Source organism: Herpetosiphonaceae bacterium (assembly GCA_036374795.1).
Lineage (GTDB): Bacteria > Chloroflexota > Chloroflexia > Chloroflexales > Kallotenuaceae > LB3-1.
In genome coordinates, this window is sequence record DASUTC010000197.1 from 1 (window position 1) to 46,632 (window position 46,632).

General features: G+C 63.8%; 43 protein-coding genes and 2 tRNA genes. 27 read left to right on the forward strand and 18 right to left on the reverse strand.

Features of this window, described 5'->3' with window-relative positions; genetic code table 11:
- The 12 genes from VFZ66_14535 to VFZ66_14590 all read left to right on the forward strand — a co-directional run.
- Positions 1-635: class I SAM-dependent methyltransferase (locus VFZ66_14535; GenBank protein ID HEX6290404.1), on the forward strand; the 635-nt coding region annotated here is incomplete at its 5' end.
- Between the two features lie 141 nt (positions 636-776).
- A complete protein-coding gene (locus VFZ66_14540; protein ID HEX6290405.1) occupies positions 777-1,037 on the forward strand; it encodes a hypothetical protein in 261 nt (86 codons plus the stop codon).
- 65 nt (positions 1,038-1,102) lie between these two features.
- Positions 1,103-2,878, forward strand: a complete 1,776-nt coding sequence (gene accC, locus VFZ66_14545) for an acetyl-CoA carboxylase biotin carboxylase subunit (GenBank protein HEX6290406.1) — start codon at positions 1,103-1,105, stop codon at positions 2,876-2,878.
- Between the two features lie 195 nt (positions 2,879-3,073).
- Complete coding sequence (locus tag VFZ66_14550) at positions 3,074-3,670, forward strand: Yip1 family protein (GenBank protein ID HEX6290407.1); 597 nt, start codon at positions 3,074-3,076, stop codon at positions 3,668-3,670.
- 184 nt (positions 3,671-3,854) lie between these two features.
- Positions 3,855-4,445, forward strand: coding sequence for a hypothetical protein (locus tag VFZ66_14555; protein HEX6290408.1), 591 nt, complete (start codon positions 3,855-3,857; stop codon positions 4,443-4,445).
- 296 nt (positions 4,446-4,741) lie between these two features.
- Positions 4,742-5,125, forward strand: a complete 384-nt coding sequence (gene sdhC / locus VFZ66_14560) for a succinate dehydrogenase, cytochrome b556 subunit (GenBank protein ID HEX6290409.1) — start codon at positions 4,742-4,744, stop codon at positions 5,123-5,125.
- Between the two features lie 9 nt (positions 5,126-5,134).
- Positions 5,135-5,563, forward strand: coding sequence for a hypothetical protein (locus tag VFZ66_14565; GenBank protein HEX6290410.1), 429 nt, complete (start codon positions 5,135-5,137; stop codon positions 5,561-5,563).
- Positions 5,564-5,637: 74 nt separating this feature from the next.
- Positions 5,638-7,431, forward strand: coding sequence for a succinate dehydrogenase flavoprotein subunit (sdhA, locus tag VFZ66_14570; protein HEX6290411.1), 1,794 nt, complete (start codon positions 5,638-5,640; stop codon positions 7,429-7,431).
- Positions 7,432-7,500: 69 nt separating this feature from the next.
- Positions 7,501-8,313, forward strand: coding sequence for a succinate dehydrogenase iron-sulfur subunit (locus tag VFZ66_14575; protein ID HEX6290412.1), 813 nt, complete (start codon positions 7,501-7,503; stop codon positions 8,311-8,313).
- A 216-nt stretch (positions 8,314-8,529) separates the two neighbouring features.
- A tRNA-Thr gene (locus VFZ66_14580) sits at positions 8,530-8,605 on the forward strand.
- Between the two features lie 125 nt (positions 8,606-8,730).
- Positions 8,731-9,990, forward strand: coding sequence for an extracellular solute-binding protein (locus VFZ66_14585; GenBank protein ID HEX6290413.1), 1,260 nt, complete (start codon positions 8,731-8,733; stop codon positions 9,988-9,990).
- Positions 9,991-10,356: 366 nt separating this feature from the next.
- The gene (locus VFZ66_14590) at positions 10,357-10,725 is read left to right on the forward strand and encodes a roadblock/LC7 domain-containing protein (GenBank protein ID HEX6290414.1); all 369 of its coding nucleotides are present in this window, start codon (positions 10,357-10,359) and stop codon (positions 10,723-10,725) included.
- A gap of 183 nt (positions 10,726-10,908) precedes the next feature.
- On the opposite strand, the gene VFZ66_14595 is transcribed toward VFZ66_14590, so the two are convergent.
- On the reverse strand, positions 10,909-11,652 hold the full coding sequence (locus tag VFZ66_14595) for an SIMPL domain-containing protein (GenBank protein ID HEX6290415.1): 744 nt from the start codon (positions 11,650-11,652) through the stop codon (positions 10,909-10,911).
- A 172-nt stretch (positions 11,653-11,824) separates the two neighbouring features.
- On the opposite strand from VFZ66_14595, the gene VFZ66_14600 reads away from it, so the two are divergent.
- The 8 genes from VFZ66_14600 to VFZ66_14635 all read left to right on the forward strand — a co-directional run bounded on the left by VFZ66_14600 (position 11,825) and on the right by VFZ66_14635 (position 19,978).
- The gene (locus tag VFZ66_14600; GenBank protein ID HEX6290416.1) at positions 11,825-12,124 is read left to right on the forward strand and encodes a hypothetical protein; all 300 of its coding nucleotides are present in this window, start codon (positions 11,825-11,827) and stop codon (positions 12,122-12,124) included.
- A 338-nt stretch (positions 12,125-12,462) separates the two neighbouring features.
- Entirely contained in the window at positions 12,463-12,615 is a 153-nt protein-coding gene (locus tag VFZ66_14605; GenBank protein ID HEX6290417.1) for a hypothetical protein, read from the forward strand.
- Positions 12,615-14,447: a hypothetical protein gene (locus VFZ66_14610; protein HEX6290418.1), complete on the forward strand. Its 1,833-nt coding sequence runs from the start codon at positions 12,615-12,617 to the stop codon at positions 14,445-14,447. The genes VFZ66_14605 and VFZ66_14610 overlap by 1 nt, the downstream gene beginning before the upstream one ends.
- A 68-nt stretch (positions 14,448-14,515) precedes the next feature.
- Complete coding sequence (locus VFZ66_14615; protein HEX6290419.1) at positions 14,516-15,439, forward strand: HEAT repeat domain-containing protein; 924 nt, start codon at positions 14,516-14,518, stop codon at positions 15,437-15,439.
- Between the two features lie 105 nt (positions 15,440-15,544).
- Positions 15,545-16,342, forward strand: coding sequence for a PIG-L family deacetylase (locus tag VFZ66_14620; protein HEX6290420.1), 798 nt, complete (start codon positions 15,545-15,547; stop codon positions 16,340-16,342).
- Between the two features lie 73 nt (positions 16,343-16,415).
- A complete protein-coding gene (locus VFZ66_14625) occupies positions 16,416-17,516 on the forward strand; it encodes a peptidoglycan bridge formation glycyltransferase FemA/FemB family protein (GenBank protein HEX6290421.1) in 1,101 nt (366 codons plus the stop codon).
- Positions 17,516-18,343, forward strand: coding sequence for a hypothetical protein (locus tag VFZ66_14630; protein HEX6290422.1), 828 nt, complete (start codon positions 17,516-17,518; stop codon positions 18,341-18,343). The genes VFZ66_14625 and VFZ66_14630 overlap by 1 nt, the downstream gene beginning before the upstream one ends.
- A 102-nt stretch (positions 18,344-18,445) precedes the next feature.
- On the forward strand, positions 18,446-19,978 hold the full coding sequence (locus tag VFZ66_14635; protein HEX6290423.1) for a UDP-N-acetylmuramoyl-L-alanyl-D-glutamate--2,6-diaminopimelate ligase: 1,533 nt from the start codon (positions 18,446-18,448) through the stop codon (positions 19,976-19,978).
- Positions 19,979-20,052: 74 nt separating this feature from the next.
- Here the strand turns inward: VFZ66_14635 and VFZ66_14640 are convergent, their stop codons facing one another.
- The 3 genes from VFZ66_14640 to VFZ66_14650 form a co-directional block, all read right to left on the reverse strand.
- Positions 20,053-21,060 carry a GHMP kinase gene (locus tag VFZ66_14640; GenBank protein HEX6290424.1) on the reverse strand — a complete coding sequence of 336 codons (1,008 nt, stop codon included), beginning with the start codon at positions 21,058-21,060 and terminating at the stop codon, positions 20,053-20,055.
- Positions 21,061-21,092: 32 nt separating this feature from the next.
- Positions 21,093-21,728 carry a haloacid dehalogenase gene (locus VFZ66_14645; protein ID HEX6290425.1) on the reverse strand — a complete coding sequence of 212 codons (636 nt, stop codon included), beginning with the start codon at positions 21,726-21,728 and terminating at the stop codon, positions 21,093-21,095.
- A 63-nt stretch (positions 21,729-21,791) separates the two neighbouring features.
- The gene (locus tag VFZ66_14650; GenBank protein ID HEX6290426.1) at positions 21,792-22,346 is read right to left on the reverse strand and encodes an ElyC/SanA/YdcF family protein; all 555 of its coding nucleotides are present in this window, start codon (positions 22,344-22,346) and stop codon (positions 21,792-21,794) included.
- 107 nt (positions 22,347-22,453) lie between these two features.
- Here VFZ66_14650 and VFZ66_14655 point away from each other — a divergent pair, with 107 nt between their 5' ends.
- The gene (locus VFZ66_14655; protein HEX6290427.1) at positions 22,454-22,909 is read left to right on the forward strand and encodes a DUF4395 domain-containing protein; all 456 of its coding nucleotides are present in this window, start codon (positions 22,454-22,456) and stop codon (positions 22,907-22,909) included.
- A gap of 81 nt (positions 22,910-22,990) precedes the next feature.
- Here the strand turns inward: VFZ66_14655 and VFZ66_14660 are convergent, their stop codons facing one another.
- The gene (locus VFZ66_14660) at positions 22,991-24,583 is read right to left on the reverse strand and encodes an alpha-amylase family glycosyl hydrolase (GenBank protein ID HEX6290428.1); all 1,593 of its coding nucleotides are present in this window, start codon (positions 24,581-24,583) and stop codon (positions 22,991-22,993) included.
- 290 nt (positions 24,584-24,873) lie between these two features.
- Between VFZ66_14660 and VFZ66_14665 the strand changes: the two genes are divergently transcribed.
- Positions 24,874-25,197, forward strand: a complete 324-nt coding sequence (locus VFZ66_14665) for a hypothetical protein (protein ID HEX6290429.1) — start codon at positions 24,874-24,876, stop codon at positions 25,195-25,197.
- Positions 25,198-25,206: 9 nt separating this feature from the next.
- Here the strand turns inward: VFZ66_14665 and VFZ66_14670 are convergent, their stop codons facing one another.
- From VFZ66_14670 to VFZ66_14685, 4 genes are all read right to left on the reverse strand, one after another.
- Positions 25,207-26,346, reverse strand: a complete 1,140-nt coding sequence (locus VFZ66_14670; GenBank protein ID HEX6290430.1) for a hypothetical protein — start codon at positions 26,344-26,346, stop codon at positions 25,207-25,209.
- 1 nt (position 26,347) lies between these two features.
- Positions 26,348-28,969: a cache domain-containing protein gene (locus tag VFZ66_14675; GenBank protein ID HEX6290431.1), complete on the reverse strand. Its 2,622-nt coding sequence runs from the start codon at positions 28,967-28,969 to the stop codon at positions 26,348-26,350.
- Positions 28,970-29,376: 407 nt separating this feature from the next.
- Positions 29,377-29,568: a hypothetical protein gene (locus VFZ66_14680; protein HEX6290432.1), complete on the reverse strand. Its 192-nt coding sequence runs from the start codon at positions 29,566-29,568 to the stop codon at positions 29,377-29,379.
- A 74-nt stretch (positions 29,569-29,642) separates the two neighbouring features.
- Complete coding sequence (locus VFZ66_14685; protein HEX6290433.1) at positions 29,643-31,865, reverse strand: hypothetical protein; 2,223 nt, start codon at positions 31,863-31,865, stop codon at positions 29,643-29,645.
- Positions 31,866-32,062: 197 nt separating this feature from the next.
- Here VFZ66_14685 and VFZ66_14690 point away from each other — a divergent pair, with 197 nt between their 5' ends.
- Positions 32,063-32,836, forward strand: coding sequence for a methyltransferase domain-containing protein (locus tag VFZ66_14690; protein ID HEX6290434.1), 774 nt, complete (start codon positions 32,063-32,065; stop codon positions 32,834-32,836).
- A 100-nt stretch (positions 32,837-32,936) separates the two neighbouring features.
- Here the strand turns inward: VFZ66_14690 and gyrB are convergent, their stop codons facing one another.
- Together gyrB and VFZ66_14700 are read right to left on the reverse strand one after the other, a co-directional pair.
- The gene (gyrB, locus tag VFZ66_14695; protein ID HEX6290435.1) at positions 32,937-34,859 is read right to left on the reverse strand and encodes a DNA topoisomerase (ATP-hydrolyzing) subunit B; all 1,923 of its coding nucleotides are present in this window, start codon (positions 34,857-34,859) and stop codon (positions 32,937-32,939) included.
- 36 nt (positions 34,860-34,895) lie between these two features.
- The gene (locus tag VFZ66_14700) at positions 34,896-35,843 is read right to left on the reverse strand and encodes a hypothetical protein (GenBank protein HEX6290436.1); all 948 of its coding nucleotides are present in this window, start codon (positions 35,841-35,843) and stop codon (positions 34,896-34,898) included.
- A gap of 148 nt (positions 35,844-35,991) precedes the next feature.
- Here VFZ66_14700 and lexA point away from each other — a divergent pair, with 148 nt between their 5' ends.
- Positions 35,992-36,636: a transcriptional repressor LexA gene (gene lexA, locus VFZ66_14705; protein HEX6290437.1), complete on the forward strand. Its 645-nt coding sequence runs from the start codon at positions 35,992-35,994 to the stop codon at positions 36,634-36,636.
- A 112-nt stretch (positions 36,637-36,748) separates the two neighbouring features.
- Here the strand turns inward: lexA and VFZ66_14710 are convergent, their stop codons facing one another.
- Genes VFZ66_14710 through VFZ66_14725 form a run of 4 tightly spaced genes read right to left on the reverse strand, consistent with a single transcriptional unit; the run spans position 36,749 to position 40,549 of the window.
- Positions 36,749-37,753 carry a dipeptide epimerase gene (locus tag VFZ66_14710; protein ID HEX6290438.1) on the reverse strand — a complete coding sequence of 335 codons (1,005 nt, stop codon included), beginning with the start codon at positions 37,751-37,753 and terminating at the stop codon, positions 36,749-36,751.
- The gene (locus tag VFZ66_14715) at positions 37,753-38,847 is read right to left on the reverse strand and encodes a C40 family peptidase (protein HEX6290439.1); all 1,095 of its coding nucleotides are present in this window, start codon (positions 38,845-38,847) and stop codon (positions 37,753-37,755) included. Before VFZ66_14715 ends, VFZ66_14710 begins: the two co-directional genes overlap by 1 nt.
- Positions 38,819-40,189 carry an imidazolonepropionase gene (gene hutI, locus VFZ66_14720; GenBank protein HEX6290440.1) on the reverse strand — a complete coding sequence of 457 codons (1,371 nt, stop codon included), beginning with the start codon at positions 40,187-40,189 and terminating at the stop codon, positions 38,819-38,821. The genes VFZ66_14715 and hutI overlap by 29 nt, the downstream gene beginning before the upstream one ends.
- A 21-nt stretch (positions 40,190-40,210) precedes the next feature.
- The gene (locus VFZ66_14725; protein HEX6290441.1) at positions 40,211-40,549 is read right to left on the reverse strand and encodes a hypothetical protein; all 339 of its coding nucleotides are present in this window, start codon (positions 40,547-40,549) and stop codon (positions 40,211-40,213) included.
- An 87-nt stretch (positions 40,550-40,636) separates the two neighbouring features.
- Between VFZ66_14725 and VFZ66_14730 the strand changes: the two genes are divergently transcribed.
- The gene (locus VFZ66_14730; GenBank protein ID HEX6290442.1) at positions 40,637-41,749 is read left to right on the forward strand and encodes a M20 family metallopeptidase; all 1,113 of its coding nucleotides are present in this window, start codon (positions 40,637-40,639) and stop codon (positions 41,747-41,749) included.
- Between the two features lie 40 nt (positions 41,750-41,789).
- A complete protein-coding gene (locus tag VFZ66_14735; protein HEX6290443.1) occupies positions 41,790-42,575 on the forward strand; it encodes a carotenoid biosynthesis protein in 786 nt (261 codons plus the stop codon).
- On the opposite strand, the gene VFZ66_14740 is transcribed toward VFZ66_14735, so the two are convergent.
- The 3 genes from VFZ66_14740 to VFZ66_14750 form a co-directional block, all read right to left on the reverse strand.
- On the reverse strand, positions 42,572-43,369 hold the full coding sequence (locus VFZ66_14740) for a lysophospholipid acyltransferase family protein (protein HEX6290444.1): 798 nt from the start codon (positions 43,367-43,369) through the stop codon (positions 42,572-42,574). The two genes, VFZ66_14735 and VFZ66_14740, sit on opposite strands and share 4 nt — an antisense overlap.
- A gap of 153 nt (positions 43,370-43,522) precedes the next feature.
- A complete protein-coding gene (locus VFZ66_14745; protein ID HEX6290445.1) occupies positions 43,523-44,290 on the reverse strand; it encodes an NAD-dependent deacylase in 768 nt (255 codons plus the stop codon).
- A gap of 39 nt (positions 44,291-44,329) precedes the next feature.
- Entirely contained in the window at positions 44,330-45,835 is a 1,506-nt protein-coding gene (locus VFZ66_14750) for a serine/threonine-protein kinase (protein ID HEX6290446.1), read from the reverse strand.
- 189 nt (positions 45,836-46,024) lie between these two features.
- Here VFZ66_14750 and VFZ66_14755 point away from each other — a divergent pair.
- Positions 46,025-46,101: transfer RNA gene (locus VFZ66_14755), tRNA-Arg, on the forward strand.
- Positions 46,102-46,632: the final 531 nt, after the last annotated feature.

Consider the following 46,632-nt stretch of genomic DNA (forward strand, 5'->3'; position numbering starts at 1 on the left):
TCTCGCTGAGCCTGCTCTCCGGTCGGGCTTTTCCGCTGCGGGAAGAGCTGACGCTCTTGCGCGGCCTGGTGCAGCCACGCGACGGCCAGATGTACATGGACGTGGCTTGCTCGGCGGGGCTGTACGCGCGTGCCCTGGCCGTGCCGGGCGCGATCGTTGTGGGCGTCGATCATGCGTGGCCGATGCTGCACCAGGCGCGCAGCCTGTCGCGACAGCGCGGGCAGCGGATCTCGTATATTCGCGCATCCGCGCAATCGCTGCCGATTGGCGATGGCGTTGCGGCGGGCGTGGGCATGGGCGGCTCGCTCAACGAGATCGGCGATCAGCAGGCGGCGCTGCGCGAGATTCAGCGGGTGCTCCAGCCCGGAGGCCGTTTCTTCTGCATGAATCTGGTGGAGGCGCAGAGCCGCTGGGGGCGGATCGTGCAGCGCGTCTTAGTCCCTGGCGGTGTTGCGTTTCCACCGCTGCCAGCGCTGGACACATGGTTCGAGCGGGCAGGCCTGGGGCGGCTGGCACAGTGGCGCTGGCGTGTCGTGGCGATCACGCTGCTGGCAAGTCATGGAAACAAAGGAACAAACGAACAAGGGAACAAGGGGAAGAAGCGAGAACAAGCCACAGGGGAGCAAGCCGTTTAAGCCTTTGTTCATTCATCCTCCGGCCTGAGGGCGCGTAGTTGCGCTGATTTCGCTTACTCGCATATAATAGCCGCATCCAACCGCTTTGCTTCGTCCGATGCTCGCGATCAGACCCGGTATCGGTGATGGAGATAGCCAGCCGTGAAGACTCAGCCACTCGCCAGCGCCGACCGTCAATCACCCGACGAGATCGTTGCGGCGATTATTGCGGTACAATCCTACCTTAGCGCAGAAGGGCAGGCAGCGCCCGCCGATCAGGCGGCTGAGAGCGGCTGGCAGGCTGCCGCGAAGCTGTCGGTGCAGAGCTTGCAGCCCACGAAGCTAACCACGCCGCCGCGCTGGAACACGATCGAGCGACTACGCCGGGGCACGAGCGGCCTTTATGGGATCGTGGGCCTGTAGGCCGCTAGACGGCTCAGGTTCTCAATCCGTCCGTTGTTTCTTCTTGCATTGGTTGGGAGTCCAGCTTGTTTTCAACTGTCCTTATCGCCAATCGCGGTGAGATTGCATTACGGGTGATGCGCGCGTGTAAGGAGCTTGGCCTGCGGACCGTCGCGGTCTACTCCGAGGCCGACCGGGACGCGCTCCATGTGCGCTACGCCGACGATGCGTATCTGATCGGGCCGCCCCCGGCCACCGAGAGCTACCTCCAGATCGAGACGATCATCAGCGTCGCCAGGCGCGCGGGCGCAGGCGCGATTCATCCGGGCTACGGCTTTCTGGCCGAAAATGCCCACTTCGCGCGCGCCTGCCGCGAGGCCGGGCTGGTCTTTATCGGGCCGACGCCGGAGGCAATGGATCGCATGGGCGGCAAAGTGCCCGCGCGCAACGAGGCGATCGCGGCAGATGTGCCGATCGTGCCCGGCACGACGGAGCCGGTCGAAACGGCGCACGAGGTGCAGCGGCTCGGCGAGTCGTTTGGCTACCCGATCGCGATCAAAGCCAGCGCCGGAGGCGGAGGTCGTGGCCTCAAAGTGGTGACGCAGCCCGGCGAGGTGCAGGCGGCGTTCGAGAGCGCCAGGCGCGAGGCGGCGGCGTACTTCAAAAACGACGAGGTCTATGTCGAGAAATACATCACCGATCCGCGTCACATCGAGATCCAGATTCTCGGCGACACGCACGGCAACGTGCTCTATCTGGGCGAGCGCGATTGCTCGATCCAGCGACGGCACCAGAAGCTCGTCGAGGAAAGCCCGTCGCCCGCGATCACGCCCGACATTCGCGCCGCGATGGGCGCGGCAGCGGTGCGGCTGGCGCAGCGCGTGGGCTATACCGGCGCGGGCACGCTAGAGTTTCTCTTCGAGGATGGGCAGTTCTACTTTCTGGAGATGAACACGCGCATCCAGGTCGAGCATACCGTCACCGAGCAGGTGACGGGGATCGATCTGGTGAAGTGGCAGATCGCGGTGGCGCAGGGCGCGCGCCTGCCGTGGACCCAGGACGAGATCGAGCTGCGCGGCCATGCGATCGAGTGCCGGATCAACGCCGAAGATCCCGCCGATGGCTTCCGTCCATCGCTGGGGCTGATCAGCGAGTACCGCGAGCCGCACGGCTTCGGTGTGCGCGTGGATAGCGGCTACACCGAAGGTGTGGCGATCCCGCAGTTCTATGACTCGCTGGTTGCAAAGCTGGTGACGTGGGGCCAGGATCGCGCCGAGGCGATTGCCCGCATGCGCCGCGCGCTGGACGATTTCACGATCGGCGGCGTGCGCACGACGATCCCCTTCCACCGGCAGGTAATGCAGCACCCGGCCTTCGAGCGCGGCGCGGCGACGGTTCGCTTCATCGGGCAGCATATCGCCGAGGCCGATCTCAAGGCGCTGGCGCAGCCGCAAGGGCCGGTCATGGCCGACGATGGAGCGGCGACGGCCAGCAGCACGCGGACATTCGACGTGGAGGTCAACGGACGCCGCTTCCAGGTGCGCGTGGCGCAGCCCGATCTTCCAGCCGGAGCCTCCGGCAACGGCGCGTCCGCTGCGGCGCGTCCCCGCCGTGGAGCGCCAGCCAAGAAGCAAGCTCACGCCGCCGATCCGAACGCCGTGCTCAGCCCGATTCAAGGGACGGTCGTGGCCGTTCGCGCGCAGCCGGGCATGCAGGTCGAGGCTGGGCATGTTCTCTTTGTCGTCGAGGCGATGAAGATGGAAAACGAGATCACCGCGCCGCGCGCCGGGACGATCAAAGAGGTGCGCGTAGCGGAGCGCGCGGCGGTACAGGCCGGTGAGACGCTGGCGACGCTCGAATAACGGCGCGCGGCTGTGTACGTCCAGCCGTGCGCAGCACCCGCTGAGCGGCGATCGGACGGATCGCTGGTGCTCATCTTCGCGCTGGTCCCAGCCGCCGATACCCAACCAACCCAGGCACCCACACATGACGTACGACCGCAACCCACCACTGCGGAAGACGTATATTCACCACGTAGTGTTCACCAGGAGGCCACCATGAACACGTCCACGAGTTCGTTGTCGGAGATGATCAACAGCAGCATCGTCGTTCTCACCCGGCCCAGCGTTTCGACATTCGAGCAGTACGAACGGCGTGGCGGAATGCGCGACGCGCTGATCTATGTCGGCGTTGCCGCCGCGCTGGCCGGTATCGTCGGCTTCATCTTCAACCTCATTTTCACCGGCGTTGCGGCTGCTATCGGGGGGTTGATTGCAGGTCTGCTCACCACGCTCCTCGGATTTACCGTTTTTGCCTTCGTGCTGTACTTCGTCGGCAAGCAGCAGGGCGGCACCGGCTCGCAGGACGAGGTCTTCTACACCTGCGCGCTCTATACCGCGCCGCTGCTGGCAATCACCGGGATTGTATCGGCGATTCCCGGCCTCAACTGTCTGCTTCTGCCAGTGACCCTGGCGGCGTATGTGTACCAGCTTTACCTGGGCTATCTCGCGTCACGCTCCAGCATGAACCTCGGTCAAACCCCTGCGATCATCGCGGTTGTCGCCGCAATCTTGGCGCAGTGGGTCGTCGGCTTAATTATTGCTGCAATTGTGATCACGCCGTTCGTCATAAATGCTGCCACGAGCGGTGGTTAATCGGATGCTGATGGCAGGGAGATCGCAGATCTCCCCCTATCTTTAAGCACGAGGAGTTACGCGGTCGTCTGAGCGGCCCTGCGGTGGAGCGGTCCTGGATTGGTCAGGATATCTTCGCTGCTGCCGCAGGCCCAAAGCTCTGCAAGAACAGATGGCTGCATAGCTCATACAAGGAGGAGTAAAGATGTCGGGAACTGTGCGCGCTGGATTAGTGTTTGGTCTTGCCGCGGTCTTGGCGTTTCTTGGCGGTTTCCTGATTCCGATCCCATGTGTCAATATGATCCTCGGCTTCGGCTCCGTGATCGCGCTCGGCTGGGGTGCGGGCTACACCGGGGCCAAGACCACAGGCGCGGGACCGGGCCAGGGCACCGGGCGCGGGCTCACGGCAGGTGCAATTGCCGGAACTGTTGTGCTGATCGGGAGCGTCCTCGTATTCCTGCTGGTGCAATATATTCCTGGTTTTCAGGATGCGATCAGTCAGGGTTTGCAGCAGGCGGCCCAACAGAATCCTGAGGTCGGCGATGTTGACGTAGGCAGCTTTCTGGGCCTCGGCCTCGGCATCGCGGGGTTCATGTGCGGCATCATCAACTTTATCTTGATGCTGATCGGCGGCGCGATCGGCGGCATGATGTGGAAGGGCACCCCCACCACGGCGGACTATGTTCCCGCTGGCAGCTACCAGCCGAACCAGCCCTTCGGCAATCCGCCCAGCACGTCAGGCGATGAGGGCGGCGCGCGAATCTACGATTCGAACGATCCGAACCGCCAGCAGTAGCGGTGGTGGCCTTCGGGCGGCGGCGCAGGCGTAACGCCTACAGTGATCTGCGCTATAATGGAAGCGGCAATTGCGAACGAATCTCGCAAGCCGCTTCTTTTTTGCGCTTGCGGAAGAGAGCGCTCGTGCGCCGAGAGGCCGGGGACGAAAGCTCAACGTTCGATGAACTCGGAACTCGAAGCTTGAAACTCGGAACCGGAGGTAGCATCTTTCGGCGCTGTTCGCTGTGGATCTTGCCGTGGGGGAACGCGCTTAGAATCGCTCGTTGCAGATGCTGGGTTGAAAGGAGTTTCGTCGTGAATCGAACCTTTGCGGATCGCTACCGGGGCGGCGTGGGCATGCTGGCCTGGCTGCTGCATCGTTTGTCGGGGCTGGCGCTCAGTGCGTACCTGCTCCTGCACATTTACGATCTGCGGGCTGCCCAACGCAGCGCGCAAGCCTTCGACGAAGCGCTCGCTGTCTTCCAGACGCCCTTCTGGAAAGTGATGGATCTGCTGCTGGTAGCAGCGGTGCTCTTCCATGCGCTCAACGGTATCCGGCTGCTGGCCTTCGATGCGGGCTGGGGCCTGCGCAATCAGCGGCAGCTCTTCTGGATCGCGCTTGCCGTCACCCTTGGCGTGCTCTTCTTCTCGGCGGTCATGACGTTTTCTCACCTGCCCGCGACGGCAGCGGCTAGATAGGAAGCAGCTATGGCAATGCAAGATCGAGTCATCGGCAATGTAACTGCCCAGCCGCAGCGGGTGCGCCACGCGCCGCAGCGCGGCACGCTTCCGTGGGTGCTGCAACGGGTGACGGCGTACGGCCTGGTGCTGTTCCTGGCCGTGCATATGTGGTTCAACCACTTCGCCGACGTGACGACCGGTAATCGTCTGACGTTCGAGCTGGTCAATCGGCGCTTCGAGCTGTATCCCGTGCTGTACGCGATCAACGATATTGGTCTGCTGACCTTTACGATCTTTCATGGTCTGAACGGCGTGCGCAACGTGGTCTACGACTGGTCGACCAGCCCCGCGATTCGGCGGATGGCGACGATCCTGCTGCTGATCGTCGGCCTGGTGGCGCTCTTCGACGGCTCGCTGACGCTGCTGGCGATCATGGATCTGCCGATGACCCGTTAAAGATTGCGCGTGGCGCAGCATCGCTGCTATGCTGCCGCGTGCCACATCGCAGACTAGAAATCAGGTGAAACGCTGTGATTACCCATGATGTGATTATCGTCGGCAGCGGGCTGGCCGGGATGCGCTGTGCGGTTGAGATTCGGCGCAAGGCTCCCCAGGCCGACATCGCGATCGTCTCCAAGATCTACCCCACGCGCTCGCACTCCGGCGCGGCGCAGGGCGGCATCGCCGCGCCGCTCGGCAATGTGCGCTACGATGAAAACCAGATGCCCGTGCCGGACTCGGAGGAGAATCCGCAGGATAACTGGCAGATCCATATGTACGATACCGTCAAGGGCGCTGACTTTATCGGCGACCAGGACGCGATCGAGATTTTGTGCCGCGAGGCCGCGCCGACGATCTATGAGCTTGAGCATATGGGCGTGCCGTTCTCGCGCCTGCCGGATGGCCGGATCGCACAGCGGCCCTTCGGCGGTCACGCCAATCCCCGCGCCTGCTACGCCGCCGACCGCACGGGCCACGCGCTGCTGCACACGCTCTACGGCGAGCTGGTGCGCTACGACATCAAGGTCTATCCCGAATCGTATATGCTGGGGCTGGTCGTCGAGGATAACATCTGCCGTGGCATCACGGTGATGGATATTCGCACCGGGCAGATCGAGACGATCCAGGCCAAGGCGACGATGTTCGGCACCGGCGGCTACGGTCGCGCCTTCAAGATCACGTCGAACGCTTTTTCCTCCACGGGCGACGGCATTACCGCAGCCTACCGCGTCGGGCTGCCGCTCGAAGACATGGAGTTTGTGCAGTTCCACCCGACTGGCCTCTTTTCCCACGGCATCCTGCTGTCGGAGGGCGCGCGCGGCGAGGGCGGCTACCTGCTGAATGGCCTCGGCGAGCGCTTTATGACGCGCTACGCGCCCGGACGGATGGAGCTTGCGCCCCGCGATGTTGTCTCGCGCGCGATCTACGCTGAGATCGAGGCGGGTCGCGGCGCAGGGCCGAACGCCGACTATGTGCTGCTCGATCTGCGTCACCTGGGCAAGAAGAAGCTGGACGAGCGGCTGCCGCAGATCACCGAGCTGGCGCGCGATTACCTGGGTATCGATCCGGTGACGGAGCCGGTGCCGATCCAGCCGACCGCGCACTACTCGATGGGCGGCATTCCCACCGACGCCGATGGTCGCGTGGTGACGACGATCGACGGCCAGGATACGGTGATCGTGGGCTTCTTTGCGGCAGGCGAGTGCGCCTGCGCGTCGGTCCACGGCGCGAACCGGCTGGGCACTAACTCGCTGCTTGAGGCGACGGTCTTTGGTCGGCGCACGGGGCAGACGATCGCCAACTTCTTGCTCGGCGAGGCCAGGGACGGCAGGGGCCTCGCGCCGATGCCCGCGTATGCCTTGAAGCAGGCCGAGGATGAGGTCGCCGAGCTGCTGAGCCGTCGCGGCAGTGAGAACCACGCCGATATTCGCAAAGAGCTACAGGCGACGATGTTCGGCAACGCGGGTGTGTTCCGCCAGCCCGACAAGCTGACGCAGCAGCTTGGGATCATCAACGATCTGCGCGAGCGCTTCCAGCGCATCTCGCTCGACGACAGGGGCCGCAAGTACAACACCGAGCTGGTCGATGTGCTTGAGCTGTCGCATCTGCTTGAGTTTTCGGAGTGCATCGTCGCGGGAGCGCTGGCCCGTGAGGAGTCGCGGGGCGCTCATGCCCGCCGCGATTTCCCGAAGCGCGACGACGCCAAATGGATGAAGCATACGCTTGCGTTCCGTGGCGCGGATGGCCGCCCGCAGTTGACCTATAAGCCGGTGCGGTATGGCCCCGAAGGCCCGCGCTTCCAGCCGGAAGAACGGAAGTATTAGAACAAAGAGCAGAGCACAAAGCACACCAGGAAATGCACCGGTTCTCTGTTCTCGCTCAAGGAGCACTAGATGGAAGTTCGATTTCGCGTGCATCGCTTCGATCCTGAGGTGGACGTGACGCCGCGCTATCAGGTATACACGGTCGATGTCGAGGGCGACATGACGGTCCTCGATGCGCTGCATCAGATCAAGTGGTACCAGGATGGCACAGTCACGTTTCGGCGCTCGTGCCGCTCCGCGATCTGCGGCTCGTGCGGCATGCTGATCAACGGGCGCAATCGTCTGGCCTGCAATACTCGTGTCGGCGATCTGAACTCGCCCGAAGTCTCGGTTAGCCCGCTGCCGGGCTTTCCGGTGCTGCGCGATCTGGTAGTAGACTGGGACCCGTTCTTTGCCAAGGACGCGGCGATGATGCCGTATCTGATCAACGACACGCCAGCGCCACAGAAGGAGCGCCGCCAGTCGCCGGAGGAGTACGAGCAGATCGACAATGCGACGCTGTGTATCATGTGCGGCTGCTGCTCGTCGGCCTGTCCGATCGTCTGGAGCAACGGCGAGTACTACGGCCCGGCGGCGCTGACGCGGCTCTACCGCTTCGTCTTTGATACGCGCGATACCGCAACCCAGGAGCGGCTGGCGCTGGCAGGCTCCGAGGAAGGTGCCTGGCGCTGCCATACGATCTTCAACTGCACCACAGACTGTCCCAAGGGGGTGCTCAATACCCAGAATATCCAGGCGCTCAAGCGCAAAGTGATGCTCAAGAACCTGGGCTTTGGCGGCACGCGGATCGCGTTCGAGCTACCGCCGCCCAAGCCGAAGCCGCTGTCCGACGCGACCGCCGCCGCGCACGGCGATTATGGAGCCGGGCATCACCGGCACTAGTGCCGCTAGGCCGGGGACGATAGAACAAAGGAACAAGGGGGCAGGGGAACCAACAAAGATCAAAGGGAACTTGAAACTTTGAACGTTGAACTTGAAACTTCCTGACCCCCGACTCCTGATCCCTGGATTGAACTTGGAACACCGCAGCGAGGCGGTGAATGTTCGGGCACAATTGGTTTGACGAACCGACTCGCTTGTGTTATCATATGCGCCGTCGCCAACATAGCTCAGCTGGTAGAGCAGCTGTTTCGTAAACAGCAGGTCGTGGGTTCGAGTCCCACTGTTGGCTCCAGTAACCTCTCGGTTCACTTCTGAATCGAGAGGTTTTTGTTTTGGATGCCGCGCCATGACAACCTGTATCCGAATCATGCTATGCAGCTAAGCCTTCAATCCGAGAAGCTGGGGTATAATGCCGCTATGAGACGCCTCACCCTGCTCCTGCGCTGCGTGTTTCTGGCGGCTCTTTGCCTGCTTCCGGCCTGTGCAGCTACAACCGCGCAGCGGCAGCCGGTGGCTTCGCCGGACCCTGCGGTGCAGCAGCCGACGTCTGTTGTCCGCCTGACGCTCTGGCATAGCTGGTCGGGGGCAAAGCTCGACGCGCTCAACAATCTTGCCCGCAGCTACGAGCAGGCCCATCCCGATGTGCGCATCAGCCTCCAAGCGCAGCCCGCCACAGATATTATCCGCGCCTACAGCCTGAGCGTCGCCGATGGATCAGCGCCGCAGATCGTGCTGCTCATGGGGCGGTATGTGGGCGAGCTGGCGGAGCGCCAGTATATCGCGCCGCTCGACGATGCGCTGAGCGCCGACGCGCTGGGCGACCTCCTGCCCCAGGCGCTCGACGGCACGCGCTTCGACGACCAACTGTATGGCCTGCCGATCAGCTTTGATACGCTGGCGCTGTTCTACGATCGGCGTCAGACCGACGCGCCGCCCACGACGTTCGAGCAGGTGCTTGATCTCAATGCGTCGCGGCGCGACCAACCGGCGGAGCAGCGACCGCTGAGCCTGGGCTACTACCTCTCACTGGAAACAACCTTGCCGTATCTCAATGTGTTCGGCGGCGCGCTGCTCGACGATCAGCGCCAGCCGGCCTTTGCCTCGCAGAGCAGGGAGGCCACGCTGCGCTGGCTGGAGTGGCTGAAGAGCTTGCAGGCGAACGAGCAGGTGATCGCGTCGCCGGACTTCAGCGCCGTCGATGCGGTGATGCAGCAGGGCCGTGTCCTGAGCGCGATCGACTGGCTGCGCCGCCGCTCGAACTACGCGCAGGTCTGGGGCGCGGACAGTGTGGGGATCGCGCCGCTGCCGGGCCTTACGCCTGAGGCGGCTCCCAAAGCGCTGGTGCTGTCGGAGGCGCTGTGCATCAACACGGTGATCTCGGCGGAGCAGCGGGCAGCCGCACAAGATTTTCTACGCTACATGGTCGAGCGCTCATCGCAGGAGATCCTCTGGAGCCGTGGTCAGGTCTTGCCGGTTCATCGGCAGGTGGCCGTCGATGATGCGATGCAGCCAGTCATGGCTGCCGCTGGCGAGGCCCAGCCCTTGATGAGCGACATAACCGCCGCGAACCTCTGGCGACCGCTTAACGATATGCTGCGGAGCGTGATGTCAAACGCGGCGACGCCCGGCGAAGCGATCGCTACGGCGGGCGCGGCGCTCCAAAAACCAACCCCCTAGTTCGGACTTCGAGCGTCCTATGCCCCGCGTGGCAGGTGGGGATCATACGACAGGACCGCAGACGCCTGTAGGATAGTTGTTGGCCCCCAAGGGCTTATAGTACAATCCTGTTCAGCAAGAACCGCTGCAATTGCCTGGTTCCTTCAGTAACAGGATGTACGTGGTCGGGCTGCCACATGCTAGATGCAGGAGTCTGTGGCAGCAAGGATTCAGAAGTGTGTCGGTCTGTGCGTTCAGCGTGGACCGACACACAAAAAATCTGCGCTACCGCTCTGCCGAAGGCCCGGTAAAGCCACCGCGTAACTGCTGTCAATCTGCCTTTCCCCAATGCGAGTACACCGGCCAGGAGCCGATACGGAGGAGTACATGGCTACACGAACCGATGAGATGGTCCGGCATCTCAAAGCGCTACAGATGAATACACCTGATATTGAAGCCTCGGCGGTCGTGAGCGTCGACGGTCTGATTATGGCATCGGCCTTGCCGGCGGATGTGGAGGAAGATCGCGTATCGGCGATGAGCGCGGCGATGCTATCGCTGGGCGAGCGAATCTCAGGCGAGTTGGGTCGCGGTACACTCGATCAGGTCTTCGTGCGTGGTGAAGAAGGCTATGTGATCTTGATGGCGATCGGGCAGGATGCCGTGTTGACGGCGCTGGCGCATAGCCGCGCGAAGCTGGGCATGGTCTTTCTGGATATGAAGCGTACGGCGCAGGAGCTCTCGCGCTTCGTCTGAGATACCAGCGCGCCGTCGGGCCGGGGGTGTAGGGTGTTTCCCACATATTCCCCTGTCTTTCCCGACATGGTTCGTCGATCGTGCGCGAGCAAGAGCAAACGCTAACAGATAGGGCACCCCAGCTTGGGGTGCCCTATGGTCGTTTCCTTGCCGTCAGCCTGGACGGTGTGGAGGATGGGAGGATTACCTCAGCTCATAGGTGATCTGGACCTGCGCGTTGATCGTCTGCTCGCCAGACTGGATCGGGACCGCTGCGGCATCGGCAGCCATCGCGGAGCGCTCCGCCATTGGGTAGACCGGCGGCGGTGTCGCGCCGATGTTCTCGGTGATGCTAAGCACCTGTCCAAGGTTGGCGCTGGTCGCCTGCGCCATCGCCTCGGCCCGCGCCCGCGCATCTTTGATCGCGGCGTCGCGCGCCTGCTGCTCGACGGCGCTCGGCTGATCGATGGTGAACGCGATGCCCATCACGCTATTCGCCCCGGCATCTACAACCTTGTCGAGCAGCTCGCCGGTCTGGCTGATGTTGCGAATGGTGACGGTGACGGTGTTGCTGACCTGATAGCCCAGCACATCGCGGCCTTTGTCGTCGTAGCGGGGATAGATGCTGATGTTGCTGGTCTGGATGTCTTTTTCGGCGACGCCCAGCTCTTTGAGCTTGTCGATCAGCGCCTGCATTTTGCCGTTATTGTCGGTGAGTGCCTGGCGGGCGGTTTCGGCCTCGGTTTGAACGCCAAGCTGGACGCTGGCTTTGTCGGGAGTGGCCTTGGCCTCGCCCTTGCCAACGACGGTGATCTGCCGTACCGGGGAAGTGCTGGTAGCCGCCACGATCGATTGGGGGCGGCTCCACACCGCGACGAGTGCGCCAATCACAACGGCGAGCATCGCAAGCGCAAACGCGGCGACAAGTGTCGATAAGCGCATATTCATGATTCCTCCATTAATCTGTTCGTGTGGGTGTTATTCCTTAGACGTCACGATCTGACAGAAAGTTCCTGCTGGTCTTCATCTTGCTACCCCGCGCGATAGCTCTATAGCTGGAGTCCAATCCTGTCGGCTGCGGTTGTGCGAGGAGCGAGCGGTGTTTTGAATGGAGGCTGGTATGTGCTTAACTCGCGGTGGCTGCGAGAATGTATTTGATAATCATGGCGATCCGCGCAATATCACCATGGAGGCGCTCCAGAATGCGGCCAATTCCGCCAGCATCACGGTGCCCGAAGCGCTGGCGAATATCCAGAGAAGCGTCAGCCAGGCGCTGCGCGGGATGACCGATTGGACAGGTGATCAGCAGGCAGGCGCGTCGCTTGTCCTCGATAATTATGCCGAAAAATACGCGGAAGGGCCGCAGCTTAGCTCGGCACCGCCGCCACCCTCGCCGAATGAAAAAAGTCCGGGCAGCTAAACAGGCAGATGCTCGCCGCTCGCGCGCCACGGGCCAGGAGCATGGCGACTCGCCTGGTGAATCCCTACTCATGCAGGAGCTTACAGGCTGCGCTGAGCGGCAATCGAGCGGTGCCGCGAACCGACGATCGCGCCTCGTTTGCCTTTCCGTTCACCATAACCTATAATTATGTCGTAGCAGAGCGCAAAGAAGAGCAGCACGCTGGTGCGCGCTGTTGTCCTTTGCGCTTTGCAGCGTTAGAAATAGACGTCTTGTGATAGTGGCGTGATGGTGTGGAGACACATTCCATCAGCGTCAGGTATCATCTTGATAATTGGGCAGAGGAGCGAAAGTGCGTTATGGATGCTCGTAATGTTCGCGTCGGCGAAACGGGACTTGAACAGTTGATCCAATGGCTGCGGCAGACGGGGAAGCCCCAAAGCCTGGAGGCGCTGACAGAGCGCTATGTCGCAATTCTAAAAGAGCTCGTCCTTCCTGAGGAGGTGGCTTAATGGCCTTGGCGACGCAGCTTCAATTTGCTGGAAGCGCTGAGGAGCAGGCGCTTGCTCGCCGGATTTTTGAGATTATGGCCGGCCAGGGATCATTGAATTCGCGCGATGCGCTGATTCGCCAATCGCTCGACAATCTCGCCGCTTTTTTTGCCGAACAAGATAACTCTACACCTGACCAGATATTGCCACAGCTTGCGGCGGCGATCACCGCGAACCCGGCGATCTTTGCGCGCGAAGAGCGTAACGATACTGTTTTTATTGTCACCTCGCGGCGTGGCGTTTCCAGCGAGCGGCCCGCCGATAAGCGCCATACGTTCGCACAGCGCTTGTACGAGCCGGTGCGGCCACTGCCGGTCGAAGATATTAACAACATTGTCACCACGGTCCGCCCGCCCCTGACCACCGTCGAGCCGGTGCAGATCTCGAACTACTGGCGCGCGCTGGCGGGCCAGACGAGTGGCGACGAGCAGCTCGTCGTTCCGTCGGTCGAGGAGCCAGCGGAAGTGCGGGAGTCAGCGTCGGTCGAGGCCACGGCGGAAGCGCCGGTCGAGGCCACGCCGGTTGAGGCCGCGCCGCCTCCGGTCAGGCGGCCCGCCCTGCCGAACACCGCGATCACCCTGAGCGACGGCACGGCGGTCGATCTGAAGGAATCGATCGAGACGCTGATGGCCCAGTTCGGCGAGGCGCTTCAGGCCGAGGTCGCGGCGGCGTTCTCCGAAGATCCGCTGCGCCGCGTCGTCTCCTTCGGCACAACCTATTACGTATCGGATGCGCTGCCCAACTTCGGCAAGAACGACCTGCGCCGTATCCGCGACTACATCGTCGAGCAGGGCGAGCCTGTCAGCGATGTTGCGGTGCTCAGCGACGTGTATCGGGAGCGGCCCGGCACAAACTCGTTCGAGGTCTTCCGCTTTGGCCTGAACTACCGTCTGAGCCGCGAGAAGGACTTTGAGTTCGTCGGCACCGGCGGCCAGCATCTATGGTCGGCGAAGGGCCTGCCCGCGATTGGCTCGAAGCGCGTCAAAGCGAGCGACCTGGGCCAGTTCTACGCCTACGAGGTCGACGGCTACGACGACACCGAGGCGGTGACAGGCGGATCGGTCAGCCACTATCTGAGCGTCTTCGAGTGGGAGTACGGCGTGCTGGCGCTCAACCACGCCTTTGCATCGCTGATGCCGAAGCCGCTGCTGCACGAGCAGCGCACCGCCACGCTGCGCATCGAAGCGCCGCAGCACTACTCGACCTATATCGCGGAGGTGCGCTTCCCGACGCCCAATCGTGGCGGCTGGATCTGGGGCCTTGAAGATTTCTTCCACGAGTATCTGGTGCCGGGCACGCTGCTGACGCTGACGGCGACCGAAGATCCGACCAGCTTTACCGTCGCGTACGAAGAGATCGGCGGGGTGGAAGAGAAGCTGCTGCACTTCGAGGAAAAGCGCAACCGCTTCGTCTTCTTGCCGGTGACGTACTACGCGGCGGTCGACGAGGATCTGCTGCCGAGCCAGCGCCGCTACAACAAGCTGCGCAACATCAAGCCGCTGCCGATGAACGACCGCAAGAAAGCCGATCTGGTGATCGAGCATGTCTTCGAGGCTGTCGGCGAGCAGCTTGGCTCGAAGGAAGAGCCGATGTACTGGATTCAGTTCAACGAGCTGCATCTGGCCGTCAACGTGCTGCGTCCGATGTCGCGGGCCTATCTTGAGCACCTGCTGGGCGAGAATCCGGCCTACTATGCCGACGAGGCTACGGTGGGCGCGTACTACTACAAGCCCGCGCCGGTTGCGGTTACGGTGGATGACGAAGCAGACGAGGAAGAACCAGACGACGAGTAGGCGTGATCTGAGGGTCCAAAGGCCAGACGTGCATGCGCTGGACCTTTGGACCTTTACACTTTAAAGCTATGGCAACGATTGCAACGACTCTCGCGCGGCTGGGCGATCCCCGCCGTCAACTGCAACATAAGGAGCTGCGGCAGCTCAGCGATATTGGCCGCGACGCACAGCCCGACTTTCTGGTCGCCTGGCGTGGCATCGAACTGGCTCGCCGCCGCGAGATCGCCGCCGCGCTGGTCGCGCTGGCCGAGGATAACGCCGAGTTCGATTTCCGCGATGTCTTCAGCACGCTCCTGTCCGACGCCGACGCCGAGGTGCGCGCTGCGGCGGTTGGTGGCCTGTGGGAGGACGAGCGTCTGAGCACGCTACGGCTGCTGCTGCCGATGCTGGCGGATGATCCCGACTCCGCCGTGCGGGCGGAGGTGGCGCTGGCGCTGGGCCGCTTTGCGTATCTGGCAAGTCTGGAAGAGCTGCCCGCCCGCGAAGCGGCGGCGGTGCGGCGCGCGCTGTTCGCCAGCGCGTCCAACCTCGATCAGCCCGACGAGGTGCGACGTAGGTCGATCGAAAGCCTGGGCTACTTCGAGGGCGATGACGTGACGGCGGTGATCGGGCAGGCGTACACCTCAGGGCGGCGCGCGCTGAAGGAGAGCGCGCTGGTGGCGATGGGCCATAGCCTTGATACGCGCTGGCTGTCGGTGTTCGAGGCAGAGCTGCAAAGCGCCGAGCCTGCGCTGCGCTACGAGGCGGCGCGTGCCAGCGGCGAGTTTGGCACAGAGGCCGAGGCGATGGTGCCGCGTCTGCTGCTGCTGGCGCAGGGTGACGATAGCGAAGTGGCGCAGGCGGCGATCTGGGCGCTGGGCCAGATCGGCGGCGAGGCCGCGCGGCGGCTGCTGCAACGGCTGACCGACAGCGACGATCCGATGATTCAGGAGGCGGCTGAAGAGGCGCTGGCCGAGCTGATGCTGGGCGATGATACGCTGGGCTTTTTCTAGGAAGGGCCGGGCGGCGAGCGCAGCGTAGGCCGGGGGTGGGGGTGGCCCCTACTATTGTCTCACCCTTTGCTGCGGCATTTGAACTTTGAACTCAATACAGAGACTATGTTGATCGAATCGCTAACCGCCGCTCGTGGCTACGAGCATGTGTATATCGCGCCGCATCTTGACGATGCGGTGCTATCATGTGGCGGCAGGATCGCGCTCCAGGTCGACGGGGGCCAGCCCGTGCTGGTCGTCACGATCTGCGCCGGTCGTCCAGCAGCGAGCGCCGAACTCTCGCCATTCGCGCAGTATCTCCACTCGGCCTGGGCGCTCGGCGACGATCCGGTCGGGCTGCGTCGCGAAGAGGATCGGCGGGCGCTGGCGAGCCTGGGCTGCGCTGGCCTGCATCTCGGTGAGCTGGACGCGCCGTACCGCGTGGCGGACTATGGCGCGCGCGATGCGGTCTTTGGCACGCCGGTCACGGGCGATCCGCTGGCCGAGGCGCTAGAGCCGATCCTGACGCAGCTTCACGCACAGCAGCCACAGGCGCGGCTCTACATGCCGCTGGGCGTCGGCCAGCATGTCGATCATCAACTGGTCTGCGCCGCCGGTCTGATGCTCCACGAGCAGGGCGCTGATGTCGTCTGGTACGAAGACGCGCCCTATGCCGCCAGGCAGCCGCACGCGCTGACGGAGCGCCTAGCAGCGCTATCCGAGCAGTTCGTGCCTGAGGCGATCGCGATCGATGCGGCACTGGAGCGCAAGCTGGCGGCGATCCGCGCCTACCGCTCACAGCTTGCCGAGCTGTTCGGCGCTGTGGGGATGGAGCAGGTGATGACCGCCTACGCCGCCACCGTGGGCGATGGGCAGCATAGATTCGGCGAGCGGATCTGGCGACGCGAGCAGCCGCAGCGCTGATGCCAGGCGCTTTGCGCAGATGTGAAGCACGTGCGGCGAGTGGTGTACGCGCTGTACGATTTGTAGAGTGACTATGCACACGATGGTACAAGGCCAGGAAACCGCAGAGAAGAGCGCCAGATCGCTGGCGGTGATCGAACATACCGATGCCACCGCGTGGGATACACTGGTCGGGCAGCATGCGCAGGGGCATATGCTCCAGAGCTGGGCCTGGGGCGAACTCAAGCAGCAGTTTGGCTGGCAGCCGCTTCGGGTGTCGGTCACGGATGGCGCGGCGGTCGCCGCCGCGCAGGTGTTGATTCGCCCGCTCTATGGCCTATCCGTGGCCTATGTGCCGCGCGGCCCGCTGTTTGCCGCCGACGAGACGCTCAATTACGCGCTGCTTCAGACGCTCCAACGAATCGCGCGGCGGCGGCGAGCCGCGTTCCTGCGGCTTGAGCCCAACATGCCGGAGACGAGCGACGCCACGAAAGCCCTGCACTCCTGGCTACAGGTCCAGCGCTTCGTGGTCGCCGCGCCGATGCAGCCGCGCTCGTCGATCCACCTGGATCTCACGCCCGCGCCTGATGCGCTGTTTGCCGCGTTCTCGAAAGGCCATCGCGCGGATGTGCGCCGGGCCGAGCGTAACGGCGTTACGGTGCGCGTCGGCACTACCGACGCCGATCTGGACACGTTCTATACGATCATGCAGGCGACGGGCGAGCGCCAGAGCTTCGCGATTCATGCACGCGGCTACTACCAGGCGGCGCTGCGGCTCTTTGGCGACGCGGCGCGGCTATTGATCGCGGAGCACGATGGCGCGGCGCTCGCGGCGTTTTTGGTGTTTGGCTGGGGTCGGGAAGCGACGTATATGTACAGCGGCTCGACCGAAAGCGGGCTGAAGCAGGGCGCGAATCACCTGCTACAATGGCACGCGATCCAGTGGGCGCGGGAGCGCGGCTGCACGATCTATGATCTGTGGGGCATTCCCGATGCGTTCGGCCAGATGGCCCATGCGTCGAGCGATGAGCAAGCGCGGCTGGAACAAGCAGCGAAAGAACATCCCTTGTACGGCGTGTACCGCTTCAAAAAAGGCTGGGGCGGCCACGTCGTGCGCTACCTACCCGCGTATGATCGCGTTTATCTCGCGCCGCTCTACTGGCTATGGCAGCGTCGGCGCGGCGGAGGCGAATGATGCAGCCCGAACCTCTTCCGAATCTGCAACTGGTTGCGCTTGAGCGCTGTGTGCTTCACGAGTCGACCGATCCTGCGCGCGTCTCGCGGCTGATGAACGATCTGGCGCGCGAAGATGTGCTGCGCAATCCCCCGATCGTGGCGCGCTATGCCCGCACCGACCGCCTGATGGTGCTGGATGGGGCGACTCGAACCACGGCGATGGGCGAGCTTGGCTTCGAGGCGATCCCGGTACAGATCGTCAACTACGTCGATTCGCGCATCGAGCTGCATACCTGGGCGCACCTGCTCCATAACATCAACACGCATTCGTTGCTCCGCGCGCTCCGCGCGCTCGATCAGGCCAAGATCTATGCGGTCGATGCCCAGGATGCCGAGCGGAGCGTCCGCGAGCGAGCACTGCTCGGCGCGCTGATCTCATCCGACGGCGATGCCTGGGCGATTGAAGGCGGCGCGGCGCTCTCCGATGAGGCGCATCTGCTGGAGACAGTCTTTCGGTGCTACGCGCAGCGGTCGACGATCCAGCGCCTGCCGCACGACGAGCGGCTCACTCCGGCAAGCCTGCCAGTGGGAACGATCGCGGTAATCTTCCGGCACTACACCAAGCTCGATCTGCTGGAGCTGACCAACACGGGCGGGATTCTGCCCGCCGGGATCACGCGGCATATCATCCCTGGGCGGGTGCTGCGGCTCAACACGCCGCTGTCGATGCTGCGCTCCGCAACGTTCGCCGCGCAGCAAAACTGGTTCGCCGCGTGGGTCGCAGAGCGGATCGCCAGCGGTCATGCCCGGCTGTACAACGAGCCGACGTGGCTGTTTGATGAGTGAGACGCGAACAACGAACCGGGTGCCCTTTGGGCGCACAAAGAACAAAGCAGGGAGTCTCCTGCGCTCTGTTCTTTGTTCGTTGTTTGTATAAAAGGATCATCCATGAATCTTGCCCAACTTATCGCCGATCTGCCCGATGCACAGGTCACGGGAGCGCGTGAGGTTGCGATCAGCGGTGTGACCTACGACTCGCGCAAGGTGGTGCCCGGCAGCGTGTTCGTGGCGATCAAAGGCACGCATGTCGATGGGCATCGCTTTATTCCGCAGGCGCTCCAGCAGGGCGCGGCGGCGATCGTGTACGAAGATCAGGCGGCGCTGACCGAGGCTATGCCCGACACGGCGACGTTCGTGCGGGTGCCGTGCTCGCGGGCCGCGCTCTCGCCGATCGCGGCGGCGTTCTACGACTATCCGGGCCGCGCGCTGCGGGTGGTGGGTGTTACCGGCTCGAAGGGCAAGACGACGACCTCGACGTTGATCGCGCATGTGCTCGACACCGAAGGCCATACCAGCGGCCTGATGACGACGGTCGATTTCAAGATCGGGCCGCGCTGGTGGAGCAATCTGACCCGCCAGACGACGCCTGAGGCGCTCGAAGTGCAGCAGATGCTTCGCGAGATGCTCGACGCGGGCTGCGACTACGCGGTAGTCGAGGCGTCGTCGCACGGGCTGTCGCCGCAGTGGAACCGGGTGGGCGACTGTGATTTCGACGTGGCGGTGCTGACCAATCTGACTCACGAGCATCTGGACTACCACGGCTCGATCGAGCAGTATCGCCGCGACAAAGCGCGGCTCTTCGAGCTGCTGCACGTGGGACAGGCCGGGCAGGGCGGGCGGAAGACGGCGGTGATCAACCTGGATGATCCCAGCGCCCCGTTCTTTATCGACGCCGCGGGCGCTGCCGATGTGATCACCTACGCGCTGCACAATCCCTCGGCGCTGGTGCGGCCCTACGATGTCGATCTGACGCGCGACGGCGTGAGCTACACGGCTACCACGCCCTGGGGCGATGTCGCGATCGATCTGGCGATTCCGGGCGAGTTCAATGTGCTCAACTCGCTGGCGGCGCTGAGCGTCGGTCTGTCGCAGGGCATCTCCGGCGCGGCGATTGCTGCGGCGCTGCGGGCGGTCGGCGGTGTGAATGGGCGCATGGAGCGCGTCGAGCTGGGCCAGCCGTTTACAGTCGTCGTCGATTACGCGCACAACCCCGACTCGTTCGAGCAGGTGATGGGCATGATGCGTCCGCTCACGAAAGGCAAGCTGATCAGCGTCTTTGGCTCGGCTGGCGAGCGCGACCACGAGAAGCGCGCGATCCAGGGCGAGATCGCCGGGCGCTACTGCGATCTGGTGATCATCGCCGACGAAGATCCGCGCGACGAGGACCGCGAGGCGATTCTGGCCGAGATCGCGGCGGGTGTGCAGCGGACGGGCAAGCGCGAGGGCCGCGATTATCTGCTGATCGCCGATCGGGCACAGGCGCTACGGGAGGCGTTTCGGCGCGCGCAGCCCGGCGATATTGTGCTGCTGCTCGGCAAAGGCCACGAGTCGTGCATCATCTACGAGAGCGGTCGAAAGCTGCCGTGGTCGGAGCGCGGCGAGGCCGAGCAGGCGCTGCGCGAGATGGGTTTCAATGGATAAAGAACAAGAGAACAAGAGAACAAGGGATCTTGGGCTTTTTTTGTTCCTTTGTTCCTTTGTTCCTTTGTTCCTTTCTACGGCTGCGCTTTCCAGGCGTGAACGCCCGTGCGCGTGAAGGAGAAGGGCCGCACGCGCACGCCTGCGGCGGTCAGCGCCTCCTCAAGCTCCAGCCGACGGTCAAAGGGGCAGCAGAAGCACATAAAGCCGCCGCCGCCAGCGCCGGAGAGCTTGCCGCCCCACGCGCCGTGCTCGCGGGCGATGGCATAGACCTGATCGACCAGCGGCGAGGCGATATGCGGCGAGAAGGCTTTTTTGACCTCCCAGGCCTCGTGCAGCAAGCGCCCGAAGTCGGGGATGCGTGCCGCGCGCAGCAGCTTGACCGACTCGTCGACAAATGCTTTCGTCTCGTGATGATAGCGCAGCGTATCGCCCTCGCGCATGCGGCGGACCTGATCGTTGACCACGTTGCGCGTGAGCATCTGCCGATCGCCGATAAAGCCGATCACCAGGGTTGACTCCAGCTCCAGCAGCGCCGACTCATCCGTAACCACCGGCTCGACGATCGCATCGCCCGCGCCGAAGTGGTAGACGTTCATGCCGCCGAAGGCCGCCGCGTACTGATCCTGCCAGCCGCCGGAGATGCCCAGGTCCTCGCGCTCGATGCGGTAGGCGAGCTTCGCCAGATCGTGCGGGCCGATCCCAAGCTCAAAGGCGGCATCCAGCACCTTGAGCATCGCCACCACCAGCGCCGACGACGAGCCGAGGCCGGAGCCCGGCGGCACGTCGCTGAACATCACGATCTCAACGCCGTCGATCTCAGGATGCGCGTTCATCACCGCCTGCGGCAGCGGCAGGTTGCCGTTCCAGGCGCGTCCCGCCACCGTCTGCGTAATCGTCGCGAGGTCGAGCGAGCGGATGATCACGCCGGGCTTGCCGGTGGGCCGCAGCATACAGCGCACATACTTATCGATCGTGCAGTTGAGCACTTTGCCGCCGTACAGCTCAGGATACGGGCTAACATCGGTGCCGCCGCCGAAGAATCCGATGCGCATCGGCGCTTTTGCTTTATAGATATTCTGCATAGGGTTGATTACCATACATGCGGTTTGTTGGGCTACTCCTGCGCCGGAAGCCGCGACTCAACCTGGGCGAGCGCGGCCATCAGGTGATCTTGCCGGATCGCCGCCGTCAGATCGCCGCGTGTGCGCTCCAGCACGGCCCGCAGCGCGTCGGTGGTGCGGCGCAGGCCGCCGGTAACGCCGTCGGGATAATCGACGGTGACGAGCCGGCTGTACACGTCGTCCATCACCTCAAGAAGCTGCTCGCCGGTGGTGACATCGCCTTTGCGCAGGCCATCCAGAATATAGCGGCGCAGCTCGCTGGCAGCCTCGGCCAGGCCGTTGAGATAGGCGGCAGGCTCGACCGCGATCTGCTCCGGGCTGGGCAGATCGATGCCGCGCACCATGGCATAGACCAGCCGCGCCTCGGCATACTCCTTGAAGGCATCCTGGCTGTAGCCCGCGTTCAAAATCGCGGAGTGTTCGGTCAGGCGGGCGCGCAGCTCCGTGGCGATCCGGTCGGCCTCGCCCAGCATTGTCTCGGCACTAGCCCACTCATGGCGATGTGTGGCGCGAATCGCGTTGGCGCACTGGCGAATCAGGCTGCGCGACGTAGCCAGCGCGGTTTCACGCGCCTGGTTCGTCTCATCGAGACGAGCAATCGCCGCTTCAACAATCGTTTCAAGATTCATAGCATCCTACAGGTTACAAAATATGTGTCCATGCCGGGGCGAAGGTATCCGGCGCGCATCTCGCTAGCCGTCGAGCAGCACGTAGCGGAAATAGCGCCCGATCTCCTGGGCCACGCCGCCGATGTTGATGTCGCTGTCGGCTCCGACGGGCGCGCTCATCAGGCGCAACCGCTGATCGTGGGCGATCTTCAGCAGCCGCAGCATCTCGACCGGCTCGGCGATCAGCAGCGCGCTGGTCAGGTGATCGCGTTCGAGCGCCTGTCTGGCGGCGGCAAGCTGCGCGCGCTGCTGCGCGGCTTGCAGCTCGATCACGGCCTCGTCTTTGACGCCCCGACTTTGCAGCGTGGCGCGGCTCTCGGCGACATCCGCACCGGCCAGCAAGATCCGCGAAACCTTGCCCTCGATGTAGAGCCTGCGCGCATGCTCCAGCCGCGTCGTCGATCCCGCACCATCGGTCAACATAACGATCGCGGCGTCGGCTGGCTGGTTATCGCTGCGTCCCGCCTGGAGCATGATCGCCGCGCCGGTGCCGAACGCGATCAGCACAATCAGCAGCAGCAGCGACAGGATGCGCCGAAACGAGCGCCAGAGCGCGACTGTAGAAATCCGTGGAGTCATGCCGCACATTATACACGAACCGATCAGGGTCTTTGTTTCTTGACATTGTTTATCAACTATATGATAAAATAGAGGTGGATTGAAGAATCGTTTCAAGGAGATCAGGCATGGAACAGGAGCGACCTGCAACTCATTCATCAAGTTCCGCTGATGGCGTTCCGCTTCCGATCGTGAAGCTGAACCGTTGGGTGCTTGTTCTTGGCGTGTTGATCGGCATCGTCACGCAGCAGCCAGCGGCAACCACGATCCTGTTTGTGCTGCTGCTGCCTGCGGTGGTGCTGGGGCAGCGCTGGAGTCCGATCGCGGCACTGGGCCGCTGGCTGTTTGCAACCAAGCTCCCAGGAGCCGAACGCCAGGATCGGCGGCTGATGCGCTTCAACAATACGATCGCGCTGGCGCTGCTGGGCGCGGCGCAGATTGCCTTCGTCGCTGGCTTGCCCATGGTCGGCTGGGCGCTGGCGCTCATGGTGGCGGGAGCGGCAAGCGTGGCGCTGGCAGGCTTCTGCGTCGGCTGCTTTTTGTACTACCAGTTCAAGCTGCATCGCCGCCAGATCTTGGGCTGATCCGGCAGCGCGGCCAAAAGCATGAGGTTGGTGGCTGTTGTCCACCAACCTCGTTGTATTTCTGCGGCCTATCCCGATCTGCTACTCGATCGCCAGTAACAGGCCCTCGTCGGGCCGCAGTGTAAGCCTTGACAGCTCGACATGCCCGTCGCGATCGAGGTGAGTCGAGCAGAGGATCGTGCCGCGCGCGCTGCCCGCCGCGACATCGAGCGTCTGCTCCGACGAGCTGAAGTTGAGCGCTACCAGAATACGCTGGTCCTGCGCCTCCCGCATGTAAGCAAAGACATCGACGCTGCCGGTATTCACCGAGCGGTGCGAGCCGATAGTCAGCGCCGGATGCGAGCGGCGAAGATCGATCAGCCGTCGGAACAGGCTTAGCATTGATCTGGGATCGTCGCGCTGGGCGGCGACGTTGTTGACGGCATAATCGTCGGCGAGCGGCAGCCAGGGCGTGGCCGTCGAAAAGCCCGCGTTGGTCGTGGCATCCCACTGCATCGGCGTGCGCTCCGGGTCGCGGCCAAAGCCGGGCGAAAGCTGCTCCTGGGGATCGTGCGCCAGCTCGCGTGGGATCGGCACGTTATGCATGCCGATCTCGTCGCCATAGTAGCAGGTGGGCGTGCCCCGCAGCGTCAGCAGCAACATCTGGGCGACACGCGCCTGCGCCGGGCCGATGCGACTCACCACGCGGGGCTGATCGTGGTTGCCGAGCACCCAGTTGGGCCACGCGCCAGCAGGCAGCGCGGCCTCGTACTCATCCACAGCCTGGCGGATCACGGCGGCATTCCACGGCAGCAGCACAAGCTGGAAGTTGAAGGGCAGATGCGCGCCGTCGAGCGACTCGCCGTAGTACATCATCAGGCGTGGAACCGGCAGGTAGATCTCGCCAATCATCACGCGCTCGTGATACTCGTCGAGGACCGCGCGCATTTCGCGCACGACCGCGTGAACCTCCGGCTGATCCTCGGTATACACCTTGTGATAGCGCATCCACGGCGGATCGCCCTCGCGCCACTCAGGATTGGGCGGATTATCGCGGAACTGCTCGTCTTTGATCAGCAGCCAGATCACATCGACGCGGAAGCCGTCCACGCCCCGATCGAGCCAGAAGCGCATCGCATCGTACATCGCCTGCCGAACCGCCGGATTGCGCCAGTTCAGGTCGGGCTGCTTGGCGTGGAAGAGATGCAGGTAATACTGGCCGGTCGCGGCGTCGAGCTGCCACGCGCTGCCGCCGAACATCGCCTCCCAGTTGTTGGGCGGGCCGCCGTCGGGAGCCGGATCGCGCCAGATATACCAGTCGCGCTTCGGGTTGTCGCGGCTGGAGCGCGACTCGACAAACCAGCGATGCTCGTCGGAGGAGTGATTCGGCACGAGGTCGAGCAAGACCTTCATGCCACGGCCATGCGCCTGCGCCAGCAAGGCGTCGAAGTCGGCGAGCATGCCGAAGAGCGGATCGATATCGACGTAATCGGCGACATCGTAGCCAAAATCGGCCATCGGCGAGGGAAAGATCGGCGAGAGCCAGATCGCATCGACGCCAAGCCATGCCAGATAATCCAGGCGACCGAGAATACCTTGCAGATCGCCGGTGCCATCGCCGTTGCTATCCATAAAACTGCGCGGATAGATCTGATAGACCGTCCCCGTCTGCCACCAAAGATACGGATGTGTCATGGTCTACACCCAGGGTGCCGCTACGTGTCGGGTAGCGTACACATACGAGCGCGACCCTGAGCGGCGGGGTCGCGACAACAGAGATCATACTCACGCCAGCGATCGACGGCAAGCTATGTGCCGCGCCTCGCGCTGACGATCGTCTGCGTGGTATGTAAGTTGCGGTGGTCCGGTGGGGCAGAGAACAAACGAAAGGAACAAGAACCAAAGGAAGAACAAAGAACAAAGCGAGAACCAAGAGCCATAAGAAACTCGAAACTCGAAACTTGAAACTCGAAAAAGGAGCAAGCATGACTGAGCGACAAAAACAATCCGCGCCTATCGACGCCGAGCTTGGGCAGCAGCGCGAGCAGGCGATCGATCGCGCGCAAGGGCCAGGCCCGGTGCTGGATCAGGACATGCCCCGACCGATGCCGCTCTTCAACCAAAACGAGCGGGTGGGCAGCGATGTGGAGAGTGCGATCGATCCGGCAGAGTTTGCAGCGTTCGGCCAGCGCAGCGGCGAGGAGCTGGATCATGTTCGTCCGATGGGCGATACCGACGATCTGGGCGTGGCCGGACGCGCGGCGCACTCACGACTGAGCGACGCGGACATCAAGGATGAGGAGCGGTAAACTGATCCTCTATTGGCTGCTTAAAGCCTGAAGAGATTGCCGTGTCGGCACGAGCGTCGGCACGAACGTCGGCGCCTGTGTCGGCACGCGCGGCGGAGTTGCCGTTGGCTGAGTCGGGGTATTCGTCGGGGTGGGCAGCGCTGACGTGCTGGTCGGGGTGGGCGGCGCTGGCGTATCGGTTGGCGTGGGCAGCGCTGACGTGCTGGTCGGGGTGGGCGGCGCTGACGTACCGGTTGGCGTGGGAGTTGGCAGCGCAACTGTTGGCAGCGCGACTGTTGGCAGCGGGCCGCTGGTGGGCAGGAGCGTGGGCGGCAGCGTGGGCAGCGGCACGGCAGTTGGCGGCAGCGTGGGCAGCGGCGGTACAGTCGGTAGCACGACCGTGGGTAACGGGACGGTCGTGGGCAGGAGCGTGGGCGGCAGCGTGGGTAACGGGACGGTCGTGGGCGGCAGCGTGGGCAACGGCACGGCAGTTGGCAGGAGCGTGGGCGGCAGCGTGGGCAGCGGCACGGCAGTTGGCAGCACCGGCGTGAGCGTCGGTACAACGGGCGGACTGGTCGGTAGGAGTGGCGTCGCGGTCGGCGCTGGACGAGCCGGGGTATTCGTCGGGGCTACGCGCGTCGCGGTCGGCTGTGGGCGCGACGGCGGCCCGCTGGAATGGCTCGGCGTTGGCGTAGCGGCTGGTAGCTGCGCCGTCTGTGTCGCGGTCGCGCTGGGGCTGGGCGGCGTCGGCGACACGGTTGGCGAATCGGTGGCGCTGGGCGATGGACTCTCGCTCGCCCCGCCTGCTGCGGCGGTGGTCGGCGTGGATAGGGCGCTACGACCCCCGGCTGTTCCCGCCGGGGTTGGCTGATTCTGCGGCGACGGCTCGACCGGCACCTGGATGATGTGATCGTGCGGGGAGGGCGCGGCGTCGCGTGCAGTATCGGAGATAATCTCAGGATCGAGCGGGCGCTGGCGCGGGCTGGTGTCCGGCCAGGGCTGGTAGTTAGCCGCGACAAGCGAGAGCAGGCTCACGCGATGGGCGCTTCCCGACGGTCTGACCAGCGTCAGGCCAAGGATCGCGGTTGCCAGAATCATGGCTGTCGCGACGAGCATCGTGATCGCGCTGAGCAGCCAGAGCAGATGGCGCTGCAACAGGTGTGACATCATGCTAGGCTGCTGACTGAGCTTCAACCGCACGGCTCACTCCTGGAAGTGTAATCGTGAATAGGCTGCCCTCGCCGGGTGTGCTCTGCACGCCGATCGCGCCTCCCTGGCGCTCTAGCAGCTCGCGGGTCATCACCAGGCCCAGGCCCAGACCGCGCAGGGCCGTATTGATGCTATCCGCGCTGCGGCTTAGACGTTGGAAGAGCTGAGCCTGCTCTTCTGGGGCGATGCCCGGCCCGTAATCGCGCACCGCCAGGATCACATCGTCGCCCTCGGCGTAGGCGCTGATCTCGACGGGAGCGCCGTCGCCGTATTTGAGGGCATTGCCCACGACTTCCTCAAGCGCCACCTGGATCATGCGCGCATCGGCCATCACCGCCGGAAGGTTGCCCGGCAGATCGACATGCATCTCAACCCGCGCGTCGGCGGCGGCGGATTGCAGCGAGCGGATCGTGCCTTGCAGGGCAATTTGTAGCTCAGTCGGCTGAATGTTGAGCTGTAGGCTATCTGTCTCAAGATTGGCGACGATCAGCGCCTTATCGATCAAGCTGCTCATCGCGCGGCTTTGCCGCAGCGCCGTCTCGGCAAGCTCGCTCTGGACCGGCGAGAGCTGCCCGCCGATGCCTTGCCGCAGCATATCGACAGCGCCCTGGATCGTGGTCAGCGGCGTGCGCAGCTCATGCGAGATCAGCGCGATCAGGTTGGTCTTGGCCTGATCGAGCGCGGCCTCGTCGGTGATGTCGTGCAGCACAATCACCTCGCCGGAAAGCCCGTCGTCGGCTGCCGGTAGGCGCGCGCAGGTGACGCGCAGGATGCGTCCGTATGCCTCGTAGCGATCCGGCGCGGCGGCCAGCGCCGCGCCGGATCGCGCCAGCGGCTTGAGCGGAAGCTGATCGAAGTGGTAGCGCCGCTCAGCCCAATCGTGCAGATCCAGCAGCGTCTCGGCTGCCGCGCTCATCAGCACAATCTGACGCTCGGCATCGCAAACAACCACACCATCGGCGATGCTCTCCAGAATGACCCGCCGCCGATCGCCCTCCGCCTGGATCGCTGCGTACAGCCGCGCGTTATTGAGCGCGGGCGCGGCCATGCTGCCGATCGCGGCGAGCGGAACCATGACCGACTCATTGATCGCGCCGGGCGCTGCGTGCAGAAAGAGCAGCAGACCGACCAGCTCATGCTGAACGGTCAGCGCCATGCAGCAGATCTCGGCGATACTGCCGGGCAGCGCCAGCGCTTGCAGGCGCGGGTCGTTCGCCGACATGACGCGCGGCTTGTCTATAGATCGCGCCAGCGCCAGAATCGCCGCGCTATCCCTGGCGGCGTGCTGACTCAGCCCGCGCCACCGCTCGGCGGCGCCATCGTCGAGGTAGCAGCGCCAGCCGTGCTGCTCGTTGAGCAGCGCCATGACCTGCGCACCGGGAACCAGCGGCTCGACAGCGGCCTGTGTCTGGGTAAGAATCGCGGTGGTCTGGATCGAGGCGCTGAGCGTGCGGCTGGTTTCGTACAGGTGCAGCAGCCGCTCGGTCATCTGGTTAAAGGAGCGCGCCACCACGCCGATCTCGTCGCGGCTGGCGATCGTGCTGCGACGCCGCAGCTCGCCGTTGGTGACGGCGCGCGCCGTGTTGGCGAGATGTTGCAGCGGATGGGTGATGCGCTGCGATACGCCCACGCCCACGCCGACGACCGCGCCGATCAGCACCATCGTCAGCGCGACCAGCGGCAATCGTCCAGCGGCCCAGGTATCGACGATGAACTGGCGCGACACGCCCACGGAGAAGAAGCCGTTGGTCGCCCGCCGAACGCGCAGCGGGCTATAGGCGAGCTGATACTCGCGTCCGTTCAGGGTGGTGCTGTCCTGAAGATGGAATGGCTCGGCGGACGACTCTTTCGCCCGAAGCTGCGCGAGCAGCGGGGCAGGGATCGCGGGCGCGACTGAGCCGCTCGGTAGCACCTGGGTGGTGGCGACCGCGCGGCCCTCGGCGTCGTACAGGGTAGTGATGCTGGCCTGGCTGTTGCGCTGCAACTGCTCAAGAAGCTGATCGAGCGGCAGCCCGACCATCATGCCGCCGATCACCTGCCCATCCTGGCGTACCGGAGCTGCCGTGTAGAAGTGGTGATCGTGAAACGCTGAGAACTTATCGCCCAGCGCATCGCTGCGGCCTGCGACGATCTGCTGCACCAGCCACCAGCCTGGCAGATCGCGAGCCTGGAAGTTGCTGGGCGCGGCATCGACGCTGGAGCCTGCTGGACGGTCCCATGCGAGAAGCGGCTGCCCGCGCCGATCGAAGACGACCAGCGCCTCAAGCCGCGCGTTGGCCCAGTGAGGCCGGAGCAGGGTGTTCAGCGCCGCCTGATCGCCAGCCAGCAGCGACTCGGCAACGCCTTGCGTAAAGACCATCGCGCGCAGTTGCGTAAGCTGCTGATCCTCGGCGGCGACCAGCGCATCGCTTGTCACCTGTCCCGCCTCGATCAGCCGGTTGTCGATTCGCTCCTGAAGCGCTCCTACGGTCAGTCGTACTGTTACAAAGGTCATGGCGATTGCAATACAGACCACCACGACCAGATAGGGCAGGATGATTTTATTGCTTATGCGAGATGTCAGGATGTGTAGCCCTCGTCGCATACAAGCCAGATCCTTGGAGTAGCATGTTCTGGTGAGTTGTATTCTCACAACGGATGCGAAACCTACTCCGCCTTTATGAGGGTACCACAGACGCGCCTTATCGTGGAGGGTACTACGGTCCCAAAGTCAAAGCCCCTATCGCGCAGAATGCCCTGCTCTCCTGGTACGTAGCGATGCGGCGGCTCGCGGCGTTGCCCTGGCGTGGTTTCAAGTTTCAAGTTTCGGCCCTCGCTCCGGGCCGGGGTACCATGCCCACAGGGCACCCGTATGGCACCCGGTTCTTTGTTCTTTGTTCCTTCGTTTGTTCTTTACCGAAATGATCGGCAGGCGATACGCATGCCGGGAGACAAATGCTGGTCTGTCTCGCGTAGCACGTACCGCCTGCCAGGTACACAGACTATCCCTATTTAGCTGTTGGACTCTCCGCTCTGCTCATCCTGCTCCGTCCGGCGCGCGCCTGGGCTGTTGCGGGTCTGCCCTTCGTGCTGCTGGTACTCCCGTCGCTGATCGCCCTTCTCGGCACCAGCGCCCTTGCCTTTCTGCTTGGTTTCGCCGGTATCGCCGCCGCGCTCGCCTTTTGGATCTGGTCCTTGTGCCATGCGCTTCTCCTCCTTGCTCTGTAGAACCCTGGCGCTCATGCTGCACTAAACATGCCAGCAGCCGAAGGCGCCAATCAGCGCGGCAGAACTGTCACCTGCTCGACCACATACGGCAGCGCGATCGGCTGTCCCGCTTCGTCGGTGAGCTGCCAGGGCTGGCCTGTTGCCGGATCGTACACCGCCAGCAACAGGCTGTAGGTTCCGGGCGGAGTTGCCCGATCGATCGGCAGCGCTACGATGTCCTCATAGATCTTTGGCCCCGGCTTCCAGGCCCAGAACGGCGCGCCCTCCGGCCCGACCGGCTTGTCGAACTGGCCCCACTTATGCGTGGCGGCATCGACGAGCTGGAGCGACATAAAGGGCGTGCGCGGCTCTGGCCGCGTCATCTGCCACAACACCTTGACTTCAAGCGGCTCGCCCGCCTTGGCCTCCATCGGCGCGACGATCCCGCGAATCTTGAGCGACTCGACCGTTACGCCACGCGGATGCGGCAGCCGCTCGTAGAGCATCGCGCTCGGCAGCGGATACTGCCGATACTCACTGGCAAGGATCACCGCCTGCTCCACGGTGGTCGGCGCGCGGGACGGAGCGAACACGGCCTGCGGAGCCTGCCTGAGCATCGTCATCACGGCGTCTCCGTCTGCTGCGGGCGCTAGCGGCGCTTTCCGCACAAGCACCTGCCACAGATCGCGCCAGATCGAGGACGACCAGCTTACGGACATGCCCGGCACGTGCATATAGCTGTCGATCAGCAGGCGACCATCCGGGGCGCGCATAAAATCCCGATCGCTGAACAGGTTGTAGAGCGGCTCGAAGCTCATCATTGGCTGCTCGGCTGCGGTGCGTGCCCGAATCCGCTCAGCGCTGGCCGGAATATCCCACGAGGGGCCGTCTGCGGGGAGCGAGCGCAGTTGCAGCACGACCAGCGGAAGGAGCACAAGGATCGCTACCGCGAGCGCCAGGCCCTTGCGCCAGGGTGTCGAGATGCTTAGCGCGGCGATACCGCCGCCACAGAGCGCGAGCGGAGCCATGAGCTGGCTGACATAATGTAGATAGAAGACCGGGCTGTTCATCAGGATCAGCAGCACGAGCGCCAGCCAGGTCAGGACGAGCGCCCAGCCCAGCGAGGGTAGCGCGCGCCGACGGAACACAACGATCGCGCCGAGCACCGCGACCAGCACCGTCAGCACACTCGCCGGGGCGGTAACAGCCAGCGCCGTCCGATCGATCGCCGAAACGTCGTGCGGCGCGCGCAAGATCTGAGCCAGCACGGTCTGCCGGATCAGGTTGTCCCAGCCCAGGGGGAGCGACACGAGCAGGCATAGCGCCAGGACCAGCAAACTACCGCCCAGGATCGTCGCGGCCATCCGCCAGCGTCGATGCGCTCCGAAGCTGATCAGGATCGCTACCAGGATCACCACGCCCACGTATTTAGTCGTCGCGGCCAGCATCGCGCACGCTCCGGCAGCCAGGAGCCAGCCTGTAGCGCCGCGCCGAGCGCCATACAGCGCGCAGCCCAGCGCCGCAACAGACCAGCAGTTCAGGCCAGTCTCAAGCCAGACGTGCGTGCTGTTGCGCCCTGCGGCTCCGTCGAGCAGATACAGACCGGCGGCGAATGCTCCGATCCGCCAGCCGCCTAGCTCGCGCCCGACCCACAGCATCAGCAGCGCCGTCACCACGTCGATCAGCGCGGTCATTCGCCGCGCCGCGATGAGCATGGCCGGTCCGGTGTCGCCGATCGCTACCGCAGGCAGCAGCAGCGCAATGCCGGTCGGCGGGTGCGACAGCCATACATCGCGGTAGGGCAGGTTGCCTTGCAGCCAGACCCGCGCCGCCGACACATAGACGCCCTCGTCGTAGTCGAGCGTCCAGACTAGCGCCGCCTGCGCGCTCCAGAGCGGCGCGAGCCGAATCCATAGACCTGCACCGAGCGCCGCCAGCAACAGCGCCAGCCAGATCGCGCTGATGGATTTCGAGCGCATCGCAGGTGCTGTGTCAGGATCGGTTGAGCGGAGCAGCAGCCCAAGAGCGCCAAGTAGCGGCCAGAGCCAGGGATAGCTGAAGACAAACGACTCGAGCGGGCCGACGATCTGCTGGTAGCGCGCGAGGCCAGCCTGGGCTTCGACCAGCGGGAGGCCATGTCGCAGCAGGCCATAGGTCCAGGCATATCCGGCCTGGCCGATCAGCAGGGGCAGCCGTCCAAGCACTACTATGCCGATCGCGGCTATTACCAGACATGTCCGCGCCAGCCATGCTTGCGCAGGAATTAACGTTCTATCTCGTCGGGCTGTACCCACAATCATCCTCTGAGGGAGCGATTAACCGAGCGGTAACACCGTAGCGATCCGCTCGGATACGTCATCGGCGGGGCATTATAAACGAAAGAGCGGCGTACGGCGCGCGGAGCAAGCAGGTGGCTTGACGGCAGAGGTATTCTGCTTTGCCAGCACAATGGTCGAATGTTTCGCTCCCACGGTTTGCAGGAGGCATAGCTATGACATTTGATGCCTATCTGACGGGCAGAAACGCGGCTGACTACGCCGATTTTCTCATTCCGCACCTGGCACCAGACGTTCGGCTCCTTGATGTCGGTTGCGGAGGCGGAAGTATTTCTGTGGGTTTAGCCAGGCTGTCGGGCAACGTCATTGGGGTCGATCTGGACGCTGAGGAGTTTGCGGATGCTCGGCAGTACGCTATGCAACAGGGCATGACAAATGTGGAATTTCGGGTTGGTAGCGTGTACGCGCTGGATTTTCCGGCTGAGCATTTTGATGCGTGTCTGTGCCATTCCATGCTGGAGACGCTTGATCGTCCGCTTGATGCGCTTGAGGAAATCAAACGCACGCTCAAACCTGGTGCTGTGCTTGGCGTCGCCTGTGTCGAGTATGGCGGCCTGATCCTGGCTGGACCGAACGAGCAACTCCTGCGCCGATTCTACACGGTTCGCGAACGCCTGTGGCAGCTTGATACCATGTCCGACCCGTATCGTGGCCGCGCGCTGCGCGGTCTGCTACGTAGCGCCGGATTTGAGCGTGTGGTCGCTTCGAGCAAATACTTCTGCTATGGCACGGACGATGCGGTGAAGTCCTTCGGGAGAGCACGGGCAGCCGATTGTCGCGATGAGTGGTACGCCAGCGCGGCCCAAACGTATGGGCTTGCCAGCGCCAGCGATCTCGATGCCATGGAATACGCCTGGATGGAGTGGTCGGAATCAGCTACGGCGTATGCCGCGTTTGCGTGGTGTCGGGCGATCGGATGGAAACCATAGTTTCCAAGCAACCATAGATAGCGGAGCTTGTGTGAGAAATAGCTGGACTGGCCGCATTGAGGCCAGTCCAGCTAACTTCGGTATCCTACTAAGTACGCGCCTACACGTCCAGGTTACGCACCTCGATCGCGTGGGTCTGGATGAAGCGCTTGCGCGGCGGCACGTGATCGCCCATCAGCATGTTAAACGTCTCGTCGGCCTGCTGCGCGTCTTCCAGCGTCACCTGGAGGATGATCCGGTTGGCCGGGTTCATCGTCGTCTCCCAGAGCTGATCGGGATTCATCTCGCCCAGGCCCTTGTAGCGCTGCACCTCGGCCTTGCGCCGATCTTCAGGCGCGATCTTGCTCAGGTACTCATCCTTCTGGCGATCAGAGAAGACATAGACGGGCTGCTCCTTGCCGTACTTGATGCGGTACAGCGGCGGCTGCGCGATGTACAGGTGCCCGCTGTTGATCAGCTCGCGCATGTGGCGGAAGAAAAACGTCAGCAGCAGCGTGCGGATATGCGCGCCGTCGGTATCGGCGTCGGTCATGATGATGATGCGATGGTAGCGCAGCTTGGTGATGTCCATGATGTCGCCGATGCCGATGCCCATCGCCGTGATCAGCGCGCGTACCTCGTTGTTCGCCAGCATCTTGTCCATGCGAGCGCGCTCGACGTTCAAGATCTTACCGCGCAGCGGCAGGATCGCCTGGAAGCGGCGGTCGCGGCCCTGCTTAGCGCTGCCGCCTGCCGAGTCGCCCTCGACGATGTACAGCTCGCAGCGCGCCGGATTGCTGTCTGAGCAATCGGCTAGCTTGCCGGGCAGCGAGAAGCCTTCCAGCGCGCTCTTGCGCACAGTCTCGCGCGCGTGCTGCGCGGCCTTGCGGGCACGTGCGGCGAAGATCGTCTTCTCGACGATGCGCTTGGCATCGCCCGGATTCTCTTCGAGATAGGCCGCGAAGGCATCGCTCAGCGTCGCCTCGACCGCTGTCTTGGCCTCAGGATTGACGAGCTTCTCTTTGGTCTGCGACGAGAACTGCGGATCGACCAGCTTGACGCTGACGACCGCCGTCAGCCCCTCGCGCACGTCGTCGCCGGAGAGGTTTTCTTCCTTCTCCTTGAGGATGCCCTTGGCACGCGCGTAGTTGTTGATCACGCGGGTCAGCGCCGTGCGAAAGCCCGTCAGATGCGCGCCGCCGTCGGTGTTGTTGATGTTGTTGGCGAAGGCATAGACTGAGTCGCGATCGTAGCTGTCGGTGTATTGCAGCGCGATCTCGACGTTGACCTGATCGACGGTGCGCTCGACGTAGAACGGCAGCTTGTGCAGCACGTCCTTCTCTTTGTTGAGATGCCGCACGAACGAGACGATGCCGCCCTCGAAGTAGAACGAGGTTTCCAGATCGTCGCGCTCATCCAGAAAGCGGATGCGCAGCCCCTTGGTCAGGTAGGCCATCTCGCGGAATTTCTGCGCAAGCTGCTTGTAGACATAGTCGATCTCGCGGAAGATCGTCACGTCGGGCAGGAAGCGCACGAAGGTACCCGTCGCCTCGGTGGCGCGCACGGGCTTGACATTGGCCTTGGGCACGCCGTGATGATACTCCTGGCGATAGACCTTGCCGTTCTGGCTAACCTCGATCATCATCCAGTCGCTCAGCGCGTTGACCACCGACAGGCCCACGCCGTGCAGACCCGCCGAGACTTTGTAGCCGCCGTCACCGAACTTACCGCCGGCGTGCAGCACCGTCGCCGCGAGCTCCAGCGCAGACTTGTTGTGCTTTTTGTTAATGCCCACCGGAATGCCACGACCGTTATCGCGCACCGACACCGAGTGATCCTTGTGGATGATCACGGTGATCGTATCGGCGTAGCCTGCCAGCGCCTCGTCGACCGAGTTGTCGACCAGCTCGCGGATCATGTGATGCAGGCCGTTAATATCGGTCGGGCCGATATACATGCCGGGCCTCTTACGAACCGCTTCCAGACCCTCCAACACGGTGATTTGATCTGCACCGTACGTATTTGTTGCAGCAACGGTCGCCATTGATGTGTTTCCCCTTACTTCTAAACTCCGGCTCAGTTACGCTCGTCGCCCGATCCGGCTCAAGCGGTCTCGGTAAAAAATCAAGTGTGCGGCGGCCAGTCCGCAGCTTAGATAGGCGCTGCCGATCATCGCCACCACCAGGCCAACCTCGGATGTTGATAGCATCTGCCAGATCACATTCATGCCGCTCATGATCAAGCGCCCGATCAGATACAGCCCGATCGCGCCCCAGAACGAGCGCTGCACGATAAACAGGCTGGTCAGCAGCGCGCGGATCGGCCCAACACCGCTGAAGATCGCCGCGTCGAATGAAAAGTAGGCCGTGAACAGCAGCCATACGAAAAACGCGAACCACAGACTCGCCACCAGCGAGCCGAGCGCCGGGCTGATCAAGGAGGCAAAGCTCATCAGCAGGCCGAATGGAATCGCAAACAGGAGCAGAATGCCCAGCACGATCAGCACAATGCCCAGCAGCGACGCGAATGCCTTTGCCATGCGCCCTGCGGTTGGCCGTGGCATGGCGTCGCCCCGGACGATGTCAGCGAGCGGCATCAGGTAGAGCAGCGTCACCAGCAGCGCCAGCAGGTTGAGCAGCGTCACAGCCGCCAGCAGCATCGCGACGCTGCTGATCTGCCATGTCACCGAGGTGAGCGGCGGCGGCGTAACCGACGGCAGCAGTGTTTGGGCGGTGGGGAGCAGTTGAAGTTGACCAAGGTTGAGCGGAACACGCGCCGCGCTCAGTGGCTCGGCCATCTGCTGGCGTAGCATCTCGCGGGCTTCTGGGCCGCCGAGCGCTCGCATCAGCGCGATGAAGCGATCGATGAGCGGCTGGATCGAGATCCGTGGCCCCAGCCAATAAAACAGGTCGAGCACGAACAGGATCGGCACCACCCAGAGCCGTCGGTTGACGGCCTCGAACCCCTGCGTGATCGTCTCGATCAGCGATGGTGGACGTGCGGTTTTTGAGGCATTCGTATGCTGCATACTGTGTTTATTATACCACGACCAAGCCCTAAAAACCACTACTTGACAGAACATTGGTGCGACTGATATACTAACAACACTCGCACATATTTGCTGAAAGCACCCCGCGCAGGCCATCAGGTCGGCGGTGGTGGAAAGGATACCGCCGATGGATGGTCTGTCGCAACGTCAGAAAAATATTTACACCTATATCCAGCAGTTCATGCATAAGTTCGGCTACCCGCCCGCAATCCGCAACATCCAGAACGATCTCAATATCTCTTCGACCTCGGTGGTCGCCTATAACCTGCGGAAGCTGGAAGAGCGCGGCCTGCTGGTGCGCGATCCCAAGTTCGCCCGTGGCATGAAGCTGCCACCGGCGGAGGTCGAGCCAGCGCCCCCGGTTTCCGGCAATCACCGCCGCGTCGGGCTGGTCGGGACGATCTCGGCAGGCTCGCCGATCCCGTTGCCGGATCAGGGCGAGGCTGATGAGTACGTCGATGTCCCGGCGGAGATGCTGCCGGAGCGTCTTCAGGATGTGTATGCGCTGCGGGTCAAAGGTAACTCGATGATCGACGCGCTCATCGCCGATGGCGATCTGATCCTGATGCGCTACACCGAGCAGGTCGAGAACGGCCAGACGGCGGCGGTGCGCGTGGTCGATCGCAACGAGGTGACTTTGAAGAAGATCTACTTCGAGGGCGATAAGGTCCGCTTGCAGCCTGCGAACCCGACAATGGAGGCGTGGACAGAGGATGCCACGAATATCCAGGTGCAGGGTCGTGTGGTCGGGGTTGTGCGCTCGATGCTGTAGGTGCGAGAGGATGAATGTAGAACCGGCGAGGTCTGACACCTCGCCGGTTTTGCTTTAACCTCCAGAAGGGGGAAATGTTTGGGGAACTCGCCCACTCCCGCCTGACGGCGCGCTACGCAGGCTTCGGCGTCACGCCGAGGCCCGGCCCGTCCGGCAGTGTTAGCCGCGCGCCTTCAAAGCGCAGGCCCTCGAACGGATCATTGGCGATCAGCAGCGGACCGTCGAGATCGACCCAATCGACCAGCCCCGCCAGATGCGCGGCGGCGGTCGCGCCCAGCGACGTTTCGATCATACAGCCGAGCATGATCGTCAGGCCGCAGCTACGCGCCGTGTGGATCGCCGCGAGCGCCCCCTGAATCCCGCCGGTTTTCATCAGCTTGATATTCACACCATCGACCGCATCGGCCAGCTTCACGACATCGCCGGGCGCTTTGACGCTCTCATCGGCGATGATCGGCAGCGGCAGACGCGCGCGCTTGAGCGTACGGAAGCCTTCCAGGTCGTCGGCGGCGAGGGGCTGCTCTATTAGCTCGACGCCAAGCTCGGCAAGCTGCGGTATCAGATCAAGTGCCTGCGGGACCGTCCAGCCAGCGTTCGCGTCGACACGAATGGTCGCCTGGGGCGCGGCCTCACGGATCGTGCGGACGATGTCGAGATCGCGGTTGGTGCCGAGCTTGACCTTGAGGATCGGAAACGCGGCGGCATCTCGGACCCGCGCGACCAGCTCATCGGGCGCGGTGATCGCAATCGTGAACGAGGTCTGCCGCAGCGGCAGCTGGCTCAGGCCGAGCAGATGATAGACGGGACAGCCCAGGCGCTTGCCGAGCGCATCGTGCAGCGCCAGGTCGACGGCGGCGCGCGCGGCGCGGCTTCCTGTGAGGCGCTGGAGCAGCCAGGTGATCGCCGCCGGATCGTCCAGCCGCGCAAGCTCGGAGCGCCAGCCCGCCAACGTCTCGGTCACGGCCTCGGCGCTCTCGCCGTGGTAGGCCACGGGCGCGGCCTCGCCCAGGCCATCGCCGAGATGCAAGAGCACGTTGCGGCGGCTATCGCTGGCTCCATGCGCGATATGAAAGGTATGGCGCAGGCGCAGCTCGATCGTCTCGTACGCGATCCGCATCACTCGTTCGCTTTGAGGTAGCGCCGCGCGCCGAGGAAGCGGCGATCGAACGTGGGCATGAAAAACGGCGATTGCGGATCGAACGAGCCCCAGATCACGCCGCCGCCGCGCCAGCTCGAATGGATGAAGTCGGTGCGATTGAGCGCCATGCCGACGTGTGTAACGGCCAGATCGGGCGCTCCGCTGATGATGTCGGCGTTGGACTGGCGCGTATCGAAGAAGATCAGATCGCCGAACTCAAGCGCATCGAACGCCACGGGCATGCCCTCCAACGCCTGCTGATCGGCGTCGCGGCGCAGATGGATGCCGATCAGGCTATAGATCATCTGCACCAGGCCGGAGCAATCGTAGCCAAACGGCGTTTTGCCGCCCCACAGGTAGGGCACCCCGATCAGCGCGTGCAGCCACGGCTCAACGGTTCGCAGCGCAGAGGTCGTGCCATGCGGGATCTCGCCCTGCGGGATCAGATCGGTGCTAGCCACCCAGCGGAGCTTGCCGTCGGGACAGCGGATGCGCTGCATCGGCCCGTCGTGGCCCTCGACGGCGAGACGCGCGCCAAAGGGCAGCAGCGCGACCTGCTCGTGAGGCTCGGCGGTGGGCTGGGCGTAGAGCGGCGTCAGCGGGCGCTTGATCGTATGCGTGATCTGCTGGCGATAGGTCTGCGCGGCCTCCATCGTACACATATGCAGCGGCTCGACGTGCATCCAGCCGAGGTAGCCATCGATCAAGCGAACGAACGCCCAATCATCCTGGTAGCGCAGCACCTCGATCGGCTCGCCGTAGAGCGTCTGCGAGACGCGCTCCGAAAAATTATCAGCCTCGCGGCGCAGATCGGCAACCGCGCGGAGGTTAAGTGCCCAGCCATAGTCAGGCCCCGTGACCAGCGGCGTGAGCTCGTCGCGCCAGTTAACGCCGGGCGCTTGCACACGCAGCGCATGCATAAAGCCATCGGCAGCCTGACGATCCAGCACCGCGCCACGGATGCGAATGGTATCCTGATGTTGATCGACGCGGATATCGCCCAGCGTGAGGCGCGAGTCGCGAAAGAGCTGGTGGCGCGCATGCTCAACGATGTCGAGGGGTGTTTGGGGCATCGAAACCTCCAGAAGCTGAAAGAGTAGCAAGGGGCGGGAGCGTGTTGTCGACGACGCGCTGGCCGTGCTTCCAGACGTAGAGCACGGGATTGACGCCGAAGCGATAGGCCAGCTCGCGCTCGTCGGCCAGATCGAGCAGCACCAGATCGGCCTGCTTGCCGGGCTCAAGCGAGCCGACCTGCGCGCCCAGTCCGAGCGCATGAGCGGCGTTGATGGTAGTCGCGTTGATTGCTTCGTGGGGCTGTAGGCGCAGGAACCGGCAGCCGAGCGCCAGCAGCAGCGGCAGCGACTCACAAACGCTGGTGCCGGGGTTGCAATCGCTGGCAAGCGCCAGCGCGCCTCCGGCGTTGATCAGCGCCCGCGCTGGCATATGCTGGCACTTGCCCAGGCCGATGGGCGTGCCCGGCAAGGCCACGGCAACCACCCCCGACGCCGCGAGCGTCTCGACCTCGGCCTGGCTGGTGGCGACCAGATGATCGACGGAGGTTGCGCCAAGCTCGACGGCCAGGCTGGTGCCGCCGAGCGCCTCGAACTCGTCGGCGTGCAGCTTGAGCGCAAAGCCCAGGCCCCGCGCACGCTCTAAGATTCTTCGCGTCTGCGCCAGATCGAACGCGCCGGGCTCGCAGAAGACATCGCAGAAGAGCGCCGCCGATGCGTTTTTCTTGGGATGGACCATATCGCTATCGCGCCAGGCGGCGGCCACGGTCGGCAGCATCTCCTCGACGACCAGATCGACGTAGGCGGCGGGCTGCCGCGCGTACTCGGCGGGAACCGCGTGCGCTCCCAGGAAGGTCGGCACGATCGTGCAGGGATGCGTGGCGTCCAGATGGGCGATGACTTCGAGCATGCGCAGCTCGGCGGGTGTGTCCAGGCCATAGCCCGATTTGATCTCGACCGTCGTGGTGCCGTGACGCAGCATGCGGTCCAGCCGGGCACGAGTCTGCTCGATCAGCGCGGTCTGCGGCGCGGCGCGTGTGTGGCGCACGGTCTGCATGATCCCGCCGCCCGCCGCCATCAACTCCTGGTAGGTCGCGCCCGCGATGCGCCGCTGAAAATCCTCGATGCGATTGCCCGCGTAGCAGGCATGCGTGTGCGGATCGACAAAGCCTGGCATCAGCACGCGCGCGCCGCCGTCGAACCGATCGCGGGGCGTGTAGCGCGTCTCAAGCTCGGCGCGTGGCCCGACGGCGACGATCCGGCCTGCGTCGATCGCGACCGCGCCCTGGTAGATCACACCGGCATCGGCCAGGGCAGATCCGCGCCTGGGGCCGCCCGGCGAGGCACAGGTGACGACGCGCTCCGCCGTCAGCAGTAAGTCGATGGTTATCGTCTGTGGCTCCACGATTGTCACCGCGATCAGCGCTTAGAGGCCAGAAACCCGTGCAAACCAGTAGAGCGCCGCGTAGGCGCTGCCCAGGCCCAGGGCGACATACACAAACGAGACGATCACCTGAAGCGGCGACACTGAGCGCAGCCGCGCCCGCGCGGGCTGTTTCGTGACGATCCGCTGCCCGCGCCAGTAGGTAACTTTGGTGCTGCCGAGGACGCTGCCGCTACGACGCCAGGGCTCTAGCCCGGCCTGAATCGCCCAGCCAGCGCCAATGGCTAGCACGGCAATATTGGTGAGAGCGTTCCTTGAAAGGAGCAGCAGTATTAAAAAAATGAGGGCGATCCAACGCCAATCGATATTCGTCGTATTCACAGCCAATCCTTTATCTCCTGGTAGGATACCATATAGAGATGGTTAACGTCGAGATGCGGCTGACGCCAGCAGGAAGGAGTTTATTGTATGCGGGATGCGCTGATCGGCTATTTGGAGAGCGTCACGTTTGCGACGGAGCTCGCCGCGTGGGCGGAGATCGAAACATGCTCGTATGATCCGGTCGGCCTGGCGCAGTTTGCCGAGGTACTGACCGACCGATTCACCCAGCTCGGCGCGGAGGTAGAGCCGGTCGGCGAGATGCATCTGCTTGCGCGCTGGTCCGGCGTCGGCAAGCCGCTGCTGCTGCTCGGCCACTTCGACACAGTCTATCCACGCGGCACGCTGGCGGAGCAGCCGGTCGAGCGGCGCGGCAACAAGCTCTTCGGCCCCGGCGTGGTCGACATGAAGGGCGGCCTGCTGATGGGCTGCGTGGCGATCGAGGCGCTGCAAGCCATGAAGCGCTTCTGGCGGCGTCCGATCTGGTTTCTCTGCACCTGCGACGAGGAGATCGGCAGCCCAACGTCGCGGCGGCATATCGAGGAGCTTGCGGCGCAATCCGAGGCGGCGCTGGTGCTGGAGGCGGCGGCGAACGGCGGTGCGCTCAAAACCGCGCGCAAGGGTGTCGGCCTCTACGAGCTGTCGATCACGGGCCGCGCTGCGCACGCGGGTGTCGCGCCGGAGCAGGGCCGCAACGCGCTGCTGGAGCTGGCGCATCAGATCATCTGGCTGCAAAGCCTGAACGATGCCGAAAGCGGCACCACGGTGAATGTCTGCACGGCCAGCGGCGGCACGACGGCCAACGTGATCCCGGCGGAGGCGCGCGCCGAGATCAATTTGCGGGTGCGCACCTTTGCCGAGGCGGAGCGCATCGCCCAGGCGCTCGCGGCCCGGCAGCCCGTGGGCGAGGACGTGACGATCAGCTTCAGCGGCGGTCTTAACCGGCCACCGATGGAGCGCACCGAGCAGATCGGGCGGCTGTACGAGCACGCGCGGCGTCTGGCAAACGAGCTAGGCTTCGACATCGACGAGGCCGCGACGGGCGGCGGCTCCGACGGCAACTTCACGGCGGCGATCGGCGTTCCCACGCTCGACGGCCTGGGTCCGGTCGGCGGCGGCGCGCACGCGCTCACCGAGCATGTCAACCTGGATGCATTCGTGCCACGAACGGCCCTGCTGGCGCGGCTGCTCGAAACGCTGTGATGTGCGTCGCCGCTCCGACGATTGCGAGAGGAAGCCGCTCATGCGTCGGCTGATCGGGCTGCTGCTGGCGATCTATCTGTTCATCTATGTCTTTGCGGTGCCGATGCTGATGTTCGCGCTGGTGCCGTCCTGGGGCACGTGGATGGGCGGCTTTCTGCTGATCATGCAGGGCAGCCTGCTGACGCTGTGGCTGGCGGCTAACGCTGGCGGGCGTGGGCTGCTCGCCGCCGCGTGCATTGCGATGCTATCCTGGGCGGTGGAGCATATCGGCGTCACGACGGGCGTGCCGTTTGGTCGGTACAGCTACACCGACGTGCTGGGCTGGAAGCTGGGCGGCGTGGTCCCGCTGCCGATCCCGTTTGCCTGGCTGCTGGTCGTGCCCGCCGCGATCGGCGCTGCGCGGGCACTGCTCCCGGCATCCGCGCGCCGCCCCGGCTGGCTGCTGATTGGCGCGCCGCTGCTGGCGCTGGCGCTCGATCTGCTGCTGGAGCCGGTCGCGGCCTACGTCACGGGCTACTGGCACTGGCTGGACAGCGGGCCATACTACGGCGTGCCGACGGCCAACTTTATCGCCTGGGGAACAACTGCGCTGGTGCTGACGCTGCTGACGCTGGCGCTGTGCGGGCGGCGGATCGTCGATGCGGCGGTGCTGCCTATGGTGCCCGCGCTGCTCTACATGCTCAACCTGTTCCAGTTCGCGCTGGTCGATCTGGCGTATGGCTACGTGCTGCCCGCGCTGCTGGGCCTGATCGTCCTGCTGATCGCGGCGTGGCGCTGGCCGTTTAGGGGCAGGGGGAACAAGCGAACGAGCGAGCAACAACCTTAAGCCTGTGTGCGTCGGTTCGTTGGTTCGTTGGTGCTTCTCCGGCGCTTCCCCCGCACCCGATCCCAGACGACGTTGACCGAGGCGCGGCCCTGCAAGATCGTGCGGTAGTGTGCGGTCGTGCCGTCGATCGTGTCGGCGTGAAGCTGCTCGACTTCACAGAACAGGCGGCGGTCCATCTCGCGTTGCAGCGCTTTCACATCGTACTCGCCCGACACGACGTGAGCGGGACCGAGCCGCACCAGCGCTTCGGGCCGCTGCTCGTCCAAAAACTCGAAGCGCAGCGCCATCGGGATGCAGCGCACGGGCGCGGCGCGTCTGGCGATATGCGCGGCACCCGCATACGTCACCAGCGGACGGCGATCATTGGGCGTGATCAGGCCCTGGGGAAAGATCCAGAGCGCGCGGCCAGGATGGCCTCGGAGCAGATCGGCGGCGTACGCTACGGAGCGCAGGCCCTCGCGTGGATCATGGCGATCCACGGAGAAGACGCCGCAGTAGCGAAAGAAGCCGTAGCGGGCAAGCTGCGGCTCCTCCATCATCAAATATCCGGGGCAGCGCCAGTGCTCACGTGCGAGCAGAAAGGCGATATAGCCGTCCCACCACGACGGATGGTTGGCATAGATCAGCGCGGGCAGATCGGGCGTGAAGCCTGGCTCGGCGCTCCACAGCGCCACCCGCTGAAAGGCGCGGCGCAGCGCTGGGCGTACCAGCGTGCGATAGATCAGCGCCTCGATCAGTGGGGTTTTTCGCGCGGTCAGCCGTGGCTGCATGAAGGTCCAAGTTTCAGGTTCCAAGTGCCAAGTTCAAGGCTCTCCGTTTGTTCCTTTGTGCGCCCAGAGCGCACCCGGTTCTTTTGTTCTTTCGCTTAGTTCTTGGTGTGCCGGGCGCCATGCCGGGGTACCATGCCCAAAGGGCACCCGGTCTGGCACCCGGCTCTTTGTTCTCGGTTAAGAAGCGCCGTCGATTGCGTTAGTCGGGAACTTGAGCTGACGCACCAGCGCGGGTAGGATCTCGCCCGACTGGCCGATCAGCGACCAGTCGGCCATGACGCTGATCGCGGTCTGCTCGGTATTGATCTCGACCACGTTCGCGCCCATGCGCTTGGCAATCAGCGGCAGCCGGGCCGCAGGCTGAACCACCGCCGAGGTGCCGATCGACATGAACACATCGCAGGCCGATGCGGCGTCGATGGCCGTGCGTAGCGCCTGCTCGGAAATGCCCTCGCCGAACCAGACCACATCGGGCCGCAGCGGGCCGCCGCAGTAGGGGCAGCGCGGTGGGATCTCGCCGGTTTCAGGCCACCACGAGACGGGATGCCCCTCCTCGAAGCATTTGGTACGCGCGATGTTGCCGTGCAGCTCGATCATGTCGCGGCTACCGGCGAGCCAGTGCAGGCCATCGATATTTTGTGTCACCAACAAGAACGTCGGCAGCGCCTGCTCCAGATCGACGAGCGCGTAGTGGGCTAGATTGGGACTGGCCTCCTGGATCAGGCTTCGCCGCCAGGCATACCACTCCCAGACCAGGCGCGGATTGCGGGCGAACGCCTGCGGTGTTGCCAGCTCGCGCGGATCGTACTGTGCCCACAGGCCGGTCTGGGCTTCACGAAACGTCGGCACGCCGCTCTCGGCTGAAACACCAGCGCCGGTCAGCACGACGACACGCTCGGCAGACGCAAGCTGGGCGATCAAATCTTCGGGAATATGCACGGGCATAGGCTGCTCCAACCTCGTTAGTGATGATGTGAAGGATAGCTACTCTTGTTCAAGATTATTCTGCAAATTGGCAATCCAGCCGCTCGTCGCGTTGTCGAGGGTGATCACCGGCAGCCACTCATACGGCCCGCCCTGCGGATCGGGCTGGGCAACGCCAATCTGTTGAAGACGCACGCCCGGCTCAAGCACGCGAATCGGCGGGTTATCCTCGGTAGCGCCTGGCCGCTCCCGCAGATTTGTGGGCGCGATCACACGGTACGACGCAACCACGCTACCGGGATCGCGGAGCCAGGACGGAATAAAATCGTTCGGGTCGGGCAGTTGGCGGCTGATCCACTCGCCCACGTCGATCTGCTGAATCCTGCCCGTGGTGTAGTCGACGGCGTAGCGCAGGCCAAGGTAGCCGCCGTACAGCAGCAAAAAGACGAAAAGCAATTGCAGGCTGCGCTTGATCAGCGCGCGCTGGCAGCCCTGGCGGCGAACCTCGCGGCGGACGTGGTGCTGGATCTGCTTATCGAGCGTGCGCTGGTCGAGCGGCGCTGGTCTGGGGCGGACAACCGTGCGCGTCTCCGGCGGCGGCTCGGCGATCACTGGCGGCGGCGGCGGCGGCGCGATAGCAGGCGCGGTAGCTGTCTGCGCGCGGCGACGCGGCAGGCGCAGGCGGGAGGAGCGCTGCTCGCTGATGGTCGTCGGATCGTTCCAGGCGTGAGGCAGCGCGGCGAGCCGCCCGGTCTGGGCGGTGGTCGCGTCCGCATAGTGATCGAGGGCACGGCCAAAATCGGTGGGCGTTGGGTAGCGCATGCCGGGATCGACGGCGACCGCTTGCGCCACGATGCGGTCAAGCTCCGGCGAGAAGATTGCCGGACGCGCCTGTGAGATCGTTGGAAGGTCGCCCTGACGCTGCTGCCGCGCAATCTCGTCGGGGGTCGCGCCGCCGAATGGCCGGTGCCCGACGAAGGCTTCCCAGGCCAGGAGGCCGAGCGCATACACGGTAGTGGCGGGTGATGGCGGCCCGCCCGTAAGGCGCTCCGGGGCACGATACGGCGCAAGCTCGAGCGGGATCTGGCTCGTCGGAACATGCCAGCTCTCGACCAGCAATGTCCGGCCACCGGGCAGCAGCCAGACGTTGCGGCTGCTGATCGGCGGGTGGGGCACGCCCTGGGTCTGGGCCAGCGCCACCGCCCCGACGATCGTGCGGACGGCGCTGAGCGCCTCGCTGGCGGAGATCATGCCAGCCTCGGCCAGCGAGCGGCCTGCAATATCTTCCGTCACCATGTAGGGCCGCCCGCCGACATCGCCCGTATCGTAGACGTCCAGCAGGCCGGGATGCGTGCGCTGCGCGCCGCGCTGAGCTTCTTCTTCAAACCGCTGGCGCAGATTCGGCTGCTGGACCAGCTCGGCGCGCAGCAGGTGGACCAGGACCTTCCGCTTGAGGCGCTCGTCTTCGGCGTGATAGACCGTCGCCAGACGGCTCTCGCCCAGGCGGGCTAGAATCCGGTAGCGTCCATGCAGTAGCGGTGGAGTTGTCGGCGAAGCAGCGCTCATCAGGCTCTTACTGGATTATCACCGGGGCGCACACTCGCGCACAGCATCGCGAGATTATAGCATTGCCTGAGAGCCGATGCAATGGCGATCCAGCATCGCTTGCCGCCGTGATGGCACCAGATTGCGGTTGCAAATTCGCGTATTTTTCGTTATACTGCAAGCCGATCAGGACATCGTAATACGCGCTATGGCCCCGTAGCTCAGTGGATTAGAGCACTGGTCTTCGGAACCAGGTGTCGGGGGTTCGAATCCCTCCGGGGTCGCCACGCGAAACGCCGCATGCCAATGCGGTGTTTTTGTTTGTCAGGAATCGCCGATAGCCATGTTGACAGCCCCTAGATTTGGATAGCGACTTCAACAAAGCGTTTCTTGACATTCATACGCAAGGATTGTACTATTTGCACCGTTACCCCCCAATTTCCGCGTCAGAATCCTATTCGTTTACAGTTGTTAACTTTTAAGCTGGCATTGAGGACATTTTTGTCGTAGATCGGCGTGCTTCCCTCACACGTCGTATGATGTGTTTTTCTTGCCATCCGCAGCCAATAGTCCTGGTAGGAGCATGCAGCGTTCGCTCGCATGGCGCCGTATGTTCTGCTGCTTGCACACCATTGGGTGTGCCACTCTTTTTTGGATGAATCCTTCGAGCCTACCAACAACCTGCAGCCGGCTGCTCGTATGTGTCGTCCAGCTCAAGTAGCTACTACGTAGCGCCATATATCCGCCTGGCGCGTCTAGGCGCGGGCGTTCCCAATCATTTCCCTTGCTGATACAGAATCTCATGCAAGGTTGTCCAA

Coding starts and splice junctions, on each gene's coding strand:
- VFZ66_14550 (HEX6290407.1), top strand. CDS start 3,074: ATGAACACGTCCACGAGTTCGTTGTCGGAGATGATCAACAGCAGCATC.
- VFZ66_14555 (HEX6290408.1), top strand. CDS start 3,855: ATGTCGGGAACTGTGCGCGCTGGATTAGTGTTTGGTCTTGCCGCGGTC.
- VFZ66_14565 (HEX6290410.1), top strand. CDS start 5,135: ATGGCAATGCAAGATCGAGTCATCGGCAATGTAACTGCCCAGCCGCAG.
- VFZ66_14575 (HEX6290412.1), top strand. CDS start 7,501: ATGGAAGTTCGATTTCGCGTGCATCGCTTCGATCCTGAGGTGGACGTG.
- VFZ66_14585 (HEX6290413.1), top strand. CDS start 8,731: ATGAGACGCCTCACCCTGCTCCTGCGCTGCGTGTTTCTGGCGGCTCTT.
- VFZ66_14590 (HEX6290414.1), top strand. CDS start 10,357: ATGGCTACACGAACCGATGAGATGGTCCGGCATCTCAAAGCGCTACAG.
- VFZ66_14595 (HEX6290415.1), bottom strand. CDS start 11,652: ATGAATATGCGCTTATCGACACTTGTCGCCGCGTTTGCGCTTGCGATG.
- VFZ66_14600 (HEX6290416.1), top strand. CDS start 11,825: ATGTGCTTAACTCGCGGTGGCTGCGAGAATGTATTTGATAATCATGGC.
- VFZ66_14605 (HEX6290417.1), top strand. CDS start 12,463: ATGGATGCTCGTAATGTTCGCGTCGGCGAAACGGGACTTGAACAGTTG.
- VFZ66_14610 (HEX6290418.1), top strand. CDS start 12,615: ATGGCCTTGGCGACGCAGCTTCAATTTGCTGGAAGCGCTGAGGAGCAG.
- VFZ66_14615 (HEX6290419.1), top strand. CDS start 14,516: ATGGCAACGATTGCAACGACTCTCGCGCGGCTGGGCGATCCCCGCCGT.
- VFZ66_14620 (HEX6290420.1), top strand. CDS start 15,545: ATGTTGATCGAATCGCTAACCGCCGCTCGTGGCTACGAGCATGTGTAT.
- VFZ66_14625 (HEX6290421.1), top strand. CDS start 16,416: ATGCACACGATGGTACAAGGCCAGGAAACCGCAGAGAAGAGCGCCAGA.
- VFZ66_14630 (HEX6290422.1), top strand. CDS start 17,516: ATGCAGCCCGAACCTCTTCCGAATCTGCAACTGGTTGCGCTTGAGCGC.
- VFZ66_14635 (HEX6290423.1), top strand. CDS start 18,446: ATGAATCTTGCCCAACTTATCGCCGATCTGCCCGATGCACAGGTCACG.
- VFZ66_14640 (HEX6290424.1), bottom strand. CDS start 21,060: ATGCAGAATATCTATAAAGCAAAAGCGCCGATGCGCATCGGATTCTTC.
- VFZ66_14645 (HEX6290425.1), bottom strand. CDS start 21,728: ATGAATCTTGAAACGATTGTTGAAGCGGCGATTGCTCGTCTCGATGAG.
- VFZ66_14650 (HEX6290426.1), bottom strand. CDS start 22,346: ATGACTCCACGGATTTCTACAGTCGCGCTCTGGCGCTCGTTTCGGCGC.
- VFZ66_14655 (HEX6290427.1), top strand. CDS start 22,454: ATGGAACAGGAGCGACCTGCAACTCATTCATCAAGTTCCGCTGATGGC.
- VFZ66_14660 (HEX6290428.1), bottom strand. CDS start 24,583: ATGACACATCCGTATCTTTGGTGGCAGACGGGGACGGTCTATCAGATC.
- VFZ66_14665 (HEX6290429.1), top strand. CDS start 24,874: ATGACTGAGCGACAAAAACAATCCGCGCCTATCGACGCCGAGCTTGGG.
- VFZ66_14670 (HEX6290430.1), bottom strand. CDS start 26,346: ATGATGTCACACCTGTTGCAGCGCCATCTGCTCTGGCTGCTCAGCGCG.
- VFZ66_14675 (HEX6290431.1), bottom strand. CDS start 28,969: ATGCGACGAGGGCTACACATCCTGACATCTCGCATAAGCAATAAAATC.
- VFZ66_14680 (HEX6290432.1), bottom strand. CDS start 29,568: ATGGCACAAGGACCAGATCCAAAAGGCGAGCGCGGCGGCGATACCGGC.
- VFZ66_14690 (HEX6290434.1), top strand. CDS start 32,063: ATGACATTTGATGCCTATCTGACGGGCAGAAACGCGGCTGACTACGCC.
- gyrB (HEX6290435.1), bottom strand. CDS start 34,859: ATGGCGACCGTTGCTGCAACAAATACGTACGGTGCAGATCAAATCACC.
- VFZ66_14700 (HEX6290436.1), bottom strand. CDS start 35,843: ATGCAGCATACGAATGCCTCAAAAACCGCACGTCCACCATCGCTGATC.
- lexA (HEX6290437.1), top strand. CDS start 35,992: ATGGATGGTCTGTCGCAACGTCAGAAAAATATTTACACCTATATCCAG.
- VFZ66_14710 (HEX6290438.1), bottom strand. CDS start 37,753: ATGCGGATCGCGTACGAGACGATCGAGCTGCGCCTGCGCCATACCTTT.
- VFZ66_14715 (HEX6290439.1), bottom strand. CDS start 38,847: ATGCCCCAAACACCCCTCGACATCGTTGAGCATGCGCGCCACCAGCTC.
- VFZ66_14730 (HEX6290442.1), top strand. CDS start 40,637: ATGCGGGATGCGCTGATCGGCTATTTGGAGAGCGTCACGTTTGCGACG.
- VFZ66_14735 (HEX6290443.1), top strand. CDS start 41,790: ATGCGTCGGCTGATCGGGCTGCTGCTGGCGATCTATCTGTTCATCTAT.
- VFZ66_14745 (HEX6290445.1), bottom strand. CDS start 44,290: ATGCCCGTGCATATTCCCGAAGATTTGATCGCCCAGCTTGCGTCTGCC.
- VFZ66_14750 (HEX6290446.1), bottom strand. CDS start 45,835: ATGAGCGCTGCTTCGCCGACAACTCCACCGCTACTGCATGGACGCTAC.